Genomic DNA, 57,671 nt, shown 5'->3' with positions numbered 1-57,671 from the left:
TGAAGGAAGGGAACTATGTAAGGCTTGATATAACCGTCGTCACAAGGGAAGGCGCCAGGCTGAGAGAGTTCCGGCTCCCCGAAAGGATCGACAGGGGCGCATCGGTCCAGACCAGCGGTGGAATCTCGGACAGGGGGAGCAGAGTAGAGCTCCAGCATCTCACCCGCGGCCCCCGTGAGCTTCTCTCTTTCCTTTTTCCATTTACCGAAGCCGGGGGCACCCGCACCATGATCCTCAACGAAGTGGACCTTGAGAGCGGCAAATGCTCACGGATCTCACGGCTTGTCCTGGAACGAGATGAGGAGTGCCCTGCCTATCAGATTGCCCCGGGAACAGGCGACTGCCTCGCCCTGATAAAAAAGCGGGGCACATGGAAGCTCATTTATCTCAAGAGAGGATCCGGTGAAACCCATAAGGAGAAGGAAAGCTCATGGAAGACCCTTTACATGACAGAAAAGGGCACGCTCTCCCGTCCTCATTTTCTTCGCGATGAAAGCTCCGTACTCTTTATTGAAAAGGAAAGAGGGCGGAAAGAGAAAGCTCTTGTATTCAACACCGATGAGAATACCGCGAAGACTGTTTTCGAGGCTGATGGCATAGCGGGACTTCATCTCTCACCTGACGGCACGAGGGTCATCTTTGTCGTCAATGACGCCTCCGGCGAAGAATCACCCCTTTCCCTCTATCACAAGGAGCTTGGCTCCGGGAGCCCTGCCCTCCCTGTTGAAGGGGTGCACTTCAACAAGACCGATCGGTGGACCATCACGTGGAGGAACAGCGGTGAGCTTGTCTATTGCCTCTGGCCATGGCACGTTGCCTCTGTCACCTTTTCACCGGAAGGCGCGAAAGTGACAAGACTCTATCCCTTCAAGGAGGAGAAGTGAGAGCCCTCATCATCAAGGAGCTGCAGGAGAAAAAAACCGTTCTGGCCATTGGAGTCATACTCTGCCTCCTCCCCCTGCTGTTTATTCTCTGCTTTTCCCTGTCCAGAGACCAGGGCACCGCCATGAAGGATTTTGCCTATTCGGTGGCTTTGATTGAGTTCCTGGCCATGGCGCTCTTTTACACCATGTTTATCGCAAGCCCCGCAATCGCAGGTGAGGTGGAAAAAAAGAACATAACCTTTCTCCTCTCCCTTCCTCTCCCGCGATGGAAGCTGTGGTGCGCAAAGCTCGCCGCCTGCCTCCTCTCGCTTTCTGCCATATTCGGTCTTTACTTTGCACTGAACGGCTCCTTCTTTGAGCTCTCCAGGCTCATCACTGAATACAGGGACCCTGCGGCTTTCTTCGTCCTTGCCATTCCCCTGGTCATGCTCTCCACGGTCTTTTTCGCCACGGCCGCCACCTCGCGGGAGATGAGCGCCAACAGCCTGGCTTTTCTCCTCTTCTTTGTCACTGCGTCAGTGAGCGCCATGCTGTCATACGGCCTTCACTGGCCGATGACAGGCTGGACGCCCCTTCTAGTGACCCTTCTCTGGGTATCCTTTTACCTGTCGCTCTCGCTGGCGGTATTCATAAGGACTGATTTTTTCGAGGTAAGAAAGAGCGCGCTGGTTATCCTGAAATGCGCCCTCGTGGCGCTTCCCTGCCTGGCGGCGGGGCTGTGGCTTCTCTTCACCCTCGATCTCACGCTTTTGACAGGGAAGCCCGGCGGGGTCGGGGTCATCACGCAAGACAGGGGAGGCATTCTTCTCGCGGTTCGTTACGAGGTCCCCCGGACCGTCTCCACCAGGGGACTGTTCTACCTTGGAGACCGCCTCCTGCTGATGGAAGAGGGCAGTGACAAGATAACCAGGGTGAGCGCTTTCGGCTTGAACAATGCGTGCTTCACCCCCCGCGGCGATATTGATTTCGTCAGGATCATCAAGCCCCAGGTCTTCGGCATGCTTCTCGGGCCGGGAGCGACATACGAGCTCTGGAGGATGGACCGCAGCGGCCGCCACAGGAGGCGCCTCTATGCGGCTACCGTGAAATACGACTATTCCGGGAATGTGGATATATTCCATAACAGCACGGTGACACTTTTCACTTTTCCCGCGGGTGAGAGGGAGACGAGAGGCAGCATGAGCTATGCCGTCCTTGACAACGAGGGGAGGCTGGTGAGAAGCGAAAGGCTCCCTCTTGATGGCAGTGATTGCCACTGGGTAGGTTTTCTGCAATCAGCAGAGAGCTTTTACCTCCTCTCCAGGGGGGGAAATCTATCACGTCCCGCAGGCGGCGGCCCATGGCGCGATGAGCAGTTCCCATGGCGCCTCTCCCGGTTTGATCCAGGGACGGGGAGCCTCAGGAAGCTTTACGAGATTGAGGATGACAAGGGCACTCACCTGCAGGGCGGCGAGATTTCGGCTGATGGCAGGGCGCAGCTGATCACAAGGCACCTTGACAGGGAGGGCGATGACTTCAAAAGAGATCGGCTCTCGGTGGCGGACCTTGCAAAGAATGGCTTCGAGACAGTTCTCTACGACGGCCCGATGAGAATCGGCAAGGCACAGTGGGCCGATGAAAGAGGGAAGGTCTACGCATGGCTTCAAGAAAAGAAAGATAGAGGACCGGGCCTGAGCGAGATAAGGCTTTTTAACCTCTCCGCGAAGAGCGGCGAAGTGATCTACCGCACGGGAAAAGACCAGGTCTTCTCGGCGTCGCCGAGATGGCTCAAGGGGACGAAGTACCTTTATCTCTCCGTCTATCACAGGACGACCTGGGAGCAGCAGTTTCTTCTCATGGACCTGGAGAAGAGAGAGACCAGGTGTCTTCACCGGGACAGGGGCGTAAGCCTCACCCTTCTCTCCCCGGGCCTCACAAAGCTTGCCTTTCTCAAGATGGAGCATCATGGCGGCGATTTCACTGATCACCATGAGTATATGAACCCGAGAGAGGAAAAACTCACCCTGCTGATAAAAGACTGCGCAACCTCTGAGTTCTGCCAGGCTTCTGCTTTCGACAAGGTGAGGATCATCAGGGGCAATTACAGCTATGATATTGAAATGCAATGGAGAGGCGACGGCGAGCTTCTCCTCTTCCGGGATCCTTTCGAGGCCTGGTCTTTCCGCGACGGAGGGAAAGCGGCAAGAAGGCTCTTTCCCTGAAGAGCCCCGCGAGCGGCACTGCCGATCCCTCCGCCCTATGCCTCCTCTGCCCAGAGCCTCGCAATATTGAGGATCGTCTCGACGGATTTTTCCATGGCCTCGAGGGCCACCCACTCCAGTTTCCCGTGGGGATTGTTGCAGCCCATGAAAATATTCGGCGTCGGCAGGCCCTTGAAAGAGAGGCGCGCCCCGTCGGTACCGCCGCGGATGGGAAGGTAGAGGGGCTCGAGTCCTGCCTTCTTCATCGCCTGCGCCGCTCTCTCCAGCACCCTGGGGTGATGATCGAGGATTTCCTTCATGTTCCGGTAGCTGTCTTTTATCACCATTTCTATTCGTACATCGGGATAGCGCTCTGCCACTTCTCCCCTTATTTTCTCCACGGTCTTCTTCCACTCTTCGAGGGCGGCGCCGTCGAAGTCCCTCAGCAGGATTTTTACCTCGCTCTTTTCCTCGCACCCGCTGAGGACGTAAGGATGGAGGTAGCCCTCCCTTCCCTCGGTGGTCTCGGGTCTTGAGCCCGGCGGGATTTTAAGGATGAAATCTGCCATCGCATATACCGAGTTGATCATGATGCCCTTGGCAGTGCCCGGGTGGGTGTTTTTTCCATGGAAGGTGACGGTGGCGCTTGCGGCGTTGAATGTCTCGGCGTTGAGCTCGCCAAGCCTTTCACCGTCAAGCGTATAGGCATATTGAGCTCCCACCCCCTCAACGTCGAAGTGGGCAGTGCCGTTCCCCACCTCCTCGTCAGGCGTGAACACTATCTTTATCTCGCCATGGGGAATATCGCCGGCGGAGAGAAGCCTTTCCACCGCCTCCATGATCACGGCGATGCCGGCTTTGTCATCGGCTCCCAGCAGCGTGGTTCCGTCGGTGGTGATGATGGTGCCGCCCTTGAAGAGGGCAAGCTCGGGATTTTCCTTTTCCGTTATCACCATGGACCTGTCGGCAGGCAGGACGATGTCGCCGCCCTTGTAGTCCTTTACCAACTGGGGATTCACGGCGGCGCCGGTCACCGAGGGAGAGGTGTCCAGGTGGGCGATGAAGGCGATGACGGGCACTTTGTGAGGGTGGCCCGAAGGAAGGTTGGAAGGGACCGTGGCATAGACATAGCAGTGGTCCCCGTCAAGCTTCACCTCCTTAAGGCCCATCGCCTCAAGCTCTTTCACCAGGAGCCTCGCCAGGTCGAACTGCTTCGCCGTGCTGGGCACCTTCTCCGCGTCCTCGCAGCTCTGCGTGTCAATCTTCACATAGTCAAGAAACCTTTCAAGCAGCATTTCTGTTCTCCTTTCAGAAGGGGGTGTGCATTTCTTACGAGCCGGGGCGGCCCGCTCTTTACTTCGGTAATCCCCCTCCTTATTCCTGGGAGAATGGGGACAGACTCCGATAGTGATAAAATTGAGGATTCCGCACGGCAGCAGTCCTGACATCTTGAAAGGAGACCTCTTTTCTGGTATAGTCAGAGGAAGGCATCGGCTGTCGCGTTTCCCTCCGCTTTGCTCATCATGCCCGCTTTCCGGGCGAAGTGACAGGGTATTCCCGAATGATCCGGATGTCATGCATAACAAGGTATCCCAGGAGGTCCCATGAAGCCTATCGTGTTTTCGTTTTTTTCCTTCATTTCCAAAATCATCCTGGATTGTGCTGAGGTATCCTTCTCAAGGTCCGCCAGAATAAGCGCCTGCCCCATGCTTTTATTGGCGCTTCTCATGCTGTCGGGATTCCTGTGCGGATGCGGCGGCGGCGCCGGCAGCAGCGGGGCCCCCGATATGTCGGTTTTACAGACGGAATTCTGGATCTCGCCCGATGGCAATGACTCGTCTCCGGGCACCCAGTCATCGCCATTTCTCACCATGGAGAGGGCTCGTGACGCGATCCGCTCCCTCGACAAGGAAAGAAGAGAAGGCGAGATAGTGGTCTATCTGAAGGGGGGCACGTACCGCCTCAGCCAGCCCTTAGTGCTTGGCCCGGAGGACTCAGGCCAGAATGGCCGGGAGGTGATATACTGCGCCGCTCCAGGCGAGAAGCCGGTAATTTCAGGGTCCGTCAGCGTCGGGAACTGGTCGCTTCACGACAAGGATCTAGGGATATACAGGGCTCAGGTGGGCCAGCGGGAGACTCGCCAGCTCTACGTCAACGGGCAGCGCGCCGTAAGGGCCAGGACCAGCCTCTATCCCTCGGGATTCTGCCCCGCCTATTTCTATATCTTCGACATTCCCGATCCCCTGGGCATTCTCTATATTCCCACCGACCTGAACGACGCCAGGTGGAAGGATCCCTCGAAATGGACCAATCCGCAGCACGTGGAGGCGGTGATCGTGAGCCAGTGGAAGATGATGAGAGTCCCCGTGGAATCCGTCACGCCCTATCCGGAGTATGTCCCCGATCCCCTTCTGCAGCCCGACCTCAAGACCGGTCTTTTAAAAATCAGGGAGCCTGCCTGGACCAACGCCAATATCTACCTGTCGAGCGTGACCTATGAGCCGGGCCTCTGGAGCTTCTGGCAGGTCACCTGGTTCGAGAACGCCTACGAGTTTCTTGACGAGCCTGGAGAGTGGTACCTCGACAAGGCGGCGGGCTCCCTCTACTATATCCCGCGTTCGGGAGAAAGCATGGAATCGGTCTCCGCTGAGCTGCCGGTCCTGGAAGTTCTTGTAAAAGGCGAGGGACAGCTCAGCAATCCAATATCGAATATCCGCTTCGAGGGCCTCACCTTCACGGGAGCCACATGGCTCAGCCCCTCGGGCATCAACGGGTATGTCGCGGACCAGAGCGGATTTTTCCTTGTCGGCACAGGCCACAAGACCAACATCACCGGCCACGATCCCGACGTGGTCCGCACGCCCGGCAACCTGCAGTTCCGCTACGCGAGCGGGATAAGCTTCCGCCGCAACCTCTTCATGCACCTGGGGAGCGCAGGCCTTGACTTTGAACCGGGATGCGAGGGATGCACCGTCCAGGACAACCTTTTCATGGACATTTCCTCGGCGGCCGTCCAGCTCGGGGGAGTGACTGCCACAGACGCCCATCCCGGCTCCCAGGAACAGGTCACGCGCAACAATACCATCTCCAACAACCTGATTCGCCAGGCCGGCACCGAGTACGTTGACGCGGCGGGGATCATGGTCGGCTTCACCGCCAACACGCTCATAAGCAACAATACCATCATCGATGTTCCCTGGTCGGGAATCGCCATGGGATGGGGATGGGGCCTTTACGACCCGGGCATGTTCCCAGGCATTTCAAATGCTCAAAGGGGAGAGTGGGGAACGTACACGACGCCGACGCCCAACAGCGGCAACAGGATACTGAATAACCGGATCGAGCAGTTTCTCATGACGGTCTGGGACGGCGGAGCGATCTACACCACGGGCCAGCAGGGCACCTCGATGGACGATCCTCTCCTCGTCAAGGGCAACGTGGCGAACGCCAAAAGGCCGACCGGCGGCGGCAACATCTTCTATACCGACGGGGGAAGCCGTTACGTGGTGCTCCAGGAGAATGTCTCCTATGACAACCCCCAGGGCGTGACGGACTTCGGCCCTCCGTCAAAAGAGGGCGACCCCCTTCCTTACCCGGCTTACAGTGAAATTGACAACATACCGTACGGCGGCGACATCGGCGGCTGCAGGACTTACGGCGACATCACCTTCACCGGCAACTACTGGGGGAGTGATTCCTATTTCAGTGTCTGTCCCTTCACGGAGAACGGCATATCGTACCCCGTCAATATGACCTTCTCCGGCACCCATATCATTTCGGGATCGGGGGGAGTTCCCCAGTCCGTTCTTGACGGCGCCGGTGTGCAGAATTTCCCGCAGGCCCTCCTTGACGCCGCGGGGCTTCAGAGCATTTACTCGCGGGGCACCCGCCTGCGGCGGCGCACGGGAGGGGCGGTGGAAAGGGTAGAGAAGAAAATATTTCTGGAGCGGGGAGTGCCTTGCAGAAAGAAGGAGAATAAGGCGGCGGGAAAAAACTAAGAAAAGAGTCTCTTATCATTATGCCGGAGAAAGGATAGAGACATGACCGATGCCAGGCCTGAAACCTCCTCAATGACTGGTTTCTCTGACAGCCGGCCTCATTCTCTTGGAGGTGTCCCCATTTCTCTGGAAGATCTCAGGAAGAAATGCAGTATCCTGGCCTGCCGCTTTCATCTCTCTCTGATTGTACTTTTTGGCTCTGCGGCGAGAGGAAAGGATACCATTGAGAGCGACCTCGATATAGGAATACTCCTGTCGGGCGATGCTGAGGAGAGATCAAATCATAGTGAGGCAGCTCTCACTCATGAATTGTGGAAAGCCTTTCGTCCAAAACGGGAGCTTGATCTTGTCATACTGAACAGTGCCAGCTCTCTTTTAAAACGAAATGTTGCCAGAACAGGCCTTCTCTTATATGCTTCATCACCGTCGCTCTGGAGGACATTCCGCATAAGAGCATTCAGGGAGTTTGAAGATGACGCAAAGTTCAGAGACCGGCGCTGGCGGCAGGTGAAAAGGAGAATTCGCGATGGAACGGCTGCCTGATGACCTGAAAGAAAAACTGAATCATCTCCTCTCATATCTGGATGAGCTGGAGCAATGGCTTGGAGCTCCTCAGGAGTCAATAGAAAAGAGAGGGCTTCAGCGCATTGTCGAGCGGATGTTCCAGCTTATTGTTGAATGCGCTGCCGATGCCGGCGACATCTGGCTTGATGCAGGCGGGTTCCCTGCAGGAGAATCAGTTCGTGGAGTTTTTGAGCGCCTCCGTGAACAGTCGCTCATCGATGAAGAGGAGATTCTGAGGTTCGCAGAATATGTTTCGCTCAGGAACCGAATTGTCCACGACTATGAGAAGATTTCCGGTGCGATGTTATTGAAAACAGCACCACGCTTGTTATCTGACTGCAGGCTCCTCGGCAAGCGCCTGCTTGGTGATGCTGAGTAAAAGCAAAGGGGATTGGCCTGTTCCACAGAACGGATGGGAATCACTGAGCGGGATTATTGGGAGTGATCGCACGTTATGACTGGAGAACACGGCTGTTGAGAACTCCATGCGCAGTCGAAGCAAGAGGCCGGGAGAATTGCCCCCGGCCTCACGATTCCAGTTCTTGATAACAGTTCTTTTAAGAAACCCTAGAGGGTAGAAGCCAGCTCTGACACGATGGCGCTCCCGCGCCGGCATATCTCGCGGGCATAGTCGGTCCACATTCCCTGGCCCCAGTAGCGGAAACAGCTTGTCTGCGACACCAGGAGGTGGAACAGGGCATTGCGGTAAGCGTGGCTCCCCCTGTCGATGTCCCTGTGGTCGAGGGCCTCGTGGAATTGTGCGCTCAGGGCGTTCATGGGCGTAAGCACATTTTCATAGCCGCGGACCCAGCTTATGTTGTTTGTCCATGAGCCGCCCTCCATGGCAAACCCCTGGTTTTCACGCCTTATCTCTGCGATAGCGTTGTCGGCAGCCCCCGGCTCCCACTTAGTGATGCGCCTGAAGACCTGCTCCTGGTGAATGGGCTGGAGGGGGGCAAGCTCTCTTTCCGTCACACCGGCCTTTTCAAGCATTTCAAGATACTCGGTCACCGAAACGCTCACGACGCCCTCGGTGCCGAAGCGCCCCACGGTCTGGCGGTAGCAGGGCGGGAACTCGTTCATCATCACGCCGCCGTTTTCACCATCGCCGATCTGTGTCACAATGGGCGGGATTGAAATACCTCCTACGGTCTGCCGCTTCAAGGTGAGTGCCTCGTAATAAGGCTGCATCTGGGCCACCAGCTTCGTATCGGAGCCTTGCGTCTTGATGATGGCGATGATTGACGCTTCTTCGCCGCAGGAGTTTTTTGCCACGAGGCGGTGGGGGATATGCCTGTCCTGGAGGCCATGGCCTCCCTGGGCCTCAACGGTATGCTCCTGCACGAGGAGCCACCGGTAGCCGGATTCCCTCAGGGCCTTGATGAATTCGCAGGCCACGTCGGGGTGGTTGGGAAGGTGCATCTCGGGAGGTGAGAATCCCTTTACGCGCTCCAGTGCCTCCCACCCATAGATGGCAGCAAAATTCTGCTGCCATGCCCTTATATGGAGCTTTATGTCGGGGACCGGCGTGGTAGGGACTACTGAATGGCCCCACATGGTTCCGAGCCACTCGGCGTAATTCCTCAGTGCGGGATCACAGGTGATACCTCTGAGCCTTTCCAGGACGTCGCTGCGGCCCATCTTCCTCAGGCCGAACAGAAGCTCGCCCGAGTAGTCGAGCATCACCCTTGGGTTGCGGCCTTCCCTGACCAGCTCGGGGATAATATCTCCCATACGGCCGTAGCAGTCAGCGAATACCCCGGCATTGTAGCTGTCGTTTGAATGCATCATTACGTCCAGGTTGCTTATCAGATCGGCGCTCTGGAGGTCCGCCCCGCCTGCAGGTATGAGAGGCTGGTGCATGTGAAGGGCAATTGCGAAGACTGCCTCGAGCTTCTCCAGGCGGAGATTGGTCCCGTGAAGGAACACCGGCCCCCGGCGGGCTGTCACTTCCTCCACTTCCTTTTCGGCGCCGCAGATATTGGGCAGGCCCTCAATGATTTCCTGTATTTTTTCCATCATGTGCTCCTTTTCTTATGTGCTTACGAGAAAAATCTCCTCCAGGCAAATCCTCCTGCCTGCCGGTTTCAGGTAAACCGCAGGGAGCCTGAGGGCCTCCTCTGCGGGCGGGTTTTCCGGTCCCGCTAGAGTCCGAGGAATTTTATCGCGCCGCCGCAGAGGAAGATGGAGAAACCTGCAGCGGCATGGGCATAGCGCCCGAATCGGCTGAGGGGGATCCGGGAGAGGCCCAGAAAGACAAGTGCCACAATGCCAAGCATCGTGGCGACAGTGACAAGGGAAAAGACCGATGCCACCAGTGCCACGGCATACATATCATGCTGTGAGGCAGGGTACATGATGAGGGGGATAAGAGGTTCACAGGGTCCGAAGACAAAAATAGTGAAGAGAATCCAGGGAGTGATGGTGCTCTCGCTTTTCCCCTCATGAAGGTGGGTGTGATCGCCATGGTGGTTATGCTCGTGGTGATGGGAGCCATCGCCGCCATGGACATGCGCGTGCTTGTGTTTCCTGTTGCGCAGTGCCTGGTGAAGGCCCCACACGAAATAGGCGAAGCCGAATATGATCAGGAACGACGCGGCAATATCGCCGCGGAGCGACTCAATGCGCTCGAGCCTGAAGAGGGCCATCCCCATGGCTATGCCTGCGAAGCCGAGAATGACGGAGCTCAGCACGTGGCCGAGCCCGCAGAGAAAGGTGATGAAAAGTGTTTTTGCAAGGCTCCAGCTTCTTGCCTTTGCAATAGCCGCGAAGGGAAGATAGTGATCAGGCCCCAGCAGGGTATGGACAAATCCCAGTGCTGCCGCCGTGCCTGCAATTATCATGACTTGCTGTGACATAGGGTTCCCAAGAAACTCTTTCCCTGTTGATGGGGAGGACTTCAATGACGGGGGGCGATTTCCTCCCTGAGAGAACATTTTTATCTGCTTCCAAGCTGCATCTGTCCGTCAACAATCATCTTCATGTAATAAGGATAATGATGCTCTCCCTTTGCCCTGTGCTCCAGCAGGACAAGATCGCCTCTCCTGCCGGCTTCTTCAAAGCCTGAGAACCTGAGGGCCACATACATGAGGCGGTTCATGGCAGTGGGTATTATCTCAGCCTGGAGGGTCCTGCCATGCTTTTTTGTCTCATTGATGAGGAAGCTGAGCAATACAGTCCCGATTCCGCGGGCCATCACCCTGCAGGACGTGAGGAGCAGCTTCAGCAGCCACAGCTCGCCGCGGTGCTCGACCAGGGCAATGCCAATTTTCCCGCAGGGCCCGAAGCGGTCTTCCAGCCCCGCGATAAGAAGGGTGTGGCGCTCCGACCTGCAGAAGGACTCCAGCTCCTCAAGAGAGTATGCATAGCCCGTCGTATTGAGCCGGTGGGTCCGCGACACAAGCTCCGCGGCCCTGGGGAGATCATCACTGACAGCCTCCTTGAGGGTGAGCGTCATCGACAGGGTGGCAAGGAATTCTTCCGGTGTGCCCTGAAATGATCGCTCCTCTGCGGCGCGGGCGTTTTCCGCGAGATACATGAGGCGGCGCTTCGATGACTCATCGGTAATGAAGGGAGGCTTCATCGAATCCATATCGGGCAGCTCCCCGAGGTCTTCCGCACTGTAGATGTGCACTTCGGGATGGGAGAAAGCCACTTCTCCCCGCTCGTAAGGATCGTCGTCAATCAGGGCAAGGGAGTCCAGGCCGATGTTGAGGAGCGAGGCAATATTCTCGAGCGACGAGGACTTGGAGCCCCAGTGGACCTGGGGGAAAAGAAAATACCCGTCAATTCCCAGCTCTCTCAGCTTTTCCATGATAAGCCCCTGGTCGCTCCTGCTCGCTATGGAATTGAGTATCCCCCTCCCGTCGAGGAGCTTGATTATCTTCACCGCCTCCTCCTTCAGGAAGACCTCGCGGTCTTCAAGGAGGATGCCGTCCCAGAGGGTATTATCCAGATCCCACACGAGGCATTTTATGGCGCGCCGCTGTTCATTCTCCATGGCGGAATCTCTTTTCTCCCCTGAGGATTAAAGCCCGTGGCACTTCGAGGCCATCAGGGGAATGTGCCTTCTCTGCAATTGTAGTCTTTCGGGAAGGCCTTGGTCAAGTGTTTGCCAAGGCAGGTTATGGGAGATTGGCAGAGAAATCTGCATGAACTGATAAAGGAGGGGTACCATGGCTTCTTCATCTTCGCCCTATGCCCGGGAGTATCAAGACAGGCTTGTCACGGCGGATGACGCCGTTCTACAGATAAAAAGCGGGAGCACCGTCGCAGTGGCAATGGCTCACGCCCAGCCACCCGCCCTGCTTGCCGCCCTTGCGCAGCGCGTCAGATCCGGCGATCTTAAGGAACTGAAGGTGATCCACAAGATATCGATGTCTCACATGGCCGATACGCTCTTTCAGCCCGACGTGATAGAAAAGATTCGGACCTATTCGCTCTTCCAGTCGGCCCTGGACAGGTCGGTAATAAAGAGGCAAAGGGAATCAGGGGGGGCGACCATTGACTACCTGCCCTGCAATTTTTACCAGATGCCCCGCATGATGACGGAGTTCATAAAAATAGACACCCTTATCGCCACTCTCTCCCCTATGGACCGCCACGGCCATTTCACCCTCGGGACCAACAATGACTGGATATCGCCCCTCATTCACCGCTGCGGTCAGGTCATCGTGGAAGTGAACGAACAGATGCCAAGGGTCTTTGGTGATTCTCTCGTCCATATTTCCGAGGTGAATGCCGTGGTGGAAAATCATGCGCCCCTGCTTGAATTTGACGATCACCCTCCGCAGCCTGAGGATGAAGCCATCGGCCGCGCCGTGGCAGAGCTCGTGCCTGACGGCGCAACCCTGCAGATGGGTATCGGAGGCATACCCAACGCCATTGCGGGCTTTCTGGAGAGCCACAGGGACCTGGGGATCCATACGGAGGTCTTTGCCACGGGGGTCATGAACCTTATCAGGAAAGGAATCGCCACGGGGAGGAAAAAGGCCGTCCTCCCCCGGAAGCACGTTTTCACCATTACGCTTGCCAACAGGGAGGTCTTTGAGTTCATCAACGACAACCCTTCAATCGAGAGCCATCCCTCATCATTTGTCAACGATCCGGTCATCATCGCTGAGAACGATAAGGTGATCTCCATAAACTCCGCCATCGAGGTCGATCTGCTTGGGCAGGTGAATGCCGAAAGCCTCGGAGGCTCAGAGTTCAGCGGCTCCGGGGGAGCCCATGACTTCATGCGAGGCGCCTTCCGCTCTCATGGCGGCAGGTCCATAATGGCTCTCTACTCAACGGCAAAAAAAGGCACAATCTCGAGGATTGTGCCCTCCCTGTCGATAGTCACCGATCCCAGGAATGACACCGAGTACGTCGTCACGGAGCACGGGGTCACGAACCTCAAGGGAAAGTCGGTGAGGGAAAGGGCCGAAGCGCTCATCGGGATTGCTCATCCCCGGTTCAGGGAAGAGCTCACGTCAAAGGCGAAAGAGTTCAGGATTCTCTGAAAAAGGAGGAAGAGCTCCCAATAAGGATTTCCAGGACCTGGCTTGTCCCTTCGATTATCTCCAGGGCCTTTGCATCCCTGAAGTACCGCTCGAGGGGGCTTCCGCTTGAGCATCCCGCCAGGCCTGAAAGCCTGAGAGCATCATCGGCGCATTTCATCGCTGTTCTGGAGGCAAAGTATTTTGCCATGCATGCGTCTCTTATTGATGCCGGGTCGCCATGCTCCCTGGAAAACCCGGCCTTGAGGCAGAGGAGACCTGCCGCCTCCACCTCGGCTGCCATTTCCGCAAGTGCCCCTTCAATGAGGGAATTTCCCCGGCTCCCCGGTGATCCCGCTGCAAGGGCGATCGTCTCCTCAAGGCAGGCCCTGGCGATTCCCAGGGAAGCCCAGGCCACGGAGTATCTCCCGAAATCCAGGGCTGACTGTGCTACGGCGGAGAACCCGAACCCCTCGGCGCCCAGGAGGTTTTCGCCGGGGACGATGGCCTGAGCCAGGTGAAGCTCTGAAAGCATTGATTCCCTCATGCCGAGCATACCGTTGATGGTGACACAGGTGAGTCCAGGGGTGTCCTTCTCCACAAGAAAGGCTGAAAGGCCTTCGATGGTGCGCGCGATGACAAGGGTAACTCCCGCAGCCTCGCCGAAGGAGACCCATTTCTTCACTCCTGTCAGTGAATAGGAGTTGCCTGTCCTCGCCGCCGCGGTCTCGACATTCCCGGCGTCGCTCCCCGCCTGGGCTTCACTCAGGGCGAAGGCCCCGATAACTTTCCCTTTCGCCATAAGAGGGAGCCACCGCTCTCTCTGCGCTGCCGTGCCCCACCGGAGAATGGCCCTCGAGACCATCCCGTGAACGGTATAAAGTCCCGCCCTTGCCAGGCTGATCTTTCCCGCCGCTTCGCAGAGGCGCCCCCAGGCTCTCATGTCGAGGCCTTTCCCGCCGTACTCCTCAGGGATAGGTGCCCCGAGGCAGCCCTGTGCTGCAATTTCCGCAGGAAGCTGGCCTGCAATGGGCCCTTCCCTGTGCTTTTCCTTTCCTGATGCCGTGCCGCTCATTGCGCGGGCTCCTCAGGGAGCTTCCTGGTGATGAGCTCTGCCACGGCCCTGATCGATGAAAAATTCCTCCTCGCAAGGTCTTCATTCTCAATACGTATCCTGTAGGTTTTTTCCACGAAGAGGACAAGCTGCATGGCAAAAAGGGAGCTTATGAGCCCTGTCGAGAAGAGATCGTCATCGTCGGCAATCTCGCTCACCCTTATAAGTCTTGAAAGATAGGACCTGATATCCTTTCTTATTTTCTCAACAGTAATCATAGAACCCCCTGCCGCTCTTGCGCCCCAGGCGTCCCGACTCAACGTGCTCCCGCAGGATGCCTGCAGGCCTGAAATGCCTCCCCGGGAGGCACCCGTCGAGGACCTCCAGCGTGCGGAGCACCGTGTCAAGGCCAATGAGATCGGCCGTCTCCAGGGGCCCCATCTTATGCTCGAAGCATCCCCTGAATATCCTGTCTATCTCGGCGGCAGTCGCCACGCCTTCCTCGAGGAGTGCCGCCGCTTCATTTATCGAGCCCATGAGGACCCTGTTGGAGACAAAGCCCGGTGAATCCTTGACAAGGACGTAGCTCTTGCCCAGCCTCTCCAGGAGGTTGCAGGCTTTTTCAATGGTACCGCCGGAGGTTTCCACGCCGGGAATGAGCTCCACGAGAGCCTTGTGCGGGACAGGGTTCATGAAATGAATTCCGATGACCTGGGCGGGGCGTTTCGTGGCAGCGGCGAGACGCGATATGGGGATGGCCGAGGTGCTGCTCGCAAATATGCACTCTTTGCGGCATAGGCCGTCAAGAAGGCTCAGGAGGTCCCTCTTCATGTCCCATATTTCATCGATGCATTCGATGACAAGGAATATGTCGGCCAGGATGCCATAGCTCGTGGAGAAGGTAATCCTGTCCAAGGCTTCCCCGGAATCGGGCGATTCTTCACTGAAGAGCCTCTGGAAGCGAATGCCGTTCTTGATATCTTTCTTTGCGCGGGCGAGAATGTCATAACTGATGTCCACCAGGAACACGCTGAAATCATGGCATGCAAGATCCTGCGCCACGCCGCATCCTGTCACTCCTGCCCCGATGACTCCCACGGTGTCCAGGCTCATATCCGTTCCCCTCCGGCTGATATTCTTCTCCCCTGAAAAAGCTCCGCGGTATCAGGCCAGTACGAGGGGCGGTAGGGCGAGCCGGGGAAGTGGACAAGGAGCTCGCATTCCCTGTCACGGAACTCGCAGGCCTCTTTTCTGGTCCCGCCGTCGCAGTCGCAGTAAAATTTGAGAAATGCCGCGCCGAAGCGCGAAAAGCCCACCTTTCTGAAGCCCAGTCTCAGGGCCCATCCCTTCAGCCTCCCGTCAAATATGGAGTTGATAAGAATATTCCTCCCGATCCCGAGGTGCTCATTCCTGAGGTAAATCAGCCGTGATCCCAGGCCGCAGCGGCGGTATTCCTTTTTCAGGATGGCCGTCATCAGCATGAATCCCTCATGGCCTTCGACTTTGACCGGGAGAGGCTCCCAGAGGGCGAAGCCGATGAGGGCGTCCCCGGTGATGACGAGGATTGCCCGCTCTTCGGTGAGGGCCCTTTCCAGGTATAGAGCGGGGAAGGATTGCACATAGGGCTCATTGGCGGTGAGGGCGCCCATGGCCCCGGCGAAGAAGCGGAATTCCCCGCCTGCAAGGCGGTAAATGACCTTCTCGCCGCCTTCATATTTATTCGCTCTATGGGGCGCCGGTTTTTCACCGGCCCGGAGGGAAGGGGATTCCCCCGTGATGAAGGCCGAGACGGACTCGATGTCAGGATGACGGTACACGAGGTCTGCGGGGAGATTTATGCCGAAAACCGACGAGAGCCGTGTCCTGAGCTGCACCGCCATAAGGGAGTTCATTCCCAGGTCCATGAAGCTTCTCCTCTCAAGGGAAGGATCGGCCGATTCGATCCTGAGAAGCCGGTATACTTCCTCGCAGACGCGGGAGCGCACAGGTCCGTCCTGCCTGTGCTCCAGGGGCTTTCCATCAGGGTCTTCCGCGGGACTCTCCTGAAGTAGTGCAGAGAAAAATGAGCGCTGCCTTTTTCCCGGCATGTACCCCGTGAGAACCGGGAAGTCTGCGGAATAGATGCACACCTGGGGTGGAAAGGTCTTTCCGCCCGGGACCAAGAGGGCGCCAAGGAAGCTCTCGAGGATTGAAAAGGCTTTCCCGTCGGGGATGGTCTTCACGCCCACCCGGGAGAATTTTTCCGCCAGGGCGTGCTTTTTCCCCCTGGAAGCGCTTTCCCAGGGCCCCCAGTTGATGGAGAGCGCGGGGAGCCCTTCCAGGCAACGGTGCTGTGCCAGGGCATCGGTGAAAGCGTTGCCTGCGGCGTAGGAGCCAAGGCCGTGGCCACCCACGACGGCCGCTGCTGAAGAAAACATCACGAAAAAGCCGGAATAATCTCTGCCGGTGAGGCAGTGGAGGTTCCACGATCCCTCGATCTTGGGAGCAGTCTCCCGCATGAGCCTTCCTGGTGAGACCGAGGCAAGGGGCCCGGTGGTGAAGCTCCCCGCCAGGTGGAAGACTCCCAGGAGCCTTTTCCCCGATTCCCTTATTTCACCAAGAACCCTGCTCATGGCTTCTGGCGAGGTGACGTCGGCCCCTATCGCAGTCACCATGGCGCGGGGAAATTCTTTTTTCAGCTTCGCCGCCCCTGCTGACGGCCTGCTGCGTCCAGTGAGCATTATATCTGACGCGCCTTTGCTGAGAAGCCACCGTGCAAGGGAAAGACCCAGCGTTCCGCTGCCGCCGGTGATAAGGTAAAGACCCTCCCCGTGAAGGTCCAGGGCCTTCACAGGGGGGAGGAATGCATGTTCCAGCTTGCCGGTGAGCCGGATGCCGCTTCTGAAGGCTGTATGATCCTCGCTGCCAGGGTTGAAGAGCTCCTCTGCGAGCAACTCCTCCTCGACGCCGGCCGCCGGTGAGGCTGGATCGCAGTCAATCATCCCTCCCCAGAGCCCGGGGTGCTCCACCGAGAGGACCTTGCCAAGGGCCCAGAGGGGCGTCGCGAGAGGGGAGAGCCCGCCGCTCTCGCTCCCGGTGCGCTGGGCACCGCGGGTGACGATGAAAAGAGGCGCCTCAACACCGAGAGCAAGAAGGCTGTGAATCCCGTGGATCAGCCCGCCCCAGGCTTTCTCTCCATGGGCTTTCAGGTCAGGAACGTGTCCCGGGAAAGGCAGGTCAAGCCCCCAGAGAAAAGCGATTCCCCGGAGAGGCAGTGCTCCTTCTCCCGAAGCCTCATTGAGAAAAGATCTGAAGTGTCCCGCCCTGGAAGGGTTGATTGTCCAGTGGCCGCTGCCATGGCGGCAATACCGCCCTCCCTTCCGGGCGCATGCAACGCTGAAGCCCGCCTTTTCAAGCCTCAATGACAGGGAAGACCCCGTTCTTCCGTCGTCACAGAAGAGAATCCAGAGACCCTCACCCTGCAATGAGGGCTTTTCCCTTCGGGGCGCCCTTTTCCATTTTACCTCGAAGAGCATCCCGGCTGCAGGGCTGCCAGGGGCATCATGACTGCTTTCCTGGCCTTTGACATGCGGCAGTTCTTTGCCGGCAATCCAGTAGCGGGAGCGCTGGAAGGGGTATGTGGGTAGCACTGTCTTTCCGCGCGGCCTGGAACGGTAAAACTCCTTCCAGTCAACAGAGATCCCTCTTGTGAAGAGGGCGCCCAGGGTGTCGGTGAGCTGCCGCGAAGGCGTCACTCCGCTCCTGAGGCTGGAATATGCCTCGGGCCCGGCGCCTTCTTCCCTCGGGAGGCACTGCACGATATCGGCTACTGTGGAGTCGGGTCCGATTTCCAGGAAAGTTTCAAAGCCATCATGGAGCATGGCCTCCACTGCAGAAGGGAAATTGACAGGCTCAACGAGATGGCGGCACCAGTACCGGGAGTCGGTACAGTGGTCCGTCATCTCAGCGCTGGTAATGCCAGAGTAAATTCTTGCTGTCGGCTTCGACAAGGCAAGGGAGGCCGCGGCCTTCTCAAGCTCTGCACAGGCAGGCTCCATCAATGGTGAGTGCCACGGGTGGGGCGTTTCCCGCATGACATGCCTGAGATGCTCGCGCTCCAGGACTCCCTCCAGAGTCTTCATCGCTCCCTCTTCCCCGGAGAGGGTGATGATCTCAGGGCCGTTGTACACCGCCGCGAAAACTCTTGCAGGGAGGCCGCAGCCTTTAATAAGCCTCCCGATCTGTTCCCGGGTGGCAAAAACGGTCATCATGGCACCGCGGGCGCACCGGGCGGCAGCAATGCGGCCCCTCTCGCAGAGAAGGGCAAAGCCTTCCTCGACGGTGAAAACTCCCGCCGCGCAGGCTGCCGCGTATTCTCCAAGGCTGTGGCCCAGCACCGCCGATGGCCTTACGCCCCAGGATTGCCAGAGCTGAAAGAGGGCTATTTCAAGGGAAAAGAGCGCGGCCTGCCGCTCCAGGGCTGTCTGCTCAACTGGGCCGCCACCTTGGAGGGATTTCCTGAAGTGCCGGTGGAACAGGGCGTCGCACTGCCAGATGATGTCACGAAAAACCTCGTGGGCCTGCGAGAGCTCTGCCATACTCTCACGGCAGGGTACCGCCTGGCCGGAGAAAAGAAAGGCCAAAGCCTGCGTGCGCACTCCCTTCCCCGGGCTTTCATGGACTCCCAGGGGCCTTCTCCCCGCAAGGTATCCCTCAAGCTTCTCTGAAAGCTCGCCGCATGTTGCCGCTGTCACACTGAGCCTGAGGGGAAAGGACTTTCTCCCGCGGTTTGCCGAGTAGCAGAGTGAGTGAAGAGGAGCCGGGCTTCCTGCTCCAAGGTAATCTCTTATCTGCCGGGCTTTCTCGGAGAGAGCCTTCCCCCGGGGCGCCGAGAGAGTGAGGATATCGGTGTCCCCCGTCGCGGGGTGCTCCCTGTTCCGAGGGAGCGGTGCCTTTTCAATGAGTGCGAAGGCGTTTGTGCCGCTGAAGCCGAAACTGCTCACTGCAGCGATTGCTCTCACCCCTTCCGGCGCCAGGGGCAATGGGATGCGGGGAACGGCGAGGGAGGAGCGGCTCCAGGGTATGGCGGGATTCGGCACTGCAAAGTGGAGGTGGGGAGGGATCATGCCATGCTGCACCACGAGCACTGCCTTGATAAGGCCCCCGATCCCCGCTGCCGCTTCCATGTGACCTACGTTTGACTTGAGGGAGCCTATGAAAAGGGGGGGCTCTCTCCTGCCCGGGAAGACCGAAGCCAGGGCTTCAGCTTCTGCAATATCCCCGATCCAGGTTCCTGCGCCATGGGCCTCCACATAGGCCACTTCCCGGGGGGCAAGGCCTGCCTCATCGAGGCTCAGCCTCATAAGGTCAGCCTGGGCTTCCCTGCTGGGCGCCGTGAAAGCTCCCGCTCCGCCGTTCTGATTGACTGCAGTCGAGAGTATGACGGCCACGATACTATCCTCATCGGTCATGGCATCTGAGAGTCTTTTCAATACGACGGCGCCGCAGCCTTCGCTTCGCACGTAGCCGTCCGCCGATGCGTCAAAGGCTTTGCAGCGGCCTGATTTCGAGAGGGCTCCGAGCTTTGAAAAGGTTATGGCTCCAAGCGGCGAGAGGACGAGGTTCACGCCGCCGACGACAGCCTGCCGGCATCTCCCGCCCCGCAGGCTCAGACAGGCTGTATCCAGTGCCACAAGGGACGAGGAGCATGCCGTGTCCACGGCAATGGAGGGGCCCCTGAAGCCCATCGCATGGGAGATTCTTCCCGCGGCGCCCCACGAGGTGAGGCCCGTGGGGGAGAAGGGATCAAGGCGGGTGTAATCGTGCCCTGCCGTGAGCATGTGCCGGTAGTCAAAGGAGGAGATTCCCACGAAGACTCCCGTCGGCGTCGTGCTGAGAATGCTCCAGTCCTGGCATCCCCGCTCGAGGGCTTCCCATATCACCTCAAGGAGCAGGCGCTGCTGGGGATCGACGCTCTCGGCCTCGCGGGGCGAGATTCCGAAGAAGAGGGGATCGAAGAGATCGACGCCGGTGAGAAAGCCGCCGCACCTTGAGCAGGTTTTTCCAGGCGCCGCGGGATCGGGATCATAGAAAGCCTCCACATCCCAGCGCTCGGGGGGGATCTCCGTCACGGCATCAAAACCCTCCATGAGCCTCTTCCAGAGGATCTCCGGAGTGTCGGCGCCTCCGGGGAAGCGGCAGGCCATTCCCACGATGGCGATGGGCTCACAGGAGGGCTTTTCCTCAGCGCGCCAGCGGTAAGGGGAACAATGAGGCTCCGCGGCAGGGGAGCCCGGGCCTTTCTCAATGACGCTGATAAGATGGCCTGCCAGGGACTGGATGTCCGGGTATTCCCAGAAGAGGACGGGAGAGACCTCGAAGCCGCCCCATTCCTCCAGGAGGGCCGCCAGCGTGGCCGCGACTCTGGAGCTGAGGCCATACTGTGCAAAGGGCTCGTCAATCCTCACATGCTGTTTTTCGATTTCAAGGTGCCCGGCAATTTTCGCGGCAAGCCATTCTTCAAGGTCACCTCTTGTAACGGCCCCGGGTTTCTCCAATCCCGGCGGCGACGGCGTTCCCTGCCCCCCCTTTTTCACCCACTGGGCGAGGATGGCCATATCGCCCCCAAGGAATTTCTCCCTGCAGGCTCGACGCTGGAGCTTTCCGCTTGAAGTCTTTAAAATTGAGCCTTTCTTTGCCAGCGAGAGGGAGTGAAGCCTTATCTCATGGCGTTCCGCTATGGCCTGCCTGATTGTTTTGAGGAGCTCGCCGGGAGCCTCGGGAAGGTGCTCCACTTCCGCTATGGCGGCGATCTGCTCCCCGGTGGCGCCGTTCACCGGGAAGGCAACGGCAAAGGATTTTTTCAAGGCGGGGTGGCTCTCCTCGATGGTGTGCTCTATATCCTGGGGATTGTAATTCACGCCGTCCATGATTATGAGATCTTTGAGGCGCCCCGTGATGAAAAGCACTTTATCGCGAAAGAAGGCAAGGTCGCCGGTGCGAAGGAACGGTCCCTCGCCGGAGCCTTCGAGAGTGGCGCGGAAGACCTCCTCTGTCTCATCGGGCCTGTTCCAGTAACCAAGGGCCACCTGGCCGCCGGCTATCCACAGCTCTCCTATCTTGCCGGAAGGCAGGGGCCTCCTTGTCCCCGGGTCCACGATCAAGGCATGGATTGTCTCTATCACTCTTCCGCATCCCACGGCCTCAATAGTCCTGCCATGCGAGGAGTCGCAGGGCGCCGCTCTGTTCATCTCGAGAGCTCCGGCGCTCAGGGTCAGGAAGCTCTGGGGCTCCCCCGGTCGCTTTACCGACACTGCAAGCGTTGCTTCGGCGAGGCCGTACCCGGGGCAGAATGATTCCTTGAGAAATCCGCAGGGGGCGCAGATCTCTGAGAAGCTCAGAACCGTGGCTTTTCTCACCGGCTCAGAGCCATCAACCGCTGTTCTCCAGCAGGACAGGTCCAGGTGGCGCCGCTGGCGCTCTGTGACCCGTGATATGCAGTGCTCATAGGCAAAATCGGGCGCAATGCTGTGAGATGCGCCGTAGCGTGATATGGCCTCAAGCCACCGGTGAGGATACTTGAGGAAGGCAGCGGGCGGCATGGTGTAGCAGGGAATCCCTGCATAGAGGGGCTCGATGATGCCGTCAACAAGGCCGAAATCATGGAAGTGGGGAAGCCAGTTCACCATGATGGCGCCGTCCCCGTGCTCCCAGGTCTGCCTCAGGCGCTCCGAATGGTGGACAATATTCCTGTGGCTGATCATCACTCCTCTCGGGCAGGCTGTGGAGCCCGAGGTGTATTGCAGGTAGGCCAGCTCATCAATCCCCCGGGGAACGGGCCCCGCGGCGCATGCTTCAATGGCGCCGGGGCTGTCTGTGCAGCAGCGGTGCAGCTCTTTCAGCTCCGGCATGTCGCAGGCTCTTTCTTCGAGGAGATCTATGATTTTTCCCGTGGAGATGAGTACCGAGGCTTTTGAGTCAGCGGCAAGGGCCTGGAGCATCGGGAGCGTTCTGCTGAGCCGCACCGTATCGGGCGGCGGTGCCGGCACGGCTATCACGCCTGCAAACAGGCAGCCGAAGAACGCCTTGATAAACTCCAGGCCATGGGGGTAGAGCAGGAGTGCCCTGTCCCCCGGGGCGCAGAGCCTCTGAAGCTCGGCGGCCACGCGCCGGGCCTCCCTGAAAAGCCCACCGTAGGTGAGCATTGTCTCCTCAACGATGCCGTCTTTAAGAAAAGTGAAGGCCCGGGCTGAAGGCTCGTGCTCAGCCCGCCATTTCAATATATCAACGATTGTGAAGGACTCATCCCATTGTTTCATAATTTTTCCCACGCCGGATCCTGGTATCCCCCGGACGGCTCCCCGCAAGGTTTTCAACGGGGGCAGCGGGGACAGCAGGCGGTATCAATGCTTTCCACCATATCCCGGTGCCTCCCGCTTCCCCACAGTGCCGCGGCATCGCGGGGAGATTTCAGTGACTTTCCCAGCAGGAGCTTCTCATCGCCCCGCCTGTCATAGCAGAGGCCCAGGTCAAACTCATCCTCGCTGCCCTCCAGGGCCGGCATGAAGAGTGCCGTTGACAGCAGCTCCCTGCAGGTCCTCCCCGTCCTGGGCGGAGTGTCGGTATATCCCCATATCCTGAAGTCCCTGTCTTCAAGTGCACCTGCCCTGGCCGCCTCCTCGAGAAACAGCTCTTCCATGCCGCCGAGCCCCTCATCACCGGGGGAGGCTTCCTCCCTCCTGTGCCAGGGAAGGGACGCCGGCCTGTAGTAGAAGCTTCCGCATCCCGCCTCCTTGGCCTTCCGTGCCGCCAGGGCAAGCTCGTGGACGTTCTCACGGCTCACAAGGTAGCGGAAGAGCACGCCGCACCCCAGGGGCTTTTCCGTGAGAGGCCTGCGCTTCTTCCTGCTGAGCTCGGTGAGCCTCCTCAGGCTTTCCATGATCCCGTCAAAATAATCATAGCCTTTGAGCTCCTTCATCAGGGCTCCCGATCCTGCATCGACTGAGACGCCCACCCAGTGGCAGCGCGAGATGAGCTCGGCATAATCACCGATTTTCACCCCGTTGGTGGAGATTCCTGTTATCAGGGAGCGCTGCAGGCACTTTTCAAGGACCCCGGCAAACTGGGGATGGACCAGGGGCTCGCCGCCGCCGCTGAAAGTCACGGCGTCAACTCCGTCATCCCATGTGAGAAGAAAATCGATGAGGGAGTACAGGGTGTCTCTCGAGATCATCCGGGTTTTCTGCCTGAGCAGGAAGTCTGCGTTGCACCACCGGCATTTCAGGTTGCATGCATTCACCGGGTCGATGGTGACAAAGAGGGGCCTTGGCACCTTCCCTCCCCTGGTGCCTTCTTCACAGAGCGAGAGCTTCAAGAGCAGCTCATAGGACTGCCGCTGGTCAAGCCCATGGCTTCCGGTGAACTCAAGCAGCGTTCTCACTTTTCTTTTCATAGTCACGGGGAAGCACGCCTTCCCGCGGCCCTCCTTTCATGGCAACGGCCTGGAGCCGCAAGGAGATTATATATGAAATCAGTGGTCTTGACAATAGAATACCCTTGGCTCGAAGGAGCCGGGGCGCCCCAGCCTCAGGCGCCCCGCCGCCATGCGGGCCTTCAGCAGGCGCCTTATCTTCTTTTCATCGATGGGGCTGAAGGAGCATAAATAAAGGAGGTGCCCGCCGGTAAAAAACATCTTCAGCATCATTCTCTTCACTGAGGGGAAGAACTGCCGAAAAAGGAAGTAATGCCAGTCACAGCGCTCCCTCTGGCCGGGCCTCCTCTCCCTTGGGCCGTATTCTTCCAGCAGCGGGAGAATCTCCCTCTGGAAGAACCGGGCCTCCCTCTCATCCATTGCAGGCATCGCAACAAATATGCCCCCGTCAGCGAGAAGGGCCCCCATCATTGAGAGCATCCCGATATAGTCGCGGCCCAGGGAATCTCCCCGGGCTCTCCGGGTCCAGTGGAGCTCCATATCGGCGAAAACCAGGTCATAGGAGCCCCTGTGCCCCCTCAGGAAGCTGAAGGCATCATCGGTAACGACCTTCACCTTTTTCGCCTCCAGGGCGCCCTGTGAGATTCTCCTCCCTTGCTCGCTGTGCCTGAATATCTCCGTAAGAAGCCCGTCAAGCTCCACGATAATGACTTCCCGGGGATTGTAAGGGAGAAGATCCCCTGCGATGAGGCCGTCGCCGCCTCCAAGGATAAGGGCCCTGGCGGGTTTTTGCAGGAGCTCCGCAGGGAGGCCCGCCTTGGGATACCGGCAGAGTGCATATTCACCGGAGTGGAACTGGATGTTGCCGTTGAGCTTGAAATAAGAGAAGAGGCGGTGCCCGTGGATCTCGATTTTCTGGAAAGGCGAAACCGCCTCGAGAATTTTTACCGGCGTTCCCAGCGCGGCGAGCCTCCCTTCTTCAAGGAGGGCCACGGGATCAGCGGCCCAGAAAAGCTGCTGCCCGTCGGGCGCCCTGGACCGGGTAACGAGTCTCTTCAGTGAGAGGGAGGCAAGGGCTTTTTCAGGGAGAGCGGCAATGCCCTGTGCCTCGGTGACCAGGAGCCCCCCCCTTGCCCTGTCATAGAGGGCGTACTCTTCCTGGGAGAGTCCCAGCGACTTTTTGTAGTCATCGGCAAGAATGGCGGGGCAGGCGGCTCGGGAGTTTCTCTTTTTCACTCTAGTGAGCCTTTTATTTGAGCTTTTTCATGCGGATTTCCCCGCTGGGTTTCCCCGTGGTGGTGCACTTTACCGTAAGCTCGTCAGCGGTGAGGGAAAGGATCGAGAAGGTATCTGATTCCTTTTTCTTTCCCGTTCTCTCAGGGTTTTTCCCCGGCACCCCCTTGCCGTCGCAGCGGTAAATCGTATCGTTCCACTCAAGGTCGGTCTTCAGAGTCCTGTCATCGGCAAAGCTGAAGGTGCCGAGACCGGTGCTCGTTCCCACTCCAAGGGGAGGCGAGGAGAACTCACCGGGGCTTTTTTCTGCAAGCCCGGGAGCATCCTTGTAGAATTTTGACTGCACTTCCATGGTGACGGTGCCGTTCTGCTGGAACTGCACTTTGCCCCGGGCGGCGATTTTTACGGGAAACCTGTGGTCCTCGCCGGAGGGTGAGCCGGTGATTCTCACGTAGCTCCAGCTCCCGATTAGCTGCTTTTTAGGATCGGGCTTCACCTCGGCCTTTTTAGGGCACCCGGCGGTACCGGTGAGCACCAGCGACATGAGGGCTATGACCGCAAGCATCGTGTTCTTTTTCATAATATCTCCCCGTTCTGTTCCTCAAGGAACGGCACTCTTTAACTTTCTTTCCCCCGGGGCAAGTTCCTTCTCCCCGGCCGGCGCAGCAATTCACAGATCCCTGCAGAGCTTCATGGACTTCAGCCCTGAAGCCATAACGAGAGAGCGCAGATATGGGTTGTACATGAAAGGGAGCTTGAGAAATTTGAGGCGTATCGTGGTGATAAGAGAGCGGCACTCTGATTTGTACCGGGACATGAGCCCATTGTCGATGCGCTGAAGTGCCTCGCCCATGGCAAGGGCACTCCGGAAGGCGAAGCTCAGGCCTTCGGCGGAAGTGGGGCTTATGAATCCCGCCGCCTCGCCGATGAGGAACAGGGGAGCCCTCCCGGTCAGAAGGTGGGAAGCCTTGAGGGGGCGTGCAATAAAGGCGCCCCTGGTTTTTTCCCTCGCCAGGTTCCCAAGCCTGAGGCCGCAGAGCATCTCCTTAAGCATCCGGAAGCGCCGCCAGGCATCGCTGCCCGGCCTGAGCGCGGCGCCGATGAGAATCCTGTCCTCCTTGGGGATGGTCCAGCCGTAAAAATCGGTGACGTGGCGGTTAAAGACCACGGAAAAATAGGGAGGTGTCTCGGGAACGGGATTCCACTCCTGGATGGCGATATAGAGGGGGATTCCATCCTTTCCCCCGGTGATATGGCGCCGCACCCTGGACCAGGCCCCGTCGGCGCCCACGACAACCCGGGCCTTTTCTCGAAATGTTCCAGTGCTGTCGCGGAACGTGAGGGAGACTCCATCCCCTTCCTCCTTCAGGGACTTGAGAAGGGCAGGGCAGCGGATATCTACCTCTTCAGGGATCAATGACAGCAGGTAACGGTCAAAGGCTTCCCTGTCAACGTTGATGTAGTGCCTCTGGTAAAAGCGCTCCCTGGAGCGCTCCAGGTCAATGGTCCGCACGGTAAAAAGCTGGGGGCCCACAAGGACACTCAGCGGCACGCCGAGGCCCATCCTTGCGAGCATGTTCTGGGCATCGGGGGAAAGGAGGCCCCCGCAGCATTTTTCACGGGAGGCGGCCAGGGGAGAGCTCCTGAGGCTGCGGCTGTCAACGAGGAGAGTCCTGTGGCTTTTCCCGATGAGGCGCGCCAGGGTGGCGCCGGCAGGACCGGCTCCGATAATCGCCACGTCGAAGAGGGGATTTTTCTCCGGGTGTGGCATTACCGGTTAAAAAGAGCAGGTATTTCCCGTAAGGCTCCAAGGTGCTTCAGGACAAGATCGGCGCCATGCATTGAGCTGCCGGCCCTTACAAGCGTGCCGTCTCTATCAAAAAGGAGAGCCTTCATCTTGTTCTTCATGGCACCGAATGGGTCCCCTGCTACAACTGGTCGAAGAAATAGCGGCTTACCAGCATGGTAAGGGCATTTTCCGGCACTTGTACCTGGTCCGCCGAGAGGACCTTTTCTGCTTTTTCAATGTCCTTCTCGAAAGCCCTGGTAAGGGCACCTGCCGCCTGGGCATCGAGGGTGTTCACCGTCATCTCGCCTTCGTAGCGCTCCGAGCGGGGATGGAGGTTATAGCTTCCCACGGAGCAGTAAATCCCGTCAACAACAAGGAATTTGCTGTGGAGCGTATCGCCCTTCTTCAGGTAAACCTCGGCGCCGGCAGATACCAGGGCGGGAAGGCTCCTGAGAATGGGAGCGGTCACTATCTGTTCATCGACGCTCTGAGCCGAGTTGGTGAGGATACGGACATGCACCCCTCTCGCGAGGGCGTCCGTAAGAGCCTTCTTGATCCCCGGCGTCTCGATATAGTAAGCATTTTCGATGTCAATGGATTCCGAGGCTCCCTCTATCGCTTTCAGAGTGGCGAGCATGATATGAGCATCCGCACCGGGCACGTGGTTCACCACGGCTGCGCGGGCTCCCCCTTCCGGCTGAGGAACCTGGGGGTTTTCCTCCCTGCCTGAGACCGAGGCGAAGAGGCGCTCGCAGTCTGCAACAGCGGGGCCTTCGATAAGCACGTCGGTATCGCGCCACTTGGGACCCTCGGCAGGCCCTTTGTGGCTGTAGAAGTTCCCCACGTTGAGGCCGCCGGCCACCGCGGCTTTCCCATCGACGATCATCACCTTGCGGTGCTGTCCATTGTAAGGGTGCTCGCCATCGCGCCAGCGCGTGATTTTGACTCCCTGCTCCTCAAGGAATTTCAGTGTCTCCCTGTGGGGCGACCGTTCTGCCACCTGGCCGTCAACCACGATCTGCACATCCACGCCTTCCTTGTGCTTGGCGGCGAGCTTGTGCGCTGCCTCCCATCCAGTCTCGTCGTCATAAAAAGCCCATGACATGAGGTGAATGGATCTGGTGGCGCCGTCAATGAGCCGGTCTCTCTCGGCAAACGATGCGGGCCCGTCTATGAGGGGGGTGATCCTGTTTCCCTGGCGGAAGGGTGCCCCCTGGAGCACTTCAAGCTCTCTCACGAAGGCGGGCTCGGTGAAGCAGCTCGGCGAGCCGGGGCCCCGGGGGGGGACCTGGGAGTTCTGGACCTGCGCGAGGTGCTCCTTGCTCAAGGTCTCCCAGTTCTGGTATACCTGGCCGCTTGTTCCGGGCGTCATGCCATGGGAGCGGAGCTCGGCATCTATCATGCCTGCAAGCTGGTCCGCCATCTCTTTTCTCTTCTGGTCAGGCATGGGGGGCAGGTTGCCTGACTGTGCGGCCATTTCCGCCACTTTCTGAAGGACAGGCCTCAGCTGCCCCGAGGCGTTAAGACCTGCCAGCATCTGTATCATCTCGGCCTCGGCCTGGGGATCGCTCAGGATTTTCGCGACATAGCCCTCCAGCTTCTCGGCGAGCTCGGCGCTGCTCCCGGGGCTTCCTGCCTGGGGCGTGGCTGCTGCGGGGCCCTCTGTCCCTGCCGGGCGAGGCGCCTTCTCAATGGGCTTTTTCACTTCCTGCCGGCCGGGCTGGAAGCTGTCGCCGGGAGGTCCGGCAGGCGCTTCAGGCGGGGGCGCGGGCTTTGAAGCCGCAGTGGCGGCCGTAAGCTTCCGGGGTGATATTGGAGAAAGGTCCATGGTATTCCACTCCTTAATCTGGGACAGACTCTGCCCCTATTGGGCGTCGCTGTCGGACCTGAATGAGGCCACCACGGGCCTGTGGTCCGAGATTCTCTCGACGAAGCTGGGGTAGGGCCCGATGTCGGGGAGAAAGACCGACCTCTCGATGAAGTTTTCCTTCGCGCCGCCAGCCCTGCTTGTAACGCCTATCTGGTCAATGAGGGAGTTCCACTTGATATTTGAAGCTTCGCCTTTCCGGGCGGCTTCCTGCGTCACGAAGTAGATCTGGCTGTCCATCTTTTTGAGGGGAGGGCTGTCCAGAAAATCGTTGAAATCGCCGACGACTATGACATCCTTTTCCTTGCCGCTCTGGACCTTTTCGGTGATCCACTCGTTCAGCTTTCCCGCCTGGGCACTGCGGATCTTCTTTGCCTTGTCATCAAAGCGGGCCTTCATGTGGCAGACCACGAGGGTGAAATCGAACTCGCCGGCTTTCATCTTCACGGCGAGGGGAGCCCTGAGGCGCCCTTCGCCGGCGAGCTCCGGAACCATGACCTCCCTTATCTCCTCCATCGAGGACTTGTCGCACTGGACTTTCTCGGCGTTGTATATCACCGCGAGGCGCTGGGATTTTCCGCCGCCCCTTACACCGGTGGTGCCTATCACGTAGTCGAATCCCGGGAGATTGCTGATAATCCTGTCGAGGGCCTCTTCGGAGCCCACCTCTTCAAGGCCCATGATATCGGCGCCCGAGTCCTTGATGATAGAGGCAATATCCTGGTAGTCCCTGTCACTTCTCGGCTTCATATCGACAGCGGCCTCGCCTCCCAGCCAGTTGACGTTGAAGGTCCCGATGGTTACCTTCTCTTTCCCGGCAATGTCCACCGACGTGGTTCCCAGGGGAGGCGCCTTCTCTGCCTGTGAAGCCCTGCCAAGCTCCCTCTTCATATCCTGGAGCTCTTTTCCCGGAGAGCTTTCCTGCTGCCCTCCCAGGCTGACGCTGTCGGCGTTGACGTGCTGCTGCTCCTTGTGGTGCTTTTTATGATGGCCCCTGTGGACCTCATGAGAATGCCTGTTCTGGTGGACTGGTGATATGCTCATAGCAGCTCCTTGTCGTACTCAGGATGGTACAATATATTTTTTCCAAGATCATTATAGCACGGAAGGCCCCCTCTTCCCATGGAATTGTCGTTAACGATTTGTTAAATAATAGGGACAGACTCTTTTGTTACTATTTCAAAAGCGATCCCGTTGTTGAACACTATTCAATTTGCAAATATCGGAGTCTGTCTCTGTTTAAGAAGGATTCCCTGGCGTGATGGGAAAAGTGCTTGTAAGAAAGAAAGTACAAGGCGGAGGAAATCCATGGCTTCCCGGATGATAAAGCACACTGCATCAGACCTGCAGAAAAAGAGGCTCCCCTCTGATTTAAGGGGCCTTACCAGGAAGATTCTCTCAAGCGCCCACCGCGGCCTCTCCCGGAGCGAATTCCTCAGGGAGCTTTCAGTGCATCTCCTTTCCATCAGGGAATGGACTATGGCGGGATTCTGGCTGAGGGAGAAGGAGAGGCTTTACGCAGGGGTGGGATGGCGGGGGGAGACCTTCAACTTTGAGTTCGGGACCGTTGCATACAGGGAAGGAGCTCTTTCCCCGGCATTTTATCAAGCCGGAGATGAGCTGGAGCTTATTGCCGCATTTCTCGGTTATGGAGCCATCCCGGTGAGAATGGCCGCTGAGAGGAAGGGAGCCCTCACGATTATCCGCCATGGAAGCGGCTCAGCGTGGTCGGCACTGCTGCCTCTTGCTCCCTTCGGCGATATCCAGGGAGTGCTTGTCCTGAAAAGCCCTGTGAAAAAAGCATTCACCACCAGATCCGCGGGCTTTTTTGACGATCTTGCCTCAATGGTGGCCATGGGTCTTATGAGCCGCCGTGTTCAGGTGGCACTCCGCGAAAGGGTGAAGGAGCTTACATGCCTTTATGGCATCGCAAAAATAGTCTCGCGCCATGATATTTCCCTCCCGCGCCTTCTCCGGTGCATTGCTTCTCTCCTCCCCCCGGCGATGCTCAATCCGGAGATTGCATCGGCACGCGTGTCGCTTGATGGGGAAGAATTCAGGACAAGGACCTTCAGTGAGTCGCCTTTCCGCCTGCGTTCATACATAGATGCAGGGGGGGAGCGCCGGGGATTCGTGGAGGTCCTCTATGAAAAGGCACCGCAGGAGCTCGACGAGGGGCCTTTTCTCAGGGAGGAGCGCAAGCTCCTTGATGCCGTTGCCCGCGAGATAACCCTGGTGATCGACAGGAAGAGGATTGAGGATGACCGGTCCCGGGCTGAAGTGCAGCTCCGTCATGCCGACAGGCTTGCCACCATAGGCCAGCTTGCAGCAGGCGTCGCCCATGAGCTCAATGAGCCCCTTGGAAGCATCCTGGGCTTTGCCCAGCTTGCCCAGAAGAGCAGGAATCTTCCACAGGCCCTTGAAAGCGACATGGAGCGGATTGTCAATGCCTCCCTCAATGCCCGCGAGATTGTCCGCAAGCTCCTCTTTTTCGCGAGGCAGATGCCGCCTGCCAAGAGCCAGGTAAGCCTGAACACCATTGTCGATGAAGGGCTCTTCTTCTGCTCATCGCGCTGCGCGAGGGCGGGAATTGAGCTGGTAACAGAGCTTTCACCGGACCTGCCGCTCATCACTGCTGACAGAGGGCAGATTCACCAGGTCATTGTGAACCTTGCGGTGAACGCTCTCCAGGCCATGCCGGGAGGCGGGAGCCTCACCGTAAGAACCGCCCGGGAGGGGGAGTGGGCCTTGCTTGCCATAGAGGATACGGGTCCCGGAATAGACGCCTCGGTGCTCCCCAAGATATTCATCCCCTTTTTCACGACAAAGGATGTGAACGAGGGGACAGGTCTTGGCCTTTCAGTGGTCCATGGCATCATCACTGCCCATGATGGCATCATACACGTCACGAGCACCCCTGGAAAGGGAACGAGATTTGAAGTAAGGCTTCCCCTCGGAGAGGGGAGAGGAGCGGCACAATGAGCACAGAAGGCATAAGAATCATGGTCGTGGATGATGCCCTCGACACCAGGGAAGTGATAGAGAGAAACCTTTCATCGGCTGGCCACAGGGTTTATTCAGCCTCATCGGTACATGAGGCCATAGAGCTTCTTAAGGCAACAGAGTTTGATCTTGTGATCACGGATCTCAAAATGCCCCGGGTGAGCGGCCTTGATCTCATCCGCTACGTGAGGGAGAACCACCGGGACATGGAGATAATGATGATCACAGGCTACCCTTCAATAGAGGGAGCCGTCAATGCAGTGAAGACAGGGGCAGAGGAATACCTGGCAAAGCCCTTCACCGATGAAGAGCTCTTCTCGGCCGTCGGAAGGCTTGTCGAGAGACATCATGTGAAGATGATGCTCAGGAAAGGCAAGGAGGGGAGCCTCCCGGCCTTCCAGGGCCTTATCGGCGAGTCGGAGTCAATGAGGAAGGTCTTTTCGGTGATCCTGAAGGCTGCAGCCACCTCCGCGACAGTGCTTGTCCACGGGGAAAGCGGCACGGGCAAGGAGCTTGTTGCAAGGGCGATTCACTACCAGAGCCCCAGGGCTTCGTCGCCTTTTGTGCCTGTCAACTGCGGCGCAATCCCCGAGACCCTCATGGAGAGCGAGCTGTTCGGCCATGTGAAGGGCGCTTTCACAGGAGCCACTGAGTCAAGGGCGGGATTCTTCCAGACTGCCGACGGGGGCACGATCTTTCTCGATGAAATCGGCAATACGAGCCCCGCCATGCAGGCCAGGCTTCTCAGGGTGCTCCAGGATGGCGAGGTATGCATGGTGGGATCAAGCCGCCCAAGAAAGGTTGACGTGCGCATAGTGGCAGCCACCAACAAGGAGCTGGGGACGCTCGTCCAGAAAAGCCTTTTCAGGGAGGATCTCTTTTTCCGGCTCAATGTCGTGAGCATCAAAATGCCGCCGCTGCGCGAGAGAGGTGATGACATCATCATACTCTCCCGTCATTTTGCCCGGCGCTTCGCCAGGGAAATAGGGAGAAAGGGGGAGCCTCTCCTCTCCCATGGCCTCCTCAGGGTCCTCAGGGGATACTCATGGCCAGGGAATGTCCGCGAGCTTGAGAATATCATGCAGCAGCTCCTTGTCCTCTCGGAAAGCGATGAGCTTGTGGTGCCCGATCTCCCAGCCCACATGCGCTATACCGTGCCTCAGGGAGAAATGGTGGAAAAGACCCTCGCTGAGCTTGAACATGAGCATATCGCCAAGACCCTCGCCCATGCGGGAGGAAATAAGACCAGGGCGGCGGAGATACTGGGGATTGACAGGAAGACTCTGAGGGAGAAGCTGAAGAAGTACGGATTGGAAAAAGACGTGCAGGCCCATTGAGCACTGTGGAGGTGTAAAATCAATAGACCTGCACGTCGGGAAACTCACGCTTTAAGGAAATATCCCTCTTTCCCTGTAAACTGTCTCAAGTCTTGTGAGAGCCACAATATAGGCCGCTGTTCTCCAGTCAGTCTCAAAGGTGTGTGCGGTCTCACTGACCTTCTGGTAGGCATGGAGCATCTTGCGGTGGAGCTTTTCATCAACCTCGTCAAGCTCCCAGCTCTCGCTACGCTTGTTCTGGAGCCATTCGAAATAGCTCACGATTACGCCTCCCGCGTTGCAGAGGATGTCAGGAATCAGGTCAATGCCTTTTTCCCTGAGGATGGTATCGCCGTCAGGATCAGTGGGGCCGTTGGCTCCCTCGGCAACGAGCTTTACGTTGATGAGATTGCCTGTTTCCGCCGTGATCTGGTTTTCCATCGCTGCAGGGATGAATATATCGGCCTTCAGGGAGAGGAACTCCTCTCCTCCGAGGGGGCTTGCCTTCCCATAGCCCTTCACTCCTCCCCTGGCGCGCACATGGCAGAGAAGCTCGTCCGGATCAATGCCGCCCTGGTTCTGCACGGCCCCCGTCACATCCTCGACAGCAATGAGCACCGCGCCAAAAGGCTTGAGGAGGCGGGCAGCCCATGATCCGACGTTTCCGAAGCCCTGCACCATGTAGCGGGCTCCCTTGAGGGAAAACTTGTGGTCTTCGGCCCATTTCTCTATGAGATAGACCACTCCCTGGCCCGTGGCCTTATCCCTGCCTATGCTGCCTCCCGACTCGATGGGCTTTCCCGTCACCACATGAATGCAGCGCTGCCTCTCATGGGGCGGCACCGTGGAAGTATAGGTGTCAACTATCCATGCCATGATCTGGGCATTAGTGTTGACGTCAGGCGCCGGTATGTCATACTCGGGGCCGATATTATTCCCAAGGCCGAAGGTGAAGCGCCTGGTGATCCTTTCAAGCTCATGGGGCGTATATTTCCCGGGCTCCAGCTCAATGCCGCCTTTTGCCCCGCCGAAGGGGATACCGGCAATTGCCGATTTCCAGGTCATCCAGGTAGCAAGGGCCCTCACTTCGTCAATATCCACCATGGGATGGTAGCGCAGGCCCCCCTTGAAAGGTCCCAGCACGTTGTTGTGCTGAACGCGGTACCCCGTGAAGACTTCGATGCGGCCGTCATCCATCCTGACCGGGAAGTTGATGATGATCTCATTGGTCGTCTTCTCCAGAATCCCTCTGATGTCAACATTGAGCTTCATCAGGTCGGCGGCCTTGGTAAACTGGCTCTTTACATTTTCATAGACATTGGCCTTTTTAACGGACCTGAGGTGCCTGCCATTCTGCGCCTTTTTCCTGGGCTCCTGATTTACTGATAACACGGTATGCTGTCCTCCTTGCTCTGTTTATTGCATGATGAATTGGATGAATTGAATGAATGAGTCCTTTACCTGTACTCCTCGCAGTTCCATACGCCGCCTTCCGCCTTCGGAAAGACGCATTCGGGAGCATTCTCGCAGTTCTTGCAGAGGCCCTTGAGGGCCGAGCTGAAGGCCTTCCTGGTCTTTTCCCTGCTGAGGCTCGACACAAATTTCTCCATGGTGGCCACAGGATCAGCAGGCGGAAGCTCCGCCTCCTCACAGTGGGAGACTTTAGCGCCGTTCCTGCGCGGGAAGGTGCAGTCCTCAGCCTTTCTGCAGGCCCTGCAAAGTCCAGTTGGGGAAGCGCGGAGTGTCTTGCGGCTCTCCGGCGTCTTTTCTTCTGATTTGCTTATTGTTTCCATGAACTACCTCCTTGGTGATGAAATCGCTTCACTGATTATAACTGCAAGTGATCTGCCAAAAGATGAAAGAGGCCTTATGGAGTGATTCTTCGGGCTTCTGGCATGAAGGTGCCCCGGGAGCATGCGGGGATTTTTGTGCCACCGGTTCAAAAGGCCCCGCTTATTGCCTCCTTGGGCTGCTATCAGAAAAAGTTCCCTCATAAAAACAAAAGCTCCACGGGGGTACCGTTCCCTGCCAGGGCCCCGTGAAGCTCTCAAAAGTAAGGGAGAATAAATTAGACGCCGCTTTTGATCATCTTCAGGATCGAGTCGTAAATGCTTGAGCAGCCGTTGTGCCAGTTCTGGTCTGTTGCCCAGCCGGCCTTGTTCACCGCGTCGAACTGCCTGGAGAGGGAATCCTTGGCGCTCGCCCCTCCCTTGGCCCTGAGCTTCGCGAAGGTCTCTGCGCCCAGGCGTATCTGGTTCTCTATGCCGCTGAATTTCTTGTTCCTCGTGGCATTGTTCGGGTCGCTGTCATAGGCCCCGACGCCGAGCATGCCGTTCACCCCGATACCCGCCTTGCCCCACTGGGTCTCCTGTCCGGCGATGGCAAGGAGCGCCATGGGATCGACGCCGTACTGCTTGCCGTACTTGACCATCATCTCTCCCGCTTCTTTCCCCGCTGCGGGGGAGCCTTTCTTTTCGAGGTACTTGTTGATGAAGTCGGCAGTCTTCTTGTCGTCACCCTGGAGGGGCGACTTGTCGTCCACGGGCTTATTGTTGTTGTCTATGGGCTTATTGTTGTTGTTGTTGATGGGATTTATTCCATTGTTGCCGCCGTTCTGCCCCATCATCTGTGTCATCATGGACATCATCTGCGTCATCACCTGGGTCATCATCTGCATCATCTGCATCATCATCTGCATGGGCTGCTGCATCTGTGCTCCCGGGTCAGCACCCTGCGTCGCGGCCGCCTGCGGGGAGGCCATGCCGTCAGGTGCTGCCGCTGCCGCCTGAGGTGAGACCCCGGAAGCCCCGGACTGGTCTGCAGTCATCCTTCCCCTGGCTTGGTTGAAAGAATCCCACAGCCCTGACTGGAAGTTTTCGCTCATATCTCCCGGCCCCTGGAGGCCTGATCGTATGGATGGCTGCTGAGCCTCGCGGGTGAAGCGGGAGAAATCCTGTATGGGTGCCGAAGAATATGCCTGCCCATAGCCCCTCGAGGGTACTATGCTCTCAGCCTTGCTGTCATAGGCTTTCTGCGTCTCCCGCTTTGATCCTGAATTACCTGCCGGCTTGATTTCTTCTACCTGTTCTGCCATAGTGCACGCCCTTCCTTATGATTTACCTTGCTGCATGGAAAACGGCATCATGCCTCAGTTATGCTTTCCTTCCCGGGCCTGAAAAGAACCTGAAATGGCACTGAAAAATGTCTGAAAATGTTAATTTTGATAGGTATTCCTGTTAAAGTTTCTGGGAGAGGCCTCTCTCACTCTGTAGCGCCGGTGAAAACATATCCCACGCCCCATATGGTCTTTATCAGTTCGGGGCTCCCGGGCTGTTTCTCCAGCTTCCTGCGCAGGCGGCTTATCTGGATGTCTATGGAGCGCTCGAGGGCATAAAGCTCCCGGCCTCTTGAAAGCTCCATGATCCGCTCGCGGGACATCACTTTTCCCTGGTGCTGGACCATGATGTGCAGAATGTCGAATTCAATGGAGGAAAGCCTGATCCTCTCCCCCTTGAGAAAGGCGTGCCTCTTGACCAGGTCGAGCATGAGCCCGTTTGAGCCTGCCGATGAGGGCTGGATATCCCTGGATTTCTCAATCCGCCTGGCGACGGCATGAAGCCTTGCCAGGACCTCCCGCGGGCTGAGAGACTTTTCGATGAACTCGTCGGCTCCCATCTCCAGGACCAGTATGCGGTCCACTTCGTCACCCCTGTCGGAATAAGCAATTACAGGAAGGTCATAGTGGTCCGCAGTGAGGTGCCTTAAAGTCTCGAGCCCTTCCTTGTCAGCCATCATCGTGTCAATGACCACAAGATCGAGATGCTCCTTGCTGATGATTTCAAATCCCTCGTCACCGGTGAGGGCCGTGAAGACCTCGATACCCTGATCGGCAAGATACTCTTTCACGGAGTTTACCGATGCTTCATCACCGTCTATCAGCAGAATCCTCATAAGAAAGGCCTTCCTGTGGTCATCCATCATGCATGCGAGATTATCTGCCCCGCAGCAGGCATCTCCATTGTAGCGCAGGTGTGTAAGGAATGTTACAGGTAATGTAAGGGAGAAGTTAACAAGTGTTAAAAAATTGTAACAAAAAGTAACAAGCCTGCCGGCACCCCGATATTTTGAGGGGAGGAGCCCTCCACAGGGGCTTCTTGCCGGCGGTGCTCCTTTCTGCTACAATTGGTATCAGGCCATCAACGGGTTACCCGGCCATAATTGTATGGCATCCCGAAAGCAAGGAGCCTCCCTTGGAGCTTGGATCCCTGCCTTTGCTCGAAAGACTCTCACCCTGCCGCTCGGTCCTCATCGCAGGAGCGGGAGGCGGATTTGATGTTCTGGCGGGAGTGCCCCTTTTTGAGCATTTAAGGAGCAGGGGGAAAAGAGCCTACCTGGCGAGCCTCTCCTTTTCCGACCTCGAGAGCGCCAGGGGGCGCCTCGTATCACCTGCCGTGCTGGAAGTCAGGCATGATGCCGGCGGCAATTCCTCTTACTTCCCGGAGCGCTATCTCTCGGAGTGGTACAGGGAGAAGGGCCAGGAAGTTCCCGTCTATTGCTTCAAGCCCTCGGGCGCTGCCGTGATCCGGCAGGCCTATGAGGACCTGATCGGCGATCTTGATATTGACGCCCTGGTGCTGGTGGACGGCGGAACTGACATCCTCATGCGCGGCGATGAACCCGAGCTGGGCACCCCTTTCGAGGATATGGCGAGCCTTGCGGCAGCCCATACAGTCGCTCTCCCCGTGAGACTGATGGTGAACCTGGGCTTCGGCGTGGACTTCTTTCATGGAGTATGCCATGCCTATGTGCTCCAGGCAGTGGCTGATCTCACGGCCCAGGGCGCATTCCTGGGGGCTTTTTCCCTCCTTCCCTCTATGCCTGAGTTCCAGGCTTTCACCGAGGCGGTGGACTTCATCTCCGCCAGGATGCCGGGGAGGGAGAGCATCGTGGCGACGTCCGTCGCTGCCGCGGGCAAGGGGTGCTTCGGCGATCACCATTCCACTGACCGAACCAGGGGAAGCCGCCTTTTCATCAACCCGCTGATGTCCATGTACTGGTCTTTTGAAGTGGACGGTGTGGCCCGCCGGTGCCTCTACATGGACTATCTGCTTGAAACGCGGGACCGCTGGGACATGCGCCGCGCCATCGAGAACTACCTCTCAACGGTGACGCCGAGGGAGTGGATGAATATGCCGTTGTAATGAAGCCGTTTTTCTGATATAATCATCAATGAGATAAAAGTGACGCTCTCTTAAGAATTATCCGTACCACCTGGAAAATGAGGCAACATTCCTCTTTTTGAATTTAGAGAGATATCAATCATGTGCTGCCACTGAAGAAGTCCCGCACAGGAAAGAAGTGATCCGATGAAGGCCGTTAAAACCGCCAAGGCCTCAAGAGCCGCAAGGGCCTCTTCCCCGAAGAAAGAGAAAAAGCTCTTCCCCGTCGTGGGGATTGGCGCCTCGGCCGGTGGGCTGAAGGCCCTTGAGACCTTTTTCTCCCACGTGCCTGAGAATATCGGCATGGCCTTCGTCGTCGTGCAGCATCTGAGCCCTCATTACAAGAGCATCATGGGCGAGCTCCTGAAAAGGCACACGAAACTGGATGTCGTTGAAGTAAAAGACGGCGTGATGCTCAGAGAGAACAGCGTTTACCTGAACCCTCCCGACAAGGAACTGTCACTCATCAGAGGCGTGCTGCACCTCATGCCCATGGACAGGGCCAAGGGCATGAGCTTCCCTATAGATTCCTTTTTCCGGTCGCTGGCCGACGACAGGGCAGAGCAGGCGATCTGTATCCTCCTCTCGGGCTCCGGCACAGACGGCACGCTGGGGCTTGAGGCCGTCAAGGGGGCGGGCGGGATGACCATGGCCCAGGAAGAGCAGCAGGCCGAGTACAGCGGGATGCCTCACAGCGCCATAAAGACAGGCCTCGTGGATTTCGTGCTGCCCGTGGAACATATGGCGGGGGAGATCATCAAGTATGTAAAGCACCCTTACGTGGGAGGCCCTAAGAAAAGCGCGGCCATTTCAAAGCAGCTGGAAGCTTATTCCCAGAAGATTCTGTTGCTGCTGCGCTCGGCGAAGCGCCATGACTTCACCCATTACAAGCAGAGCACCATCATGCGGAGGATAGAGCGGAGGATGGCTGTACATAAGCTCGACAACATAGCCATATATTACCGCTATTTCCAGGAGAATCCCCAGGAGAGCGAAGCCCTCTTCAAGGAGCTCCTGATAGGCGTGACGAGCTTCTTCAGGGACAGCGATGCTTTCAGGCAGCTCGAGGAACGGGTGGTGCCGGAAATCGTGAAAAGGCATGAGAACGACCTCGCCGTAAGGGTGTGGGTGCCGGGATGTGCCACGGGAGAGGAGGCCTTTTCCATCGCCATGCTTATCGTCGAGGCAATGAACAGGCAGGAGAAGCAGCTCTATGTCCAGATATTTGCCACCGATATCGACGGGGCCGCCATAGACAATGCAAGAGCAGGAGTATACCCCGAGAGCATCGCTGCTGATGTGAGCCCCGAGAGGCTGAAGCGCTTCTTTGTCAAAGAGGGCAGCCTGTACAGGATAAAAAAGGAAGTCCGGGAGATGATAATCTTCTCCCTGCAGAACATCGTCACCGATCCGCCTCTTTCCCGCATGGACCTCATAAGCTGCAGAAACCTTCTCATCTACATGGACGGCGAGCTTCAGAAGAAGCTGGTGCCTCTTTTCCACTATGCCCTCAACGAGAGAGGGTATCTCTTCCTGGGCACCTCTGAGACCATAGGGCAGTTTTCTGACCTCTTCGGCGCGGTGGATTTGAAGGGGAAAGTCTTCCAGCGCAAAGGGAGGTCGGCACGCAGAGAGCATGATTACCAGCCCATGAGGTTTTCCGCTTCCAGGGAGCCCGAGCACCCGGGCGCTGCAGGAGAAGTCCCGAGAAAAGAAAAGCCCCGCAAAGAGCTGATGGAGCAGCTGCTCCTTGAGCACTACTCCGCACCGTCAGTGCTGATAAACGAGAAATGCGAGGCCCTCTATTTCCATGGCGCGACAGAGCGGTACCTCGTGCCACCCAGAGGGGAGGCGAGCCTGAACGTGCTCAAGATGTGCCGAGAAGGCCTCCACGGCAAGCTCAGCATTCTTCTCCGCAATGCATTGAAAGACAATATTCATTCCGAGATACAGGGAGTCCACCTTAAGCAAGGTGATGCCCTTCTCACGATGGACTTAAGCGTCCGCCCCCTCCCCGGTACCGTTGAGAAGCTTTTCGTCATCACTTTCATGGAACGGAAGGATCTGGCTGCCTCCATCGCTGAAAAAGGATCGGACGATTATGACCGGGGGCGTACGGCCGACCTTGAACAGGAGCTCCAGGCGACAAGAGAACACCTGCAGAGCGCTTTGGAGGCCATGGAGATTTCAAACGAGGAGCTGAAATCGGCAAACGAGGAGCTCCAGTCAACGAATGAGGAGCTCCAGAGCACCAATGAAGAGGTTGAAACCGCCAAAGAGGAGCTTCAGAGCACCAACGAGGAGCTTGTAACCGTCAATTCAGAGCTCCAGGCCAAAGTGGATGACCTGACGCGCGCCAACAACGATATTAACAATCTCCTCGCGAGCACAGACATCGGCACCATTTTCCTGGACAACGCCCTTGGCATCAAGCGCTTCACGCCCGCCATGACAAAGCTTTTCAACCTGAGGTCCACCGATGTGGGCCGGTCTATAAAGGACATTACCACTAAGATCACTTATGGCGCCCTCTACGAAGAAGCCGAGGGAGTCCTTGAAACCTTGCAGGGGAGGGAGCACGAGGTCCGCACGGGCGACGGGAAATGCTTCATCATGCGTATTCTGCCTTACAGAACCCTTGAAAACATGATAGAGGGCGTGGTGATAACCTTTATAGACGCGACGGAACAGAAACGCACGGAAGAGGCCCTCCAGGAAGCCACCGAGAAGACGCTGGTAATCCTGGACTCCCTGCTGGAGGGCGTGATGGGGACCGTGCGTGAGCCTCTCGTTGCCCTCGATGAAAATCTCCGCGTGATGAAAGCCAACGGCCCCTTCTATGAAAAATTCGGCGGAGCGCACGGAAGTGCCGAGGGAAAGTCCCTTTTTGACATTGGAGGCGGGCAGTGGGATAATGCCCCTCTGCGCGAGCTCCTGGAGAGGATTCTTCCCCACAGGACAAGCCTGGAAGGCTTTGAAGCCACCCTTGACCTCCCCCGCGCCGGGAAGAGGACGCTCATGCTGAATGCCCGGCAGATGACAAGGGGCGGGGACAAGGCAAAGCTCATACTGCTTGCTGCAGAGGATATAACGGGGAGAGAGAGCCTTTCCCGCTCAGCGAGAAAAGAGGTGGGCATTGAAAAATAACGCGCCCGGCAAAAAAAAGAGCCTCCGCCAGAGGGCTGAGGAAGTGCTGATGTCCCGGGTGCCTGCACCGGGAGAGCTTCCGGAAGAGGAGATTAAAAGGCTCATCTATGACCTCCAGGTTCACCAGGTTGAGCTTGAGATGCAGAACGAGGAGCTCAGGAGAGCTCAGCATGAGCTCGAGGAGTCGCGGACGCGGTACTTTGACCTTTATGATTTTGCCCCCGTGGGCTATTTCACGCTCAAAGAGGAAGGGGTCATCACCGAGGTGAACCTCTGCGGGGCAAAGATCCTGGGCATCGAGAGGGCCTACCTTGTCGGGAAGCCTTTTGCGGTCTTCCTGGCCCCTGCTTCGCAGAACGCTTTTCACAGGCATATTAAAAGCATCCGCAGCGGCGTCAAGAGAGCCAGCTGCGAGCTGAAGCTTGCAAGAAGAAGAGACGGCTGGGAAACGTGGGTGATTATGGAGACTGCAGCGGGAGAAGGTCTTGAAAAAGAGTGCTGCTCAGCGCTGACTGATATAAGCTGGCGCAAGAAGATGGAAGAGAGCCTCAGGCTGAGAGAGGCAGGCTTGATGATGGTCCTCAATGTGGCAAAAACCTCGGTTTTCAGCCAGGATCGCTCGCTGCGCTATACCGATATCCAGAATCCCCACCACAGCTTTGCCGACATAAAGGTCGTTGGAAAAACCGACAGAGAGCTCCTGCCGCCCGAGGCTGCCTCGCTGTTGACAGAGATAAAGCACAGGGTCCTGGAGAGCGGCAAAGGTGAGCGCGCAGAGGTGCTCCTCCACCTCGGGGGGGATATGGTATATTACGACCTCATTGTAGAGCCCCAGAGGGACGAGGTTGGCGCCATAACCGGCATCACCTGCGCATCAACGGATATCACGGAGCCCAGGAAGGCCGAGGAGCACCTGAAGACCGCCTGTGCAGAAAAGGAGATGCTGCTGAAAGAGCTGCATCACCGGGTTAAGAACAACCTGCAGACTGTCTCGAGCCTTCTTTCCCTCCAGGAGAGGCAGATCGCCGAGCCGCGCCTGAAGGAATCCTTCGACGAGATCAGAAACCGTATCAAGTCAATGACTATCATTCACGATCTTCTCTCCTGCTCTGAAAATGTCGGTGAAGTGAACTGCAGAAAGTTTCTTTCTGAGATGGCGGCCGCCCTTTTCAGCTCACAGGGAAGAAAGGGCTTATCATATAATATTAAAGCCGATGAGGTGAGCCTGAAAGTGGATACGGCCATTCCATGCGCCCTTATCGTGAACGAGCTTGTCACCAACGCTTTCAAGCACGCCTTTCCCGGCAGCGTAGATGGTGAGGTGATCGTGGAAATGAAGGTTATGGAAAAGCACAGGCTGAGGCTCACCGTCAGCGACGACGGCGTGGGATTACCCGGTGAGGAATCTGCGGATAAGGCTTCTTCCCTTGGAATGTCGCTGGTCCAGGCCCTCACGGAGCAGATAAATGGCGTGATAGTTGTGAAGCGTGACGGCGGCACTGCCGTCGAGATAACCTTCAATGATCCTGCCTTTTCCCGCGCAAATTCAAAGAGGCGGTGAAACCATGCTGCGTCATGTAAAGATCCCCACTTATGACCTTATCCTGTGCCTCTCGGCGGCCATCGACCTCATCAGCCCCAGAGTGGCCTACCATCATGTCAAGGCGGCCTACGGGGCCCTCAGCATCGCTGCGGAGATGGGCTTTTCCCACCAGGAGAAGAACGCCCTTCTGCTGAGCGGGATGCTCCATGACTGCGGGGCCCTTTCCCTGAAGGAGAAGATGGAGATCATGGAGTTCGAGATGGACAGCCCCCATTACCACTCAGACCTTGGCGGCCGCCTCCTTTCCACTTTCGAGCCCTTCATGGGAATCTCGTCCCTCGTGAGGCATCACCATGTGCCCTGGGATTTTGGAGGGGGGCAGGAGTTCCATGGCGGGGAGGTGGCGCTCTCAAGCCACGTGCTTCACCTTGCCGACAGGGTGGCGATTCTCTTGGAGAAGAATCACGATGTGCTCAAGGGGGCCGCTGAGATCAGGAAGAAAATAGAGGCCCACAGGGGGAAGCTGTTTCACCCCGAGGTGGTCGAGGCATTCCTTGCCCTCTCTGAGAGGGAGTACTTCTGGTTTGACCTCGCGTCACCATCGCTCACCGCCATCCTTGCAGACGCACTGGAGCTTGACACAATCAGCCTGGATACCGAGGGACTTCTCTCCCTCACCAGGCTTGTATCCCATATCATCGACTTCAGGAGCCCTTTTACCTCGACCCATACAAGCGGCGTCGCCGCAAGCGCCGAGGTGCTCTGCAGGCTTGCAGGCTTTTCAGAGCATGAGGCGGTCTCCATGAGAATCGCCGGATTTCTCCACGACCTGGGAAAGCTTGCCGTGCCCAAGGAGATCCTGGAAAAGCCAGGAAAGCTCAGCGAAGAGGAGTTCAACATAGTGCGATGCCATACGTACCATACTTACCGGCTTCTCGAGCAGGTTCCCGGCTTCAGCGAGATTGCCTCGTGGGCCGCTTTTCATCACGAGCACCTTGACGGGAAGGGATATCCTTTCCACATTGACGGGCGGGATCTTTCGCTGGGGGCAAGGATAATGGCCGTCGCCGACGTGAATACGGCCATCACGGAAGACCGCCCCTACAGGAAAGGGATGGAGAAGGAGAAGGCCCTTGAGGTTCTGGATACCATGGTTTCCGGTAAGAAGCTTGACGGAAATCTTGTTCAGCTCCTGAAGACCCATTTTGAGGAGGCAAACGGGGCGAGAAAGCGGGCCCAGGAGAGCTCCCGGCAGGAGTTCGACAGGTTCCTGATGGAGCCTGCCGAGCGCAGATAGTGGGTATTTTTACCTCCCGGGCCTGCCAAAGATGGTAAAGGTGGCGTTCTGCTGCTGCTGAATGTACTGGGGTGAGCATACGCTGCTCTGCTGCCGGGTTGACTGGGGGGTGAAGATGCTGCTCTGCTGGTTTGTATAGCCCGGATCCAGGATGCTCTTTGGCGGCGCAGTCGTGGTCATCATGCCCTGGGGATTGTAGTTCTTGAAATAATACTGCTGGAACTCAGGGTTATAATAGTAATAATAATTGCCGTAGCCAGACGTGGTGGGATAAGCGGCCTGCCCGCTCTGGGAGGCGGGGGCCTGAGGTGCGGCAGGGAAGCCGTAGCCCGTGGAGCACTTATTATCCGAGAACCCGTAGCCCGGCGCCTTTGACGGCTCAAAACCGTAGTCTGCACGGCACGGCGCGGCAAGGGCGCCAAGGAGCGCCAGCGCAAGTATCCCGCAAATAAACATTTTTCTGTTCTTCATGGTATCAACCCCTGTGCCTGGATTTGTCATCATCCTGATTATACAATGGATGGAGGGACTGTAACAGAGACGGGATGTTAAAATTTCCCGGCAGATCTTTAACACTTCGCCACGTTTAAAAACACTCCGGAGTTCCCGGGAAGCGCCCCGGCCGTTCCTGTGAAGGGCACCGGAAGCCCTGTCATGTGCCGCGTAATCAGGCAGAAGCAGGTCTTTTCCTGGAGGAGTATCAAGGCCCTGACCAGAAAGAGAAAAAGGTGGACTTCTTTTCCCTATGAAACGAGAGAGGACCAGCTTCCCATGTGGATAGAGCGCCTGAGAGAATCAATAGCGCTCCAGGAGTCGCTCCGCCCCCTCCTGGGAGACCGCCTCGTGGATAACGCCCTCGAGCCGATGCGCCGGGAGCTCAGAGAGCTTGAAAAAGGCGCCATGGCTCCCCCTCTGCAGAAGCTTGAGCGCCGCTACGTTACCGTGATGTTCGCCGACATCTCGGGCTTCACCGCCCTCTCTGAGCGGGAAGATCCCGAGAGGATGAGGGCCATCATCACGTTCTGCTTCACCAGGCTCTCCCTGAAGATCCAGCATTACGGCGGGACTGTGGAAAAATTCATCGGTGACGCCATCATGGCGATTTTCGGTGCGCCGGAGGCCCATGAGAACGATCCTGAGCGCGCATGCAGGGCGGCGCTTGAAATGATGAATGAGCTTTCCTCAGTGAACACCGAGCTCGGCACCGAGCTCGGGCTTCATGTCGGCATCAATTCAGGCCTCGTGGTGGCAGGCATACTGTCTATCAACGGCATAGAACAGTATGTCGCGACAGGCGACACGGTAAACGTCGCAGCGAGGCTCGAGGACCGGTCGGAGCGGGGGCAGATCTACGTGGGACCAGGCACCTGGCGCCACACGGCCCATCTTTTTGAGTACAGCGCCCTTCAGCCCCTGAAGGTGAAGGGAAAGTCAGAGCCCCTGAAAGTATATTCCCTCCTTGGCCTCAAGGTCCCGGGCAAAGCTCCTGAGGAGCCGCCTGCAGGGAGCCTTTCAGCCCTCGTGAGCCGTTACGAGGAGCTTGAATACGCCTCGGATATCTTTGCCCTGCTGGAGGGAGGGAGGGGAGCTTTCCTCGTCATAGCCGGAGATGCAGGCATAGGGAAAACCCGCCTCCTTGCCGCGGTCATCGAGCAGGAGCGGCGGCCCCGGTTTCTCTGCCTCCGGGGCAGGGCGATGTCCCACAGGCAGGCCACGAGCTTCTGGCCTGTGAGGGAAGTGCTGAGGGAGCTTTTCGGCCTCCAGGAGAGTGATGATGACGGGAAGGCAAGGGCAAGAGCATCTCTTGGCATCAGGGACGTCTATGAAGAGAACGACGCAGACCCGGCCCTTTTCCTGGGCATTCTCCTTGGACTGGGCCTCAAGGAGGAAGAGAGGAAGCGGATCGAGGCCCTGGGGCCCGAGGGCACAAGGCGCCAGATTTTCAGCGCGGCCCGCCGGCTTTTCAGGGCCCTGGCCTCCCTGAAACCCGTCATTCTTGTCATGGAAGACATGCACTGGGCCGATGAGACCACCCTTGATCTCGTGGAGCACCTCGTGCCCCTTGTCTCGCATGTGCCCCTCCTTATCCTGTGCACATGCCGCACCGACCCGGCGAGGGGCATTTCAAGGATAAGATCGTGGAGAGACTCACTGGCGGCGCAGGATTTCCATGAGCTGCTGCTGCGCCCCCTTTCGCATCCCCAGTCTCTGGAGTTCATTGAGGCTCTTTCCGGGAGCGGGCTCCCCCGGGAAGTCATGGAAAAAATATGGGAGCACACTTCAGGGAATCCCTTCTTTATGGAGGAAATGGTGAGGGCTTTGAAGGGAGGCTCCGCGCCGGCGAAACCGGTGAAGGCCGGCGAAGGCGGCGGGGCGTTCCCGATCCCTGAAACGCTCCATGCCGTTATCATGTCCCGTGTGGACCGCCTCGAGGATTCCTTGAAGGGAGTCCTCAAGGGGGCAGCAGTACTTGGCGCGATCTTCCCGCCTGACCTGCTTGACAAGGTGCTCCCCGGCGCCGCCCCCTGCACAGGCGCCCTGGAAGCCTTGGGAAGAGAGCAGTTTATCATTATCCACAGGCTTCCCACCGGTGCCCTCCTGTGCGAGTTCATCCATGCCCTGGCCCGCGATATCATTTACGAGAGCATCCCTCTTGATGAGCGCCGGAGAGTCCACGGGCAGGTGGCGCAGGCCCTGGAGTCACCCGGGGCAGAGACCATCCGGGAGCACCTGGGAGTCCTGGCCTATCATTGGGCCGAGGCAGAGAACTGGGAAAAGGCCCAGGAGTATCTTTTCAGGATCGGCGACGCCGAGGAGATGATTGCCGCCGACATCGAGGCCCTCGCCAGTTACCGGAAGGCCTTTGAGGCACACCGCAGGGTTTTCGGCGACCGGTGGGAGCCCCTCAGAAGAGGAGCTTTCATGGAAAGGATGGCTGAAACCCTCTTCAGGGTGGGCGCTCATGAAGAGGCACGGGACCAGTATCTCCAGATAAGGGAAATCCTTGGCATCAGGACCTCATCGACACGGAACGAGGTCTATTGTGAATTCATGTGGCAGATAGCAGCCCTTATCGCGTCGTACACGATGCCGCGGCTCCCGGGGAAGGCTTATGACCCAGAGTGGCTCAGGCTCTATTTCAAGGTCATGGAGGGACTCGCCTGGGTGGAATTCGAGCTTTTTCCCGAGCGCGGGAGCCTTTTCTCCCTTGAGCACCTCTGCATGGCCGAGAGGGCCCGCCGTGACGACCAGGTGTCCCTCGCTTCGTCCACAGTCGGCCTTACCCTGGCCCTTTTCCTGATGGACGGGCCTGCGGAGTTTTTCCTGAGAAAAGCCCTCGAGACCGGCGAGAGGAGCGGCTTTCTCCCGGCCTTCCAGATGGCGCACTTCTGCAGGGGGTTCTGCCATTTCATAAAAAGCGAGGCGGGAGAGGCCTTCCGCCACCTTTCCATAGCGGCGGAAAGCGCCAGAGATGAGGGGGATGTCCACAAATGGGGCGCCGCGGCCCAGGATATATGCTTTCTGTATTTTCTCCAGGGCAGGCTTGATGAATCGGAGGCCCTGGGCCGCGAGATGGTCGCCCAGGGTGAGAACACCGCCGATCTCCAGGTGGCCGCCGCGGGGCATCTCAGCCTCGCGCTGCTGTCCCTGGTAAAAGGCTCTGTTGAAACGGCCGAAAAGACTTTCCGGCAGGCCCTTGCCCTTTTTCAGCGTATTTCCGACAATTATTCCGTTCCGGCGGTCTATGCCTTTCTGGCACTTACCCTGAGCTGCCTTGAAAAGGACGGGGAAGCCCGGGAGGCCGTAAGGAGCGGTGAAGAGATAATGAAAAAACACACGGCAATTGGAGGCAGGAACGGTTGGCTCCCTGCAGTGAAGGCCGCCCTTCTCCTCAGGGAAAACTCATGGCCGGGGGAGATAACGCCAAAGACAATGAAGGAAGCGCACAATGCCTGCCGGGCCGCCCTCTCTGAAGGGAAGCGCTCCCTCGGGAGCATGGCTCTCGCCCTCTGCCTCGAAGGAGCTCTTGAATGGAGGAGGGGAAGAAAAAAAAAGGCCACGGGCGTCTTTGAAAAAGCCATGTGCGAAGCAGAGAAGGGGGGCTTTCTTTACCCTCTCGCCGAGGTGTGCCATCATGCCGGGAGCCTCACGGGGAATGAATCATGGACCGGTAAGGGTCATGAGATTGCCGATAGGGCAGGCATAAGGCTCATGCTCTTCTCTCCCGTGAAAAGGCCCCCTCTGTAGCATACACCTCCACCGGGAAAGACTTTTCATTTTTCCATAATTATTGTATACTGAAAATACCTGGAAAAACAGTCGGGAGGGAGAGACATGGAGAGCATTGGAAGCAAGCCACCTGTGGGCATCCATACTGGCGAGAGGGCATGTGCGCCCTGTCATGAGAAACCTCAGGAGCCTCTGCAGCCAGATGACCATTTTGAACATGCTCCCGCCGGGGAAGCCTCAATGCCCAGGAAAGCCGCGAAAGCGGAGACTCCTCCGCTCAGCCTTGAAAAAATCGATGTCCCCCTTGAAGTAATAGCGCTCCCCGTAGGCGACCCCGCTCTCCTTGTCGCCATCGGCCAGGCCTTCACGCAGAAGAAGAGCTCCGTCAATGTCCAGGGCGCTGTCACCCAGGGCGACAGGAAATACGACGTGAACCTGCAGGTGAAGAAGAACGACACCTTCAACTATGACCTCAAGGGGAAAATAGGGACGATGGACGTGAGCCTCCATGCCGAGAAGCCTTTACTCTGGCCCTCCATCAATGTCACGGGAAAAATAGGCGCCAACAAGGTGGATTTGAGCAACACTCTCAACCTGATCACCTGGAATGTCTCCACCGAGGGTAAAGTGGGAAGCGTTTCTCTTGACCTTACCTCCGACACTGACAAGGAAAAGAAAAAGACCATCACCAGGGGAAAAATTGGAGCGATGCCCTTTTATAACGAAGTGTCTGCCGGCACGGAAGTGAAGCAGTCCCATGGAACCCTTGGCGAAGTGAAAATAGACGGGACAGGCAGAGAGACGGCGCCCGGGCACTTTGTGTCCCATAATGTAATGGGCGACGTGGCATCATCTTATCAGGTGGAAGGGCAATAAAGGCGTCTTCTGAATTCATCCCGAAGAACCGGGATTATAATGGAGCCCCTGTATTATTTCAGAAGAATGGTGAATATCCCCGGAGGTGACTATGAAGAGATATGCTGTTTTGTTTCTAATCCCCGCTCTGGTGCTTTTTCTCTCTGGAAATCAGGCAGCGCAGGGCGCCGGTGAAGGGAAGGATGGCCTGCTTTCCGGGGCGGATCTCCAGAAGCTTTCTAAAACAGGGATCCCTCTCGTGATCCCCCATTATCTTCCCGAGGGCTTCACGCTCTCCAAGGTTGACACCACGATAGACAGCCGCTTCGGGAACTCCTATTCCATAGAATACCGCTACGGCTCCGCAGTAAAGTTCTATGTCGAGGCTTTCTGCGGCGGCATCGGCGATACTCCCTCGGGGAAAAAGGAATATCCTTTCACCAACCCGGTCCTGGGAAAAGGCACCATACAATGGACACCGGAAAAAGGGAAGGAGCCCCCGTTCCTTCTTTCCACATGGCTTAAGGGGAAGGCCGAGTTCCCCGTTTACCACGTGAGGGCTTTCAGCGTCAGTCCCGGCGAGGCCGTGAAGGTGGCGGAATCACTCAGGTATTACGGTGCTCCTCCCAAGGCTTCCGACTCCCGTGAGGCACCGGTGAAGTGGAAGTATAACTGCGGCCTCGTGGGGGCTCTTGCCGCCACTGAAGGCATCGTCTGCTTCACCATGAAAAACGAGGAGACCTCTGAAAATTATGTATCGGGCCTTGATTCTTCAAAACAGGAAGTGATATGGGAATTCAAATTCAGGAAGGCCACTCAGAGCGCCCTCACTGCCTTCGGCGGCGTCGCTTACTGCGCCGGCGGCGGTGAGCAGGGCGAGTGCCATGCCCTTGACGCGAAAACCGGCAAGGTGAAATGGAGCTTCTTCTTTGATGAGAATCTCAACGCGTGCAAGCCCACCTGCTATGGGAAATACGTCTATCTGGGCACGGGAAACATGGGCAACTCCAATTATCTCGGTATTCTCTACGCTCTTGACAGGGCCACGGGGAAGGAGGCATGGAGGTTCAAGGCCGGCGGCCACATTTCCAGGCCCTCCTTCCTTGGCGACGCGATTTTCGCGGGATGCGGCGGCAGCCATGTCTATGCCTTCAGGCACGACACCGGCGCGGTGCTCTGGAAGGCTGCCCTTGACGGCGTGGTTCTCTGCTCTCCCTCGGTGCTCGAGGGGAAGGTCTATGCAGGCACAGGCAGCACATTCTACTGCCTTGACGCGAAAGACGGCAGTGAGGTGTGGAAGGTGCCCCTTGAATCCGATGTGAACTCCATATCACCCCTGGCGCGCCGGGGTCTCGTGTTCATCAGCCTCAACGACAGGCAGAAGGCCCTGGCGGCCCTTGATGCGGCCACGGGGCGCACCGCCTGGAAGGTCCCGGGAGTTGCTCTCCAGCGTGAGCCTCTTGTCTCCGGTGACCTGGTGCTTGCCCCCCTCTGGGACAAAGGCCTCAGGGCCTATGAAGTGAAATCGGGCAGAGAAGCCTGGAGAATCCAGGCGAAAAGCGGCGGCCCCATGGACATCGACGGCGGCACGCTCTATTTCTGCGACGGTATGTATCTTTACGCGGTGCAGCCCTAGAGGTTAATGGTGTGAGTGAATGAAGGCGAGACTGCCCCTGGGGACTGTATCTTGTTGGTATAGGTGAAGGTGAACTTCTTCGGCGACTCGGCGCCCACGCTGAAGGCCGTCACAAAGGGGCCGCCGTTTCGTGCCCTGAGGATACCCCGCACATACTGCTTCTTACTGATAGTCTCGAGAAAGGCCTGGACTTTTTTCACGTCGCCCTTTTCAAGCGAAGGGGTGATGAGGGCCGTGAGGGCGCTCATAAAGGCGTTCTCGTCGCAGTGTATGCAGGTTTTGGCGTTAAAGCTGCTGTCGGGGTATGGCTCGCTGCTTGTGAAGGTGGGAACGGCCTTGAGAAAAGCCTTTTTTTCGGCATCGCCGAAGACCTGGATCACCTTTTTCAATGGCTCAATCTGCGCGGCATAGTAATTTTTTGCCGGCATATCGGCAAAGAGCGGAGAGGCCGATGCCGCCAGGAAAAGGGCAGCCCAAGCCATAAAAAGCATTGCCGACAGAATCTTTCTCTTCAGCATTGCGCACCTCCCCTGTATAGAATTCGCGGCCACCCCTTTTTTCCGTTGTATTTCTGTCAGCCTTTTTCAGAGGCAGGAATCGCCTTCGGAAAAGGTAAATTGTTCACCTTATCCCGGCAGCCTCCACGGAGCCGGAATATCACAGGAACGGAGCACTTGAAAGATGATTCGCCAGGGAGCGCCACGCACTCTTGCTTTTCTAATCCTGATTCTTTCCCTTCTCTGGACCGTCCAGGGGAGCGTGCTCTCTGCCGTCCCGGGTGGCTCCGCCGCCGCGCCTGCCTGGGAGCCCTTCTGCACTTTCGGCTCGGAGCTTTTTCCCTCATACCTTGTGACGGTATCAATGCTCAACTCTACGGAGGAGATAGACAACAAGGCCCAGCCCAATATCCTGGGCTCACTCTACGGCGCCCTTGCCGTCCGGGTCAAGGCGCCCGCTGACGGCACCGCGGTAAAGATTGTCATGGAGGGAGAGAAGTTCATACGCAAAAGCACTTTTGAGGGCGTTCTCAAGAAGGGCGGCCAGGAATATGAAATCTATCCCTACGTGAAATATGATTATGATGCCCTCCTTTCTGTCCACCAGGCCGTTCCTGAGGATCTCACCGTGGCCGTGTGGCTGAATGGCGAGGCCCTGGGGGAGCAGACCATGACGCTCAGAGTGAGGACCATCAATGACTGCGTCTTTGAGATTGTGTGCAGCGACACCACTGATGATATCTCCTGGTCCTTCTCAGCCTATGTCAACGAGACTCACCCCGCCCTGGAGCCAATTCTCAAGAGTGCCCTTCAGGGCGGCTCCATCTCCTCCTTTGCCGGCTACCAGGGCGACAAAGAGAGTGTCCGTGCCGAGATCGAGGCGATCTGGAATGCCCTGAAGCAGAGGGGGATCAAGTACAGCGACATAAGCACGCCGGTGGCGCGCTCGGATTATGTTGCCTGCCAGCACGTCCGCCTCCTCGGGGAATCAATCAATTACGGGCAGGCCAACTGTGTTGACGGCACAGTGCTCCTCGCTTCGCTCCTCAGGAAAATCGGCCTGAAGACCTATCTCATGCTCACGTCGGACCATGCCTTCCTGGGCGTCGATCTTACCGAGGACGGCAAGAACAGGATTTACATAGAGACAACCCTGATCGATGAAGGAACTCTAGATGAAGCCATAGAGGCCGGCAGGGACAATGTGAAGGAATACGGTGGTAAAAAGGATCTCACGACAGTTGACGTCGATGAGTGGCGCGACAGGGGCGTGATGCCCCTCAAGGACACAGAGGCCGAGAAAAGGTAAGCCCTCAGTCCTGGTCCTTCTTGACAGGGATCCTGACGCCTTTGTCTTCCCCGCCTGCCGGGGCAATTGGAAGCTTATTCTTTGACGCCTCGGCTATCCATTGCCGGACAGTTTCCACCGCTTCCCCGGCCGTAATCCAGGAGAGGGGCCCGTAGTCCGCCATGCCTGCCGCCCAGCAGGCCGCATCGGGAGTGTCGCCCCGGTGCACAAGGTATTTTATCTGCTCCTCGTAGCCGGCAAGCTCGTATTCCCTCCGGCGCCTCCTGCTGGTGAGGTAGCGCAGCCAGAAGAGCCATCCTTCTCTTTCAAACTGCCTCACATGGACAAGCTCATGGGCGATGAGGGCCTCCCGCTCTACCTCCCGCTCGAGGGCGAAAAACCATTCGGGCATGAAGAGCGAGTGCCCTATGGCGGTGGCGGTGTCGCGGAGCGCGGGGCACAGATGCCACAGCCTCGATTTGGGGCGTATGGAGTATTTCATATAGTAACCCGCTGCCAGGGCTTCAATCCCTGCACTCGCCGCATTTTTTCACGGCGGCGGTGCTCTCTCCCGTGCCTGGCATCTTCCCCTTTTTCTGAAGAGCCCTGAGGATATTCCCAGAGAGGTGCTTCCTGCTCTGATCGTCAAACTCGCAGTAATCCACCGCAATATCCAGGAAGTCATCAACAGAAGTCGCATAGAGGGCGCCTGCAAGGTTTTCCTTGATAAAAAGAAGGGTTTTTTCCCCGGGGGCCAGGTCTTCCACAAGGTGAGGAGCGGCCACTACCAGGATCTCCTTCTCATCAGCGGGCTCTTTTGTTATCACCACCACAAGAATTCCGAGGATATCAAGATCCTTTTTGGCCTCCCTGAGCTTTTCAATCAGTGCCGGGGCGGCTTCCGGCACGAGGCAGGCAAAGCCGCTGTGGGCCCTGAAGAGAGACCCGATCTCAGTATTGCCGCGGGCAGGGTGGGGGAAGGTGACGCTTTTCAGCAGCTCCATAAGTGCGCGGGGATCGCCGGACTGGTTATCGCTCTTCATAGGTATTCCTCCCTGATTTCTTTCATGATGAGGATATTATCCTTTATTATGGGTGATGCCTGCCGCACTCTTTGGATTCCCCGGCCTGCCGATCCTCATGAAACGGCTAACCGGCTCCCTCATCATGGGAAGCATGTCAATATGGTAATGCGTCTGATGCCCGTCGCAGGCATTGCCTTCCTGCTTATGCCTTTGGCTCAATGTGCTTTCTTGAGAGCCCGGATCATCTCGAAGAGTTTATAAATGATCCCCTTTCCGCGTTGTATCGCCGCTTCCCCTCCAGAGTGCCGATGTCGAGCACTCCCGGATCCTTTGTCCATCGAAAATCAAGGGCTTTCTCCACTTTGCGGCTGACATCGCTGTCCAGGCTCCACACCTGCAGTAACCGGCCCTCCATGGCGGGCGGATCCATGGCCGAGAGCACGGCGACAAAGCGCCCATCGGGAGACAGGCATGATTCAAGGGAGGTTTTAGAACGCAGCGCGCTCCAGTCAGCATCGGCTTTCGCCCCGGTGAAGCGGTGCTTCTCGGTGCCTTCGAGGTCAGAGACCAGCACTGTGCCGAACTCACGCCAGTCGGGTAACCCGGCACCGCCGCCGAAGCTGAGATCAGTGCCAACGCAGACCAGAGTGCCCCGCACGCCGATGATACCGCCCTGAATGATTCCGCGTTTCCACCGGCGGGCAGGCCCGTTTATCGGCATGTGCCATAAGGCGGATTGCAGCAGCTCCTTGTAACGATCATCCATATGCGAGGCGGGCTCCTTCCTGAAGCTGACGATGACGGCACTGCTGTCTGCGGTCCACTCTTCAATGCATACCCTCTGGCGCAGGCTCCCGGATTCCAGGACGAACTCATGAAGCTTTCGCGGGGCTCCTCCCCTGCGGTCAGAGAGCCATATCTCGCACCGCTGCGGGTAGTCCGGGCCGCTCTTCCCCCAGGTATCCTTCTCAAAAGCGATATATCGCCCGTCCGGCGAAGGCAGTTTTCTCACTACCTTTGCCATCTCTGCCTGGGATGGTCCCGACAGGGAAAGCATCAGCGCAATGATACCCGGCATGCATAAGAAAAGCTGTCTCATATCATTCATCCCTCTCTCATGACCCTTGCAATGAAGCCTCTTCGACTTACCAGGTGTACGTTCTCCCTCAATAATTCAATTCGCCGCGCGCGGTTCCCCCCCGTGTCGATGTTGATTTCAAACCCTGCGTGCCGGGGAAGCCGCTTTTCTCCCGTGATCCGGCTCAGGCTCCCGTGCCTGTGATGATGTACAATGTCTGCTGCGCCGTCAGCAGCAGCAGGCACATTGCCAATAGTGATGGCAAATATCTCATATTCCTGCCCCCCTTTGTGGAATGTGAAAACAGGAATTACCCAAGGTTTTCCAGGCTTTTATATCCCAATGGTTCTGTTATTCTTTTAAATCTACAGGATTCCCGACGGGATCACGGGAAAAGAACAGATGATTTCTATGAAAGGAAATTCAGCTCAAGAGTCATAACCATTATGGTAAAAGGAAAGAAGGTGGTGGAGCATGAGCGACAGGGAAGACTATTGCGGTGCCTGTGGAGAGCCTCTGGATGAAGGAGAGACTTTCTGCGGCGCTTGCGGTGAGAAAGCTTCAGGCGAAGGCTCTGACGGCAAAGTGCGGTCAGTACAGGGGAGGAAAGGTAAGCCGGACTCTTCAAAGATTATTTTGACGGGCCTTGTGATAATTCTGGCAGCCCTCGTCATGATGCTCGTCTTCCCGAAAATGCTTCACAGCCCGGGCATGACGCCCCATCCATCAGCCACCGTTGACAGCGGTGTCCCCTCAGGTCCTTCACTTGAGCTCCAGCTTGTCCCTCTTGATGATCCTGTGACACGGCAGAAGAAAGATCTCACAGAAGACGATATCAAGGCGTCAATGGTGATTCTGATGAAGCGTCTTGCCTCAGAAGGGTATAAGGCACAAATCATCAAGAGCGGAGAGGACGTGCTCAGTATATCCTTCCTTGAAGAGACAGAGGCCGATGCGATCCGCCGGCTTGTCCTGCAGAGGGGCGTCATGGAGATAAAGGAAGAGCGCCTTGATCCAGTAACGAAGAAGATGGGATGGTTCACCGCTCTTGACAGGTCATGCCTGGTGGAAGAGGGAGGCGCTGAGGTGATCCCCCAAGGTGCGCCCGGAGGTCCCGGGCTCTCTCTGGTCATGAATCCGGGAGGTACGAAAAGGCTCGAGGAGTGCACGAAAAATAATAAAGGCAAGCCGCTCGGCTTATTTATTGATGGAAAGCTCATTGCCGCCCCCTTCGTCGGGGATGTCATCACCAGCGGCAGATTCGTGATAGGCGGCATCACCGACGAGGCAGAATGCCGCCGTATAGTCTCTGCCCTCAACAGCGGAACTCTGCCCGTCGGGGTGAAGATGATGAAACTCAAGCCGGTCAGCGGAACAAAGACCGAGGCCCCCATGGGGAGGATAAAGGCAAAGCTCGGGCCCGGGGAAAGCGGCTCTGCGGTGGTGAGTGATCTGGGAGAGAAGGGGTATAAGGCTGTGCTGCATGAGGGCCGGCAGACCGCAGTAAAAGCTTATGTGGTGAGGGGCTCCTTCCGCAAGGAGCTTGCAAAGCCTGTGAGGGAATATCTGGAAGCGAACAATTACAAGGTCAAGGAAGCGCCCCTGAGAGAGGGGTGGATCAGCCTTGAAGCGGGAGGGCTTTTCCCTGCCAGGGAGGATGCGGAGAAAACCAGGAAGAAAATCAAGGAAGATCTGGACATTGAATTAAAGGTGGAGCCCCAGCAGGGCTCCGCGGAAGAGGATGAGGCCTTTGTCGAGATCGAAGGCGTTGATGAAAAGGGCCTGGAGCAGATAAAGGATTCTTTCAAAGGCAGGATAACAGAGACGGAGTGGCTCCAGAAGCCATAAAACGGGGCTTTGATTGGAAAGAGCAGAGCTTCCCTGCTGGCAGGCGGGCCAATTACTCAGGGAGTTTCCCGGGGCTCTTGCCATTGGCTAGTCCCAGTCGTCCTGCCTGAAAATCATATCGCACCCTTCCTGGGTGACATCGCGGTGATAGGTCCCGCAGTAATTGCAGAAAACCTTGTATTTTGACGGATCTGGCACATGGCCGTGGCTGCTTGGATCGTAGTAGTAGCTGTGGGTGCCGGGATCGTACTTCCAGTTCGGATCTGACCCGGGGGTGCTGTTTGACTGCTTCTGCGCCGAGTAGATCCAGGGGGCGAGAGTGCCGGGCTGCGACCATATTCCTATCCCGGCAGCTTTGGCGGCATCTGCGGCATTTTTGAGGGCCTCGTCCTGCCTGAAGCGGCCGTCATACCAGGCAAGCCCCTTCTGCACGATGGAGAGACCCGCATCCTGGCCGTCAACTGACACCTGGGATATCAGCCGGCCTGATTCATCGGTATCCACCACGTGGACCTTCACCTGTTTTCCCTGGATCAGGCCCTGCAGATATTGCCTGGCTTGCACCGCAAAGGGTTGCCCGTCGGCGGGGCACGCGACGCAGTTGAGGGTCAGGGTTCCGTTCCCGGTGATGATGGCAGTGCAGTCCTTCACCGACATGACCTGGGTGGTGAAGTCCTGGGCGAAGGCACAAGAGGTGAGCGCCAGGGCGAAAATGACGAGGAGCGCCGGCAATGTTTTCATATATCCCTCCATAGTGAAGTCTCTGAGAAATTATACCACAAAAAAGGGGGGACAGCCAGCATTTTCATAATATGGAAGAATAAGGAGACAGCGTTCGCCTTTCACATGCAGACCCGCCCCGCCCTTTCCATGGATTCCCCTCCCTCCTCTTGTTGACGCTCACCTTATCCGGCCGCTCTCGGCTCAGGATTCGTGACCACGTTTCCGACCTTTATCATAGATCAGGAAAGGAGTGCCTTCCGAGAGGGAGCCGAAGATGAAGATGAGATCATAAGGCGCCCTGCCCTTCACGGTGAGGGTCCGCAGATTGTGGAGCAGGTGGAGATGGCAGGCCTCGCAGAGTACAATGAGGTTCCAGGGTTCATCGGTGCCGCCCTGGGAGCGCCTGATGATATGGTGCACGTGGAGGTTGCGGCGGCATCGGCAGCCGGGGGCCTGGCAGCGGAACCGGTCGCGCTTCAGTATTTTGTGATGATGGGCCGCTTTTTTC

The 57,671-nt window shown here is 57.5% G+C and carries 42 protein-coding genes (1 of these 42 running past the window's edge); 16 read left to right on the top strand and 26 right to left on the bottom strand.

Going from position 1 to position 57,671, the window contains the following annotated elements; translation table 11 throughout:
- On the top strand, window positions 1-884 hold the final stretch of the coding sequence (locus RDV48_24565; GenBank protein ID MDQ7825999.1) for an ABC transporter permease subunit. 1,141 nt of this gene lie to the left of the window's left edge; the window shows 884 of its 2,025 coding nt (coding positions 1,142-2,025); its start codon lies beyond the left edge, outside the window; the stop codon is at window positions 882-884.
- Entirely contained in the window at window positions 881-3,085 is a 2,205-nt protein-coding gene (locus RDV48_24560; GenBank protein ID MDQ7825998.1) for an ABC transporter permease, read from the top strand. Before RDV48_24565 ends, RDV48_24560 begins: the two co-directional genes overlap by 4 nt.
- Window positions 3,086-3,120: 35 nt before the next feature.
- Here the strand turns inward: RDV48_24560 and pepT are convergent, their stop codons facing one another.
- Window positions 3,121-4,359: a peptidase T gene (gene pepT, locus RDV48_24555; protein MDQ7825997.1), complete on the bottom strand. Its 1,239-nt coding sequence runs from the start codon at window positions 4,357-4,359 to the stop codon at window positions 3,121-3,123.
- A gap of 309 nt (window positions 4,360-4,668) precedes the next feature.
- Here pepT and RDV48_24550 point away from each other — a divergent pair, with 309 nt between their 5' ends.
- The gene (locus tag RDV48_24550; protein ID MDQ7825996.1) at window positions 4,669-7,062 is read left to right on the top strand and encodes a right-handed parallel beta-helix repeat-containing protein; all 2,394 of its coding nucleotides are present in this window, start codon (window positions 4,669-4,671) and stop codon (window positions 7,060-7,062) included.
- 526 nt (window positions 7,063-7,588) lie between these two features.
- The gene (locus RDV48_24545) at window positions 7,589-8,005 is read left to right on the top strand and encodes a DUF86 domain-containing protein (GenBank protein MDQ7825995.1); all 417 of its coding nucleotides are present in this window, start codon (window positions 7,589-7,591) and stop codon (window positions 8,003-8,005) included.
- Between the two features lie 188 nt (window positions 8,006-8,193).
- Here the strand turns inward: RDV48_24545 and RDV48_24540 are convergent, their stop codons facing one another.
- The 3 genes from RDV48_24540 to RDV48_24530 all read right to left on the bottom strand — a co-directional run bounded on the left by RDV48_24540 (window position 8,194) and on the right by RDV48_24530 (window position 11,626).
- Window positions 8,194-9,648, bottom strand: coding sequence for a glycosyl hydrolase family 57 (locus RDV48_24540; protein ID MDQ7825994.1), 1,455 nt, complete (start codon window positions 9,646-9,648; stop codon window positions 8,194-8,196).
- 122 nt (window positions 9,649-9,770) lie between these two features.
- Entirely contained in the window at window positions 9,771-10,562 is a 792-nt protein-coding gene (locus tag RDV48_24535) for a hypothetical protein (GenBank protein MDQ7825993.1), read from the bottom strand.
- A 2-nt stretch (window positions 10,563-10,564) separates the two neighbouring features.
- Window positions 10,565-11,626: an HAD-IIIC family phosphatase gene (locus tag RDV48_24530; protein MDQ7825992.1), complete on the bottom strand. Its 1,062-nt coding sequence runs from the start codon at window positions 11,624-11,626 to the stop codon at window positions 10,565-10,567.
- A gap of 175 nt (window positions 11,627-11,801) precedes the next feature.
- Between RDV48_24530 and RDV48_24525 the strand changes: the two genes are divergently transcribed.
- Complete coding sequence (locus tag RDV48_24525; protein ID MDQ7825991.1) at window positions 11,802-13,130, top strand: acetyl-CoA hydrolase/transferase C-terminal domain-containing protein; 1,329 nt, start codon at window positions 11,802-11,804, stop codon at window positions 13,128-13,130.
- Here the strand turns inward: RDV48_24525 and RDV48_24520 are convergent.
- From RDV48_24520 to RDV48_24470, 11 genes are all read right to left on the bottom strand, one after another.
- Window positions 13,117-14,181 carry an acyl-CoA dehydrogenase family protein gene (locus RDV48_24520; GenBank protein MDQ7825990.1) on the bottom strand — a complete coding sequence of 355 codons (1,065 nt, stop codon included), beginning with the start codon at window positions 14,179-14,181 and terminating at the stop codon, window positions 13,117-13,119. The genes RDV48_24525 and RDV48_24520 overlap by 14 nt on opposite strands.
- Window positions 14,178-14,438: a phosphopantetheine-binding protein gene (locus tag RDV48_24515; GenBank protein MDQ7825989.1), complete on the bottom strand. Its 261-nt coding sequence runs from the start codon at window positions 14,436-14,438 to the stop codon at window positions 14,178-14,180. The genes RDV48_24520 and RDV48_24515 overlap by 4 nt, the downstream gene beginning before the upstream one ends.
- On the bottom strand, window positions 14,425-15,273 hold the full coding sequence (locus RDV48_24510) for a 3-hydroxyacyl-CoA dehydrogenase NAD-binding domain-containing protein (GenBank protein ID MDQ7825988.1): 849 nt from the start codon (window positions 15,271-15,273) through the stop codon (window positions 14,425-14,427). Before RDV48_24510 ends, RDV48_24515 begins: the two co-directional genes overlap by 14 nt.
- A complete protein-coding gene (locus RDV48_24505) occupies window positions 15,270-22,469 on the bottom strand; it encodes a type I polyketide synthase (protein ID MDQ7825987.1) in 7,200 nt (2,399 codons plus the stop codon). Before RDV48_24505 ends, RDV48_24510 begins: the two co-directional genes overlap by 4 nt.
- 41 nt (window positions 22,470-22,510) lie before the next feature.
- A complete protein-coding gene (locus RDV48_24500) occupies window positions 22,511-23,590 on the bottom strand; it encodes a radical SAM protein (protein ID MDQ7825986.1) in 1,080 nt (359 codons plus the stop codon).
- 78 nt (window positions 23,591-23,668) lie between these two features.
- On the bottom strand, window positions 23,669-24,805 hold the full coding sequence (locus RDV48_24495) for a hypothetical protein (protein MDQ7825985.1): 1,137 nt from the start codon (window positions 24,803-24,805) through the stop codon (window positions 23,669-23,671).
- Window positions 24,806-24,818: 13 nt separating this feature from the next.
- Window positions 24,819-25,382: a hypothetical protein gene (locus tag RDV48_24490; GenBank protein MDQ7825984.1), complete on the bottom strand. Its 564-nt coding sequence runs from the start codon at window positions 25,380-25,382 to the stop codon at window positions 24,819-24,821.
- A gap of 90 nt (window positions 25,383-25,472) precedes the next feature.
- Complete coding sequence (locus RDV48_24485) at window positions 25,473-26,573, bottom strand: FAD-binding protein (GenBank protein MDQ7825983.1); 1,101 nt, start codon at window positions 26,571-26,573, stop codon at window positions 25,473-25,475.
- Entirely contained in the window at window positions 26,573-26,710 is a 138-nt protein-coding gene (locus RDV48_24480) for a hypothetical protein (GenBank protein ID MDQ7825982.1), read from the bottom strand. Before RDV48_24480 ends, RDV48_24485 begins: the two co-directional genes overlap by 1 nt.
- Before the next feature lie 20 nt (window positions 26,711-26,730).
- Window positions 26,731-28,419, bottom strand: coding sequence for a phosphatidylserine/phosphatidylglycerophosphate/cardiolipin synthase family protein (locus tag RDV48_24475; GenBank protein MDQ7825981.1), 1,689 nt, complete (start codon window positions 28,417-28,419; stop codon window positions 26,731-26,733).
- Window positions 28,420-28,455: 36 nt separating this feature from the next.
- The gene (locus RDV48_24470) at window positions 28,456-29,502 is read right to left on the bottom strand and encodes an endonuclease/exonuclease/phosphatase family protein (protein MDQ7825980.1); all 1,047 of its coding nucleotides are present in this window, start codon (window positions 29,500-29,502) and stop codon (window positions 28,456-28,458) included.
- Window positions 29,503-29,766: 264 nt separating this feature from the next.
- Here RDV48_24470 and RDV48_24465 point away from each other — a divergent pair, with 264 nt between their 5' ends.
- Window positions 29,767-31,440, top strand: coding sequence for an ATP-binding protein (locus RDV48_24465; protein ID MDQ7825979.1), 1,674 nt, complete (start codon window positions 29,767-29,769; stop codon window positions 31,438-31,440).
- A complete protein-coding gene (locus RDV48_24460; protein MDQ7825978.1) occupies window positions 31,437-32,798 on the top strand; it encodes a sigma-54 dependent transcriptional regulator in 1,362 nt (453 codons plus the stop codon). The genes RDV48_24465 and RDV48_24460 overlap by 4 nt, the downstream gene beginning before the upstream one ends.
- A 51-nt stretch (window positions 32,799-32,849) precedes the next feature.
- Here RDV48_24460 and RDV48_24455 read toward each other — a convergent pair whose 3' ends face one another.
- The 4 genes from RDV48_24455 to RDV48_24440 form a co-directional block, all read right to left on the bottom strand.
- Window positions 32,850-34,049 (bottom strand): Glu/Leu/Phe/Val dehydrogenase, encoded by a 1,200-nt coding sequence (locus RDV48_24455; protein ID MDQ7825977.1) that lies wholly within the window; start codon window positions 34,047-34,049, stop codon window positions 32,850-32,852.
- A 185-nt stretch (window positions 34,050-34,234) separates the two neighbouring features.
- The gene (locus RDV48_24450; protein MDQ7825976.1) at window positions 34,235-34,570 is read right to left on the bottom strand and encodes a hypothetical protein; all 336 of its coding nucleotides are present in this window, start codon (window positions 34,568-34,570) and stop codon (window positions 34,235-34,237) included.
- 275 nt (window positions 34,571-34,845) lie between these two features.
- The gene (locus tag RDV48_24445; GenBank protein MDQ7825975.1) at window positions 34,846-35,871 is read right to left on the bottom strand and encodes a hypothetical protein; all 1,026 of its coding nucleotides are present in this window, start codon (window positions 35,869-35,871) and stop codon (window positions 34,846-34,848) included.
- Window positions 35,872-36,038: 167 nt separating this feature from the next.
- Window positions 36,039-36,728: a response regulator transcription factor gene (locus RDV48_24440; protein ID MDQ7825974.1), complete on the bottom strand. Its 690-nt coding sequence runs from the start codon at window positions 36,726-36,728 to the stop codon at window positions 36,039-36,041.
- Between the two features lie 299 nt (window positions 36,729-37,027).
- Here RDV48_24440 and RDV48_24435 point away from each other — a divergent pair, with 299 nt between their 5' ends.
- The 4 genes from RDV48_24435 (at window position 37,028) to RDV48_24420 (ending at window position 43,983) form a co-directional block, all read left to right on the top strand.
- Complete coding sequence (locus RDV48_24435; protein ID MDQ7825973.1) at window positions 37,028-37,978, top strand: DUF1152 domain-containing protein; 951 nt, start codon at window positions 37,028-37,030, stop codon at window positions 37,976-37,978.
- Window positions 37,979-38,143: 165 nt separating this feature from the next.
- On the top strand, window positions 38,144-41,143 hold the full coding sequence (locus tag RDV48_24430; GenBank protein ID MDQ7825972.1) for a chemotaxis protein CheB: 3,000 nt from the start codon (window positions 38,144-38,146) through the stop codon (window positions 41,141-41,143).
- Window positions 41,133-42,704 carry a histidine kinase dimerization/phosphoacceptor domain -containing protein gene (locus tag RDV48_24425; GenBank protein MDQ7825971.1) on the top strand — a complete coding sequence of 524 codons (1,572 nt, stop codon included), beginning with the start codon at window positions 41,133-41,135 and terminating at the stop codon, window positions 42,702-42,704. Before RDV48_24430 ends, RDV48_24425 begins: the two co-directional genes overlap by 11 nt.
- Window positions 42,705-42,708: 4 nt before the next feature.
- Complete coding sequence (locus RDV48_24420) at window positions 42,709-43,983, top strand: HD domain-containing protein (protein ID MDQ7825970.1); 1,275 nt, start codon at window positions 42,709-42,711, stop codon at window positions 43,981-43,983.
- Between the two features lie 9 nt (window positions 43,984-43,992).
- Here RDV48_24420 and RDV48_24415 read toward each other — a convergent pair whose 3' ends face one another.
- A complete protein-coding gene (locus RDV48_24415; GenBank protein ID MDQ7825969.1) occupies window positions 43,993-44,454 on the bottom strand; it encodes a hypothetical protein in 462 nt (153 codons plus the stop codon).
- A 300-nt stretch (window positions 44,455-44,754) separates the two neighbouring features.
- Here RDV48_24415 and RDV48_24410 point away from each other — a divergent pair, with 300 nt between their 5' ends.
- From RDV48_24410 to RDV48_24400, 3 genes are all read left to right on the top strand, one after another.
- A complete protein-coding gene (locus RDV48_24410) occupies window positions 44,755-48,231 on the top strand; it encodes an adenylate/guanylate cyclase domain-containing protein (GenBank protein MDQ7825968.1) in 3,477 nt (1,158 codons plus the stop codon).
- A 222-nt stretch (window positions 48,232-48,453) separates the two neighbouring features.
- Window positions 48,454-49,089, top strand: a complete 636-nt coding sequence (locus RDV48_24405; protein ID MDQ7825967.1) for a hypothetical protein — start codon at window positions 48,454-48,456, stop codon at window positions 49,087-49,089.
- A 91-nt stretch (window positions 49,090-49,180) separates the two neighbouring features.
- A complete protein-coding gene (locus RDV48_24400) occupies window positions 49,181-50,704 on the top strand; it encodes a PQQ-like beta-propeller repeat protein (protein ID MDQ7825966.1) in 1,524 nt (507 codons plus the stop codon).
- Here RDV48_24400 and RDV48_24395 read toward each other — a convergent pair.
- A complete protein-coding gene (locus tag RDV48_24395; protein MDQ7825965.1) occupies window positions 50,701-51,222 on the bottom strand; it encodes a hypothetical protein in 522 nt (173 codons plus the stop codon). The two genes, RDV48_24400 and RDV48_24395, sit on opposite strands and share 4 nt — an antisense overlap.
- A gap of 163 nt (window positions 51,223-51,385) precedes the next feature.
- On the opposite strand from RDV48_24395, the gene RDV48_24390 reads away from it, so the two are divergent.
- Window positions 51,386-52,510, top strand: a complete 1,125-nt coding sequence (locus tag RDV48_24390; protein ID MDQ7825964.1) for a hypothetical protein — start codon at window positions 51,386-51,388, stop codon at window positions 52,508-52,510.
- A gap of 4 nt (window positions 52,511-52,514) precedes the next feature.
- Here RDV48_24390 and RDV48_24385 read toward each other — a convergent pair whose 3' ends face one another.
- From RDV48_24385 to RDV48_24375, 3 genes are all read right to left on the bottom strand, one after another.
- Window positions 52,515-52,991, bottom strand: coding sequence for a hypothetical protein (locus tag RDV48_24385; GenBank protein ID MDQ7825963.1), 477 nt, complete (start codon window positions 52,989-52,991; stop codon window positions 52,515-52,517).
- A 22-nt stretch (window positions 52,992-53,013) separates the two neighbouring features.
- Window positions 53,014-53,532 (bottom strand): hypothetical protein, encoded by a 519-nt coding sequence (locus RDV48_24380; protein MDQ7825962.1) that lies wholly within the window; start codon window positions 53,530-53,532, stop codon window positions 53,014-53,016.
- Between the two features lie 223 nt (window positions 53,533-53,755).
- Window positions 53,756-54,613: a hypothetical protein gene (locus RDV48_24375; GenBank protein ID MDQ7825961.1), complete on the bottom strand. Its 858-nt coding sequence runs from the start codon at window positions 54,611-54,613 to the stop codon at window positions 53,756-53,758.
- Between the two features lie 453 nt (window positions 54,614-55,066).
- Here RDV48_24375 and RDV48_24370 point away from each other — a divergent pair, with 453 nt between their 5' ends.
- On the top strand, window positions 55,067-56,440 hold the full coding sequence (locus RDV48_24370) for a hypothetical protein (GenBank protein MDQ7825960.1): 1,374 nt from the start codon (window positions 55,067-55,069) through the stop codon (window positions 56,438-56,440).
- Between the two features lie 87 nt (window positions 56,441-56,527).
- Here RDV48_24370 and RDV48_24365 read toward each other — a convergent pair whose 3' ends face one another.
- Together RDV48_24365 and RDV48_24360 are read right to left on the bottom strand one after the other, a co-directional pair.
- Window positions 56,528-57,181, bottom strand: coding sequence for a thermonuclease family protein (locus tag RDV48_24365; GenBank protein ID MDQ7825959.1), 654 nt, complete (start codon window positions 57,179-57,181; stop codon window positions 56,528-56,530).
- A gap of 183 nt (window positions 57,182-57,364) precedes the next feature.
- Window positions 57,365-57,671, bottom strand: a 307-nt coding sequence (locus RDV48_24360; GenBank protein ID MDQ7825958.1) for an HNH endonuclease signature motif containing protein, incomplete at its 5' end; no start/stop codon positions are given.

The sequence above is a fragment of the Candidatus Eremiobacterota bacterium genome (genome assembly GCA_031082125.1).
Lineage (GTDB): Bacteria > Vulcanimicrobiota > CADAWZ01 > CADAWZ01 > Ess09-12 > Ess09-12.
Note: the sequence above shows the minus strand (reverse complement) of the source record. Positions and strands in the feature narration are given on the sequence as shown.

Coding starts and splice junctions, on each gene's coding strand:
- pepT (MDQ7825997.1), bottom strand. CDS start 4,359: ATGCTGCTTGAAAGGTTTCTTGACTATGTGAAGATTGACACGCAGAGC.
- RDV48_24550 (MDQ7825996.1), top strand. CDS start 4,669: ATGAAGCCTATCGTGTTTTCGTTTTTTTCCTTCATTTCCAAAATCATC.
- RDV48_24545 (MDQ7825995.1), top strand. CDS start 7,589: ATGGAACGGCTGCCTGATGACCTGAAAGAAAAACTGAATCATCTCCTC.
- RDV48_24540 (MDQ7825994.1), bottom strand. CDS start 9,648: ATGATGGAAAAAATACAGGAAATCATTGAGGGCCTGCCCAATATCTGC.
- RDV48_24535 (MDQ7825993.1), bottom strand. CDS start 10,562: ATGTTCTCTCAGGGAGGAAATCGCCCCCCGTCATTGAAGTCCTCCCCA.
- RDV48_24530 (MDQ7825992.1), bottom strand. CDS start 11,626: ATGGAGAATGAACAGCGGCGCGCCATAAAATGCCTCGTGTGGGATCTG.
- RDV48_24525 (MDQ7825991.1), top strand. CDS start 11,802: ATGGCTTCTTCATCTTCGCCCTATGCCCGGGAGTATCAAGACAGGCTT.
- RDV48_24520 (MDQ7825990.1), bottom strand. CDS start 14,181: ATGAGCGGCACGGCATCAGGAAAGGAAAAGCACAGGGAAGGGCCCATT.
- RDV48_24515 (MDQ7825989.1), bottom strand. CDS start 14,438: ATGATTACTGTTGAGAAAATAAGAAAGGATATCAGGTCCTATCTTTCA.
- RDV48_24510 (MDQ7825988.1), bottom strand. CDS start 15,273: ATGAGCCTGGACACCGTGGGAGTCATCGGGGCAGGAGTGACAGGATGC.
- RDV48_24500 (MDQ7825986.1), bottom strand. CDS start 23,590: ATGAAAAGAAAAGTGAGAACGCTGCTTGAGTTCACCGGAAGCCATGGG.
- RDV48_24490 (MDQ7825984.1), bottom strand. CDS start 25,382: ATGAAAAAGAACACGATGCTTGCGGTCATAGCCCTCATGTCGCTGGTG.
- RDV48_24485 (MDQ7825983.1), bottom strand. CDS start 26,573: ATGCCACACCCGGAGAAAAATCCCCTCTTCGACGTGGCGATTATCGGA.
- RDV48_24480 (MDQ7825982.1), bottom strand. CDS start 26,710: ATGAAGAACAAGATGAAGGCTCTCCTTTTTGATAGAGACGGCACGCTT.
- RDV48_24475 (MDQ7825981.1), bottom strand. CDS start 28,419: ATGGACCTTTCTCCAATATCACCCCGGAAGCTTACGGCCGCCACTGCG.
- RDV48_24470 (MDQ7825980.1), bottom strand. CDS start 29,502: ATGAGCATATCACCAGTCCACCAGAACAGGCATTCTCATGAGGTCCAC.
- RDV48_24465 (MDQ7825979.1), top strand. CDS start 29,767: ATGGCTTCCCGGATGATAAAGCACACTGCATCAGACCTGCAGAAAAAG.
- RDV48_24460 (MDQ7825978.1), top strand. CDS start 31,437: ATGAGCACAGAAGGCATAAGAATCATGGTCGTGGATGATGCCCTCGAC.
- RDV48_24455 (MDQ7825977.1), bottom strand. CDS start 34,049: ATGAAGCTCAATGTTGACATCAGAGGGATTCTGGAGAAGACGACCAAT.
- RDV48_24450 (MDQ7825976.1), bottom strand. CDS start 34,570: ATGGAAACAATAAGCAAATCAGAAGAAAAGACGCCGGAGAGCCGCAAG.
- RDV48_24445 (MDQ7825975.1), bottom strand. CDS start 35,871: ATGGCAGAACAGGTAGAAGAAATCAAGCCGGCAGGTAATTCAGGATCA.
- RDV48_24440 (MDQ7825974.1), bottom strand. CDS start 36,728: ATGAGGATTCTGCTGATAGACGGTGATGAAGCATCGGTAAACTCCGTG.
- RDV48_24430 (MDQ7825972.1), top strand. CDS start 38,144: ATGAAGGCCGTTAAAACCGCCAAGGCCTCAAGAGCCGCAAGGGCCTCT.
- RDV48_24420 (MDQ7825970.1), top strand. CDS start 42,709: ATGCTGCGTCATGTAAAGATCCCCACTTATGACCTTATCCTGTGCCTC.
- RDV48_24415 (MDQ7825969.1), bottom strand. CDS start 44,454: ATGAAGAACAGAAAAATGTTTATTTGCGGGATACTTGCGCTGGCGCTC.
- RDV48_24410 (MDQ7825968.1), top strand. CDS start 44,755: ATGTGGATAGAGCGCCTGAGAGAATCAATAGCGCTCCAGGAGTCGCTC.
- RDV48_24405 (MDQ7825967.1), top strand. CDS start 48,454: ATGCCCAGGAAAGCCGCGAAAGCGGAGACTCCTCCGCTCAGCCTTGAA.
- RDV48_24400 (MDQ7825966.1), top strand. CDS start 49,181: ATGAAGAGATATGCTGTTTTGTTTCTAATCCCCGCTCTGGTGCTTTTT.
- RDV48_24395 (MDQ7825965.1), bottom strand. CDS start 51,222: ATGCTGAAGAGAAAGATTCTGTCGGCAATGCTTTTTATGGCTTGGGCT.
- RDV48_24390 (MDQ7825964.1), top strand. CDS start 51,386: ATGATTCGCCAGGGAGCGCCACGCACTCTTGCTTTTCTAATCCTGATT.
- RDV48_24385 (MDQ7825963.1), bottom strand. CDS start 52,991: ATGAAATACTCCATACGCCCCAAATCGAGGCTGTGGCATCTGTGCCCC.
- RDV48_24380 (MDQ7825962.1), bottom strand. CDS start 53,532: ATGAAGAGCGATAACCAGTCCGGCGATCCCCGCGCACTTATGGAGCTG.
- RDV48_24375 (MDQ7825961.1), bottom strand. CDS start 54,613: ATGAGACAGCTTTTCTTATGCATGCCGGGTATCATTGCGCTGATGCTT.
- RDV48_24370 (MDQ7825960.1), top strand. CDS start 55,067: ATGAGCGACAGGGAAGACTATTGCGGTGCCTGTGGAGAGCCTCTGGAT.
- RDV48_24365 (MDQ7825959.1), bottom strand. CDS start 57,181: ATGAAAACATTGCCGGCGCTCCTCGTCATTTTCGCCCTGGCGCTCACC.